Origin of the sequence: Vagococcus sp. CY53-2 (genome assembly GCF_022604695.1) — a bacterium.
Classification (GTDB): Bacteria; Bacillota; Bacilli; order Lactobacillales; family Vagococcaceae; genus Vagococcus.
Window position 1 is genome coordinate 1 of sequence record NZ_JALAHP010000003.1, and the last position, 57,671, is coordinate 57,671.

The following is a 57,671-nucleotide window of genomic DNA, read 5'->3' on the forward strand; positions in this document are numbered from 1 at the left end:
CCAGCGTTCGTCCTGAGCCAGGATCAAACTCTCAATAAAAAGTTGATAACATCTTGCGATGTTTAGCTCATTTGTTTTAAAACTTGCTAGCGAATTGTATTCACTAAATATGGTTTGTTTCTACATAGTAGAAACGCCCTACACATTTGGTTCGTCTTACTTTGTTCAGTTTTCAAAGGTCTAAACTTTGTTGTCGTAACAACTTTTATATCATAACAAGTTTATAATAACTTGTCAACAGTTTTTTGAATTTTTTAAATTTTCTGAAAATTCGTTCGCTAGAATAAAAATCCTATTAGCTAAATGTTAAAAGTTGTACTTTTTAAAAGCTGTGTCTCAAGGACATTTACTAATATAACAATTATGTCACAATTCGTCAACAGTTTTTTTTATTTTTTTCAATATTACTTATTTATTTATCCTTTTTTAATGAATAAAGGTAATTCTATTACTTCATAAACAGACTTTTCTAAAGATGTGATTGTTACTCCTACTAGTCTAATACCACTATTTATCCAATTTAATTCTTCCCACAATTGATTAACATAAAAATAAATTTCTTCCGTTTGACAAATATATTTATTTAATGTCATCCTTCTTGTAACTGTTTCATAAGAATTAGTTCTTACCTTTAGAACGATTGTTTTTCCTTTTAATTCATTTTTCAATAGTTTTTGACTAACTTCTTCTGACAATTCTCTTAAATGATTTAGTACATCCAATTCTTGGATAAGTATTTTTCCAAAAGTTCTTTCTCTACCTATTGATTTTCTCTCTCGATTATTTTCTACTGGATCATCATGGATTCCTCTAACTTTACGATATAAGCTATATCCTTTTTTACCAAACCAATCGATTAACGTTAATTCGGGTATGTCATATAAATCTTTTCCTGTGTATATGCCCATTTCATGCATGAATGGAATTGTCTTCTTTCCAATACCATAAAATTTTTCAATTGGTAACTCAAACAAAAACTTTTGTGCCTCTTCCGGTAGTATAACGGTTAATCCTTTAGGTTTATCGTAATCTGACGCAATTTTAGCTAAAAATTTATTATAGCTGACTCCTGCAGAACTAGTTAGTTCGACTTTCTCATAAATTTTAGATTGAATAAGTCGGGCTATTTTTATTGCACTTTTAATATCTTGTTTATTAAGCGTTACGTCAAGGTAAGCCTCATCAAGAGAAAGAGGTTCAACTACATCAGTGTACTCTCTAAAAACTTCATGAATTTGTTTAGAAACTTCAGCATAATATTCCCGATTTCCTGAAACAAACACGGCATGTGGACATAGTTCATATGCTTTTTTTGCGCTCATAGCTGAATGAATACCGTATTTTCTTGCTTCATAATTCGCTGTAGTGACAACTCCGCGTCCATTTGTATCATTAGGGTGTTTGGCAATGACTAACGGCTTACCTTTTAGACTAGGATTATCTCTTTCTTCTATAGAAGCATAAAAAGCATCCATATCAATATGAATAATTTTCCGAGATAAATCATTGATTAACGGAAACCTTAACCCATTTGACATAAACTAACCTCCAAAAAAAGAATATACGTTCGTATCAATTATACCACGAAGACACAAAAAACCACCAAAGCCGTCGCTCTAGTGGAAATGAAGGTTGTAAATGATTCTATTTTACTTATAAATAGAATTCAAAAACCAATTCGGGATAATTGGTATGCCATTCATCATACGACTTATGCATTAAATTCATCTGACTTTAAGGTATCAATATAATAAAAAAAGAATGAGAATCATCTCATTCTTTAAAAACTTGTCCAAATTTCATCTTCTTCCATTACTTCTTCTTCTAAAAATTTTCCTTTAGATAAATCATCATAGAACGCTGCTTTCGTCGCATTAATATATGGATTAATCCATAATAATCCTATTCCCATTGTTAGCATTCCCACAAAATACCACCCAATAAAACTAATATCTAACCAAAATAATCGACCTTTATGCCCATCCATTAATTCACGACTTTCAGTTATAAAACTTGTAGCGCCCATACTCCTTGTATCACGAGATGAAGATAAATCTTTATAAATAAAGTTTGCTTGTGAATAAGAATATCCTTTTACAATACCTGGAATAATAAATAATAAAGTCCACAAGTATTGGAAAACATATGTCAAAATATTAATCAATAATACTGGAACAAAATCATTTCCATTAAATAATCTAAACGATTCTTTAAACGACATATCTTGTGATTTTCCACGCCTTATGACATCTAAAAAAGTAAATGAAATACCAATTGTTAAAAATGTTATAACAAAACTAAATATAGGTCCTGCTAATGGAGCAGATCCTACTGAAGCAATTGCCGCTACTACGTCTGAAGCAGGTGATTCATCATCGAAGTCTTCCTCCCATGTATATTCATGTTGAATACTATCATAGTCGTCTCCCGCTATTTTTGAATAATTTGATTGGTCACTTGCCGTCGTGACAATAAATAATCCAAACACCACTATTATTATAGTAAGAAAAAACATTGAAATCATTTGAATGATTGATGGTACCAAATTCAACATTACTGCTTCTTTCCATCGTCCTCTGAGTGATTCTTTTGCTTGCATTTTAAGTTCTTTAGAGGATTTATACATACATATCACATCCCTCTCCTTTTATTGACACTTATTTTATCATTTTTTTTTTCAAATGAATAACATTTATATCATATCAATAATGTCTCCACTATTTAATAGAATCAATTTAGAAGATGTCACGTTTCTTTGATAAATTTCTTCTAACGCTAATTGATAAAGTGTTAATTGACCAACATAACGTTGTTTTAATTTTTCTAATTCTTCAATACTAGCATCTTTAGGCACATAATCTGTTTTAAAATCATATAAAATAAGCTCTGAGTCTGTTAAGACAAATCCATCAATAATCCCATGAACCAATACAGTATCCTCTTCTTTAGTCACATAATCTTGATACAGCTCTTTAGCTGGTAATAGTAAGGAAAAGGGTTGTTCTCTTCTAGTAAATTCATGGTGTGCTAATAGATATTCGCCAAATGTTGTATCAAAAAACGACTTTATTCTATTGATAGGTAATATAGCTGCTAATTTTTCTGTAAAAACACCATTTTGTATCATTGTCTCTATTTGTGCCTCTATATCTTGTTCTGTTGGCTTTTTATCAAGAGGTAGCAATTGCATCAATAAATGTACTGCTGAACCAATATCTGTCGATTTAATTTGGATATCACCTTCCATAAATTTAGGCTTAGCACTATCACTCAATACTTCCCTATGTGCTTTTATTTGTTTCTCTTTTGAGAAATTAAGTGTTGGTACATCCTTCATATCAGGTTCTTCAAATAATCGTTTAACCTCAGAAACAGACTGATAACTTGCCGTCATAGTGGCATCTTTTTCAGGATAAGAAAAATTTAAGCGATCTACTACTTCTTTTAGTAATTTAACATTTGGTTTCACATCAGATACTTTTAATCCTTCTTCTTGCCCTCCTTGAACCATATGTCTAGCTAGAATATCCTTTTCTTGATAAAAATGAATTGAAAACTGACCTGGATGTTTCTTTAGTCCTGGTAAAACAGCCACATCACTCGTTGGAAAATAAGTTTCAAAGTCTGGATGTCTTACTAAAGACATGCCTATCCAGTCCATCAAACTTGATGTTGACTGTCTACTTGCGGTCGGTAACACTATATGCTCAGTACTGGTTGAAGTTGCCCATTTCTTATAAGCATCATCTTTGCTTTTATAGGAACCGACTAAGTAGAGCTTTTCTTCTGCACGAGTTAGCGCCACATATAATTTACGCATCTCTTCAGCCAAAAGTTTTTGTTTTTTATATTCTCTAATCACATTGAAAGGAAAAGTATCATATTCTAATCGTTTTTCAATGTCTTTGTATTTGATTCCCATACCAAGTTCTTCATCGAAAACAAATTTTCGTTGTCTAACATCCATAAAATTGAATTGTTTTGACATATCTAATAAAAATACAACAGGAAATTCTAAGCCTTTACTAGCATGAATGGTCATCACTCTAACCGCATCTGCTTCTTCATTAATGTTAGAGGCTTCCGCTAAATCTTTATTTTTTTGCTGCATTTTTTCGATAAACCGAATAAATTGAAATAGCCCCTTAAAACTCATCTCTTCATAACTCGATGCACGATGATACAACGCATGAAGATTTGCTTTTCGTTGCAGACCAGATGGAAGTCCTGCTACATAATCAAGTAAGTCGGTATCTTTATATATTTGCCAAATCAATTCAACTAATCGTTTTCTTCTAGCCAACTCACGCCAATAATTAAACTGTTGATTAAACGTCTCGATAATTTGATATAACTGACTGGATTTATCTCCGTCTATTAAAAATTTCTGCAAGGCGTCATAATAATAGCCTGTCATGTCATAGCTTTTTAATAGAACCATATCATTTTCACCAATCCCAACAATCGGCGAGCGTAAAATAGCCGCTAACGGAATATCTTGATAAGGGTTGTCGATTAGTTGTAGTAAAGAAATCATGATTCTAATCTCAGTTGCTTGAAAATAATTTTGTGTATCATTCACCATTAAAGGGATATCATACTCTTTAAAAATATCTAAGATATCTAAGTTATTTTTTTTCGTTGGTGTTAACAATACAATATCTTTATAGGTGATTGAACGCATTTTTTCTTCTTTTTTATCAAACAACTCAAATTTCTTATCAATTAATTCTCGAATTTTTAACGCAACAAGTCGTAACTCACCTTCTGTTTTTCCATCTAGTCTAAATTCTAATGACTCCTGATTTTTTTCTTCTGATGTGGTTTGATAAATTAATAACTCTGTATCATAATCCTTACTTTCAGGAAATGACTTATTTCCAACAATTAATTCAGCAGTCGTATCATAATCTAATTGCCCTAATTCTTTATCCATTAATTGTGTAAAGACAAGGTTCGTAAAATCTAAGACATTACTTCTTGAACGAAAATTTTCTGCTAGGATAATGCGACGACCATCTTCTTCTGTCGCAAATTGTTCATATTTTTCAATAAACAAAGTAGGATCAGCTAAACGGAACCCATAAATTGATTGTTTAACGTCCCCTACCATAAATAGATTACCATTATGTTTTTCAGGACGACGTAGCCAATACAAAATCGTTTCTTGTAGTCTATTAATATCTTGATACTCGTCTACCAAAATTTCATTGAATTTATGACGATAATAGGTAGAGGCTTCAGATTCTACCCATTGACCTTCAACTTGTTTTCTTAAAATTGCCAACGTCAAATGTTCTAAATCGTTAAAATCAAGTACATGACGAGATTCTTTTTCTTTAGAAAATCGGTTAATAAATCGCTTGGTCACACTAATTAGCTCTTCAACCACTGACTGTGATTTTTCTAATATCTCTAACATCTCTTCAGGACTTTGTTTGAAATACTGACTTCTTAACTTTCCAATACTTTCTTTTACACCATCTCGTACCAATTTTATTTCCTGGTATTCTTCTTGAACTTCTTCTGATGCTGTTTTTTTAGACGGCGCTTTAATACGCTTAAATGGTGTGCTTATCAAATAATCATAAAAGTCATCAAGTCTATCTTCGGTAATTAAAAATAATAATGTATCAATTAATTGTTTATCGTCACTGACTGTTTCTAGTGTTTTCTTTAGTTCTTCATCACTTTGACAACGATTCACTAACTCATCTATCGTTACTTGAGCTAACAGTAATTGATTTAATACATCTGGTTTCATGTATTGTTGATAGAGTGGCGAGTTGACTAAGCTGTCTGTTATTTGATAATTTTCAAGCAAACTATCTAACCAATTTTCCGGTTCAGAATTCGCTTGAGCAAATAAGTGTATCGAAAAAATGAGTTCCATCAACCCATTATCATTACGGTCGTTAGAAAAATTTTCAGTTAATTGATAAAACGCTTCTCTTTCTTCACCATATAGTTCTTCTCTTAGCTCATCCCAGACATCTTCCTTTAATAGTAAATTTTCTGTTTCATCAGTCAATAAACGAAAAACAGGATCGATATGAATAAGATAATAGTATCTTTGAATGACACGTAAACAAAAAGCATGAAGTGTGCTGATGGTAGCTGTTGGAAGTAGTCCCAGTTGTTTTACCAAATGCTCTTTTTGTGCGGTATCAACTTCTTCTGTAATAGCTGTTTGAATGGCTACTTTAATTCGTTGTTTCATCTCTTTTGCAGCGGCTTCTGTATAAGTCACAATCAATAATTCATCGACATTAACGCCCGACTTAATTTTTTGAATCACTCGCTCAACTAATACCGTTGTTTTACCAGAACCAGCAGAGGCAGAAATCAATAAATTATCCCCAGAGTCATACACTGCTTGCCATTGTTTGTCTGTAAAATGGCTATTTTCTGGTTTTACTGGAATATCTATGTTACTCATTTGTCTCCTCCTTTGATTCAGGTTGCAGTTTTTCCATAATCGTTTCTTTTTTCAAGGACTCAATTCGGTGATAATTATTTTCTGGTAACATCACGTCAAATTGACACACACTTTTATATGGACAAAAACCACAAGCTAATCGTTTTTGTTCTTTATAGACTGGATTTAACTCCGTGCTACCTTCATAAATTTTTTCTCCAGCTTGTTTGAAATTATCACGATTATGAGCAACTAAATGAGATAATTCATCTGATGTGATAAATCGTGATGATTTCATTTTTCCACTTTTTAACTGCTCGTATGGGTAAACTAGCGATTTTACCTGAGGGTCAATGGTTTTATCTAATTTTTCTAAAATCACATCATCTTCTACTAACAACCCATCATATTGATACTCTTTTAGTAGTTGTTCATCTAGCGTATCTAATGAGAATTTTTCGTTAACATTGATAACTGGATTTTTAATATGCATGTATAGTGCTCCAGCTGGTTTAGCTGTTTTTCCAACTAACTCTACTGCATTACTTAAGGCAACATCTAAGTACGTAATCATTTGCATGGCTAATCCATAATAAGCATCAACAAAATCAAAATTATGCTTACTCGATTTGTAGTCAATCACGCTTAAATACACATCATCTTCAATAACTAATTTATCCAAGCGATCAATTTTACCTCGTACTTTTACTTTTTTATTATTGTTTAAAACAATTTCTAAACTATTTAATCCAGCTTGTTTTAACGACTCACCAAACAAGACTTCTGTTTGGATAGGGGTCATATTACTTCGTTTAGCTTGATTTTTTAGCGATAAGCACACTCTTTGAATGGTTTTTTCTAACTGATACGACACATATTTCATTCGATTGGTTGTGGACAAAATAGTAAATCGTTTATCTCCTAGTATTTCCTGTAACACCGTTTGAGCAAGTTTCTTCACTTCATCATCTGAAATCTCTGTTAGTTGGATTTTCTGTTTAATTAGTTCCTTAAAGAATAAATCCAAGGCGTCATGATAAAATTCTCCTGCTGCTGCGGGGGATAACTCAAACTGCTCTCTTTCTTGAATACCAAGTCCATAACGTAAAAAGTACTTATACTGACATTGATAGAAATTTTCAATTTTTGAAACAGACGCATAAATTGTTTCGCCATATAATGTATCAACGGATTGATTGTTTAAGGTTTCGGGAATATTTTTATGCGATAAACTCATAAACAAACGATTTGTTTCAACAGGTAATTGTTTACGAACACGTTTTTCTAGTTGTAAAAATAGCCAAGGAACACTTTCTTTCTTTTCGTCATACTCTCTATAAGTACTCACCAAATCACTGAGTAATAGTTTGTCTGTCGAAATTGAATTTAATACCTGTTCATCTGCTGTTAAAATGGCGTCATGATGAATAATAGGAATAGCAAAATATCGACTTAACTGTTCAATGTATGGTGATAGTTTAACATCTTTGACTTGGTCACGATTTTTAGGTGCACTAAGAATAATTTTGTCTGTGGCTGACAGTAACGCCAAATAAAAGATAAATGGTTCATTAGCCATTGATTCAGTTAAACTATTATTTAAAAAACTGTCTGATCTTAATAATTGAGAAAACACATCTCGTTCTTCATTACTTAATAGTGTTTTATTATCAATTTTTTTAGGTAACACTTGATCTGTTGCCCCAAAAATAAACGTCACACGATATTTTTTTGCTCGAACCCTGTCTAATGATGTTACCACTACTTCATCAATTGAAGCCGGGACTTTACTATAGCTAACGCCTTCTAAACCACTAAGTAAAATGTCCTTAAAAATCTCAAATTCAAAAGTATCATCACCTAATACATCATAATATTCATCTAATAAATCCATCAATGCTCGCCATGTTTGCTCATGATTTTTTGCTTCAGTTAAATGTCCCCTTTCAATTTCTTGTTGTTGCATTGCTTGAAGCTGTTTATCGACACCAATTTCTAGTAAAAATTGATAGAACGTTACAATAGCTTCTTTATTAGTAGTAGATTGTTTTAATTTCTCAAAGAACTTAGGTAAATGGGTCGCAATCAATCGTCTGATATCATTAGATTGTTCTTGAATAACTTGTTGATTATCCAAAGTATCATCATCTGTATTATATTGATAGGCCACATACACCCAATCTTCTTTTTTAATCCAGTCACTTCCACTATATCCATAAGCAAGCACCACATTTTCTGTATAGTCTGTTGCTTGTCTAAATACACTCATTTTTTCAGACCACGTTTCCAAATCGTCTGTCAAATTAGTATCTGGAAAGCATAATTCTGTCCTTAAAAAGCGCATCACATCTCGGTATTGATAAAATGATTCATCTATTTTAAATAATGAGCGCAACCATTCGACTAAAGGGTGATTTGCCATATCTTCTTCTTCATTAATATAATAAGGTATCGCCATATCATCAAACACTGCCATAATTTCTGAAGCATATGTTTCAATATCTCGACTAATTAAGGCAATCTCTTCATAACGATAACCTTCTGTTGCTACTAATTCTCTAATTTTTGTCCCAATAGCTTTTACTTCTTGATACGTATCTGTACAAGTCCAAAGTGATAACACATTCAAAACGGTCGATTTTTCTACCTTATTTGGCACTAACTCTTGTAAATTTTGCCACCCATGTGCTAATTCACTCATTGATGTCTGACTTTTTGAGTGACATTTAATATCAAATAATACTTTCACTTGATTGTCTCTAGCGACATCATATAATTCTTGATACATTTTTGACGTATTAAAAAACAATTGATAACTATCTAAAGAAGTTTCTTTTGGTGCCTCATCAAGAACTAAATTTATTTTTATTTCACCAGACACTTTCATTAGTACTTCTATTAGTTGTTTTTCTACTGCTGTAAAATTAGTAAATCCTGACACAATAAATTGAACATGAGATAAATCTTTCTCACTCAAATACTCAGCTAATTCTGTTAATAATTCTTTATCAGCAATATGATGAGTGATTAACATCTCTTGATACGTTTGATAAATTAACTGTATATCGATTAATTTTGTGACATAATCTTCTTGACTGGTCTTTTCAGTTGTTGCAATATCTTCCACAACTTCTTGTAAATCAGATGGCGAAACATTTCCTTGTTGTAACTCATCAAATAAATCAAGCAATTGTTGGATAAAACCTGGTCTATCGACTTCACGCTTAAATAACACCAAGTTATCTTTACAACTTATTAAACTTTTTCTTATCAGCATAAACTTTCCAGAATCACTTAGTCTCGTTGCTTGATAACTTTTAGTTTGTTGCATGTAATACCAAGCCAATCTAGAAAAACTAAAGACTTGTAATCTCATACTTGCCATATACTTCTGTTTGCTAAATTTAGGTAACGTATGCATTTTTTTCAATACATTTATTTCCGTTTCAAATTTAACGTGATTAGGCACAAGATAAAACACCTCATGATGCATCGACTTTTCTAACCAGTCTATCGACATACCTAATAAATCTTCTAACACTTCTTTGTCTGCTGTATTTAATATAAATTGAAGACTCAAACATACCACCTCAATCCCTTTATTTATCTTCCTTATTTTAACATATCTCACACATCAAAACTCTCTCATGACTTTTTTAAATTTCATAAAATTTTCATTCACTTTTTTGCTATTTATGATATATTGCTAATATTGAAATGGAGGTTTTATTATCGACGAGAAAAAACAATATGGTCTTGGCACAGCAATTGCCATGATTATCGGTATTTGTGTAGGATCTGGAATATTTTTCAAAGTTGGAAATATTTTAGCTTTTACTGGTGGAAACATATTTTTAGGTGTATTGGTATTTATTATTGGAGCTCTTTGTATTATTTTTGGAAGTTTATCACTCACAAATCTAGCACAGCGTACTACTAAAAATGGTGGAATGGTTGCCTATTTTGAAGAATTTTTTTCAGAGTCTACAGCAAGTGCCTTTGGTTGGTATCAGACATTTTTATATTTTCCTACCATTGGTGTCGTGGTATCATGGGCAGCTGGAACTTACACTACTATGCTACTAAATTTACCTCAAACGATGACTTATCAAATGGGAATTGGTTTTGGATATATGTTATTTTTTTATTGCTTGAATATCTTATCAAGTCAATTTGCTGGGTGGTTTCAAATTATTTCCACAATTACTAAACTAATTCCTTTACTTGGTATTGGGCTTATCGCATTGTTTTGGTCAAAAGAAACACCTGTCGTTCCACCAACTGTTCCATTAGTTGAACCAACAAATGTTGGTCTTGGATGGTTAGCAGCACTTGCTCCTATGGCTTTTTCCTATGATGGATGGCCTATTGCTTTATCCATCTCACATGAAGTCAAAGGTGGTAGTCAAACGATGAAAAAAGCCTTATGTTTTGGTCCGATTATCGTTCTAGTTGTCTATCTATCCTATTTTCTAGGTCTCACACATATTCTAGGTCCCGAATATATCTTATCTATGGGTGAAGGGGCTGTTATGAAAATTGGTGACATGCTATTTGGCAATATTGGTCAAAAAATTATTTTATTATTCATCCTTGTAGCATTATTTGGGGTAATAAATGGGGTTACTTTGGGACATATCCGCATGCCATATGCTTTAGCAACAAAAAATATGTTACCAAATAGTCAAAAAATAGTAGATAATTATCATCAAAAAAAATTAGGTAGTCAGTCTGCTATTATTGCCTTATTGACTTCTTGCGGTTGGTTTATTATTCACTACATCACACAATACTTCCAGTTAATGGGATTGGGTGACATTGGTGAAATTGCGATTGTGTTTGGTTATTTGTGGTACATCGCACTTTATTTTAAAGTCATTAAACTTTATTTAGACAAAGACATTAAAGAAACCTTTACGGGACTTATTTCACCTATTTTAGCAATCCTTGGGGGATTAATTATTTTATTTGGTGGATTTTATAATAATCCAGTCTTTGAATTTATCTCTTTTGGAATTTGCTTTTTATTTTGTTTATTTGGTTATATCATCTTTAGAAAAAATCAATCCAACAATATGATATAACAGTAAAAAAGAAACGATTTTTTTCGTTTCTTTTTTTATACCCTCTTTTTATTTCTCAATCAAAATGTTATGATATATCATATAAAAATAAAATAAAAATGATATATCAAAGGAGAGTTTAAATGTTACTTTCAAACATCGATACACGTCACGGGACAGCTAATCAACATAGCTACTCTAGTGGGAATACCTTACCTTATACCGGTGTGCCATTTGCAATGAATTATTTCTGCCCGCAAACCACACATCAAAATGGGAGTTGGTGGTTTCATCCAAGAGATCATACTTTCCAAGGCATTCGTTTAACCCATCAACCAAGTCCGTGGATGGGGGACTTTTCTCATTTATTACTTTCACCTGTATCAGGAGCTATAAATTCCACTGATTTATTTTTTAACCAAGGATCTTATCGACCTGAAGAAGCAACTTTTCAACCACATTATCTATCGATTTATTCTGAAAGGCATCGTATCTTAACAGAATTGACAGCGCATACTTATGGTGCACATATAAGATTTACCTTTAACCGAAAAGATATGACGGCCGGAATGCTTTTTACCGCTCCTGGTATTAAATCACTCACCATTAAAAACAATCATTTAACTGGCTATATTTCTAATATAGCTGGTTGTGAAGATAAAAAGTTAAAAATGTATATCGACCTTTCTTTTTCTACAAACATTGAGTCTTTAAAATACCAAGAACATAATCACATGATTGATTTAGGAACTCACTACAAAGGAGAAGAAGAAACACTTTATCTGTCATTTGACAAATTAGCTTCTGATGGAGTGCTTGATGTACAACTTGCGACATCATTTATTAGTCAAGAACAAGCGACACTCAATCTAGAACGCGAATTACCTCATACTTTTGAGGAACATAAAAATCTAGCTGCAGATAAATGGCTAAATTATCTCAATCGAATTGAAGTGAGCGACAAAAGTAAGGAGAAAATTTCACTATTTTATCAAATGATGTACCGTTGTTTTTTATTCCCACAAACGTGGTACGAATTAGACAAAGACAACCAACCAATTCACTATGACACGTTAAGTAAAACCATTAAATCAGGTTATTATTATACTAATAATGGTTTTTGGGATACTTGTCGTTCGCTTTTCCCTCTGTATTCACTTATCGCAACAGAAGAATATGAAAAAATGCTGGCAGGTTTCTATAATGCGTACAAAAATAGTGGCTATTTACCCAAATGGCTCTCTCCTGATGAAAGAGGTTTAATGCCTGGCACATTGATTGATGCTGTCATCGCTGACGCTGCAGTAAAACATATTGCCACAGACAAGATGCCTGATTTCCTTGAAGCCATGTTAAAAAGTGCCACAACCGTTAGTGGAAAGGATAATTATGGTCGATCTGGTACACTTGACTATCTAACTTATGGCTATGTACCAAATCACTATCACGAAAGCGTCAACCACACTCAAGATTATGCTTATAGTGATTTTTGTATTTCACAAGTGGCTGAGTTGTTAGATGATAAAGACTTGGCAAAAAAATATGCTAAACAATCACTTAATTATCGAAACTTAATTGACTTTGACTATGGTATCTTACGTTCAAAAGATAAAGATGGACAACCAAGAACACCTTTTAATCCTTACGCTTGGGGACGTGATTATGCTGAAGGAAGTGCTTATCAAAATAGTTTTGCTGCATATCATGACTTTGGTGGATTGATTCAATCACTTGGTGGAAAAGATCGATTTAAAGAAATCATCACGGATTTGTGCAATACTTACCCTATTTTTGATGTTGATGGCTACGGGTTTGAAATTCATGAAATGAGTGAGATGGCAGCCATTGATTTTGGACAAATTGCCATTTCTAACCAACCTAGTTTCCATCTGCCATTTTTATTTAACTATATTGCAGAACTACCAACTACCCAACACATTGTAAAAGAATTACTATCAAAAGCCTTTAAATTAGGATTTGATGGCTATCCAGGAGATGAAGATAACGGTAGCATGAGTGCTTGGTTTGTCTTGAACAGTTTAGGGTTTTATCCTGTGACTCCAGGTAGTGGTGAATATGTCATAGGTATTCCTATTGTTGATAAAGCGGTGATTCATTTATCAAATGGCAATGACTTAACCATTCAGACAAACAATAATGTCCCACAATATCACTATTCAAAAAATATCTTGAGAAATAATCAACCTTACAACCACCTCTTCTTTACACATAATGATTTAATGACAGGTGGAAACATAGAGTTTGACTTATGCTTAGTTCCACCAATTAAACACTACACAGAAACTGATTTACCTTTCTCATTAACATAAAAAATCTAGCGGAACTATTCTCCGCTAGATTTTTTTAGATAGGTTTCATAATAAATAATAGGTATCTGACTTCCCACACGATGTTTTTTAGTCATTAACTCCTGATACAGAGTATGTGCTTTTTTATTATTTTTTGATATCATTGCTTGCCATAACTGGTCTTCTAACATCACTCTTTCAAACCAAGGCTTAATCTCTATCAAAAAGTTAGGATTGTTCATTTTTTTCAGTGTTTCAACCGCTTGACTTAATTCTTTCAAAATATCTGTCAAGGCATCAATATCTTGTTGCTTTACTAACTGCTGCCACTCTACTGGTATGCTTGGTTCAAGATGTCTGTTGGTAAAATGTTTTGATAAAATATCTAATGCTCGACCATTCTCTTTTGTTTGACCATACTCCTGTAATACTTGATGCCACATCGCTAAATCATTTGCTCGATCTGTTTGCCACATATATTTTGCACTATGTCCAACTGTTATTTTAGAGAGTTCCCACTGGGCCATTGGATTGAGTACAATTCCTAATACATTATACTGATTATCTGATAACTGTTTACTTCGATTGCTATACTGACTTAAAAAAATTAATTCATTATCTTGTTCAAAATCATTAACTGGTACATTATCCCAAATAATCATCTGACGTTGATAAATATCAGACATTTTTTTTATATCTTCAGTCGTAATATGTCGAGATAGTGTTGTCGGTCCTGTCCAAAATAGTGGAATATCTTGATGTAACAATCTTGTCAATTCTTCTAAATAAGGGGAATCATAGTGATTATCATATTCTGTTGGACACGCAGCAAATTTAACATAAGGGATCTCTTCTACTAAATAATCATAAACAACGTTCATCAAATACGCATGCGCTTGAGCACTTGTTTTAAATTTTTTCTTCACATCATCACTTAATTCATAAGCAATATCATCCATTAATAACCCAAAATGTGTCACACCTAATTGCACCATTTGTTTCAATTTATGTTTTAACACGGATAAATCTGTGTTATCTAAATAATTCAAGTCATTTCCTGGGCTTATCATATACCAAAAGTCAATGCGATTAGCTGTTGATAGATTTAATAACTCTCTAAACTCATCTAGTTTCTCTTTGGAATATAACTCTCGCCAAAGTTTTCGTTGATACTCATCATCTTTTGGGGCATACATATAAGTGTTCATTCTCTTTGAAGATAAAAAAGTAAGACAATCTTTTCTCATCTCATGTGACCACGGAATACCATAAAACCCTTCGATTACTCCCCTCACTTCAAATGACGGAGTATGTGTCACTTTTACTATCGGTAGAAATAATTGACTTTTATTTTTAACAATCAATCTTTGTAATAATTCGATAGCAAAACGGCAACCGTTCATCGTGCGACTGTCAATCAAAATTGTCTTATCTTCCGTGATAGATAACATAAAGCCATCATTTGATAAGTTTCTGTTAAATCGATGCTTTACTTGAAATTCTCCGTGTTCTTTCTCCCATAAAATAAATGGATGAGCTAAATTGAACTGGTCAAAACAATTGTCTAAACTTTCAAATCGAAAAAACGTTCCTGAAAAAGTCATTGATATATTTTTATCTTCTACTACATGATATTGTTTTGTAAACACCACATCATCATATTCAGCTAATACTTTCAACGTTTGGTCTATCATCATATGGTCATCTCTTTTCTACTATTCTTTTATGTACTTTGTCTTGGAATAATGGAAACAGGAATCACATTAACTAATGAGTCAACTGGCTCTCCGTTTAACTGTTTTAATAACAGCTCTCCAGCGACTTCCCCCATACGATAGAAATCTTGTGCAATAGTTGTCAAAGGTGGATCAACTAATTGTGTGGCTTGAATATTATCAAACCCAATAATACCAATTTCATCTCCAATATCCATGCCTTGTTGTTTTAAATACGTCATTAATCTAATAGCAACAATATCATTTTCACAGACTAAACCAACAGATTCTTTTTTGTTATAACAAATAACGTCATAGACTGACTTAAAGAACTGGTCCATAGTTTGTAAAGGGGTTTTCACAATATGTTGAGGTATTAAAGAGGCCTCATAAACTGCTGATAAATAGCCCATGTAACGATCACGAACAGATGAACTTTCTGTTAGACCCGTCCCACTAACAAAAATAACCTCATCATAGCCTTTACTGATTAACTCTTTTGTTGCAAGAGAGCCACCAGATTCATTATCTGCCACAACGCAAGGGTAATGAATTTTTTCGATTTGTTTATCTAATAAAACAACTGGTAGCTGTTGCATCTGACATTGGTATAAAAAATCAATGCTTTCTTGCATATTAATTGGGTAATAAACCACTCCCGCATAGTCACTTGATAAATACAGAGCATCCTCAGTCTGTAACCAATCATGAGATTGCATGTGTAAACGATAATCTGATGCGTTAAGTGAGGCAAGTATTCCTTCTGCATAATTTCCTAACCCCTCGTTTTGAGCAAACGGCATAACAAACAGTAAGGTATTATTTTTTTCTTGCTGTGCTACTTCTTGACGTTTTTTGACAAAACTTCCTTTTCCTCGTACTCGATAAATTAGTCCTTCTGTTTCAAGTTCCATTAGTGCTCGCTTAGACGTAATCCGACTAACATCATATTTTTCAGATAATTCTAATTCTGTTGGTACTTGCGTTTCTTCTTGGTACACGCCAGTTAGTATATCTTTTTTTAATTCTTGATATATTTTTTTATATAATGGCTGCTTTGGCATCTCTTCCCCACTCCTGACTCCTTATTTTCATTGTACATCATACCATATATATCAAAATAAAAAATATGATGAAGCACTAGACACTTATAATGATATATCATATAATAAGAATTGTAAATAAAAGATATATCATTAGGAGGGCTATTATGGCTTATACTGAAATACCACAATCTATTCAACACTTTATGGAACAAATGACACAAAAATGCCACGAAGCAAATCAACCTAGATGGGCAGAAAACTTCAATGCTGGATTTGCTAACACATTGTTAACGACTGTTCGTCGCTATGATGATGGAACTACGTTTCTTTTAACAGGTGATATTCCTGCTATGTGGTTAAGAGACTCAACAGCTCAATTTCGTCCCTACCTAGTCATTGCTAAAGAAGATGACGACATTCGTTCGCTTATTACTGGTCTAGTTAAACGACAATTTAAATACATTAACATGGATCCTTATGCCAATGCTTTTAATGAAACCCCTAACAATAAAGGACATCAAACCGATCATACTGAGATGACTCCTTGGATTTGGGAGAGAAAATATGAAATTGATTCATTATGTTATCCTGTCCAATTAGCTTATCTTTTATATAAACAAACAGGCGAAACCTCTCAGTTTAATGAAGAATTCCATGAAGGCGTAAAAAAAATACTATCCGTATGGGAAACAGAACAACATCATGACCAATCTCCTTATTGTTTTGAAAGAGACACAACACGATTGGAGGATACGTTAACTCATGACGGAAAAGGCACACCTGTTGACTATACTGGGATGACATGGTCTGGTTTTAGACCAAGCGATGATGCGTGTCAATATGGTTATCTTGTCCCATCAAATATGTTTGCTGTGGTGGTTTTAGGCTATATTGTTGAACTCTATTCAACCTTATTTACAGATATGACTGTGCTAGAACAAGCAAATAAACTAAAAAAAGAAATCGATGATGGGATTAAAGAGCATGCTATTGTAGAAAATAATGATGGCGAGAATATCTTTGCTTATGAAGTAGACGGAAAAGGACATTATTCTATTATGGATGATTCAAATGTGCCGAGTTTAATGGCCGCTCCTTACCTTGGCTATCTAGATAAAAACGATCCACTCTATCTTTCAACTAGAAAAACGTTACTAAGTAAAGAAAATCCTTATTTTTATGAGGGTGAATTTGCTAAAGGGATTGGCAGTTCGCACACACCAGAAAACTATGTTTGGCCGATTGCTTTAGCTATAGAAGGTCTAACAACAGATGATAAACAAGAAAAAGAACGGATTTTAAATTTACTCGTTGATTGCGATGGTGGCACACACTTGATGCACGAAGGATTTGACGTTAATAATCCAAATCACTTTACCCGAGAATGGTTTTCTTGGGCGAATATGATGTTTTGCGAACTCGTTATGGATTACTTTGATATCACCATTGAGGCACATTACAACTAAACAAGGGAGATTCTGACATGAAAAATAAAAAAGTGTATATCATATCTCATAGTCATTGGGATAGAGAATGGTACTTACCTTACGAGCAACATCATATGAGACTGATTCGTTTGATGGATGATTTACTAGAAATTTTTGAAACCAATCCAGATTTCAATAGTTTTCACTTGGATGGCCAAACGATTATTTTAGATGACTACCTACAAGTACGTCCTGAAAAAAAAGAAGCGGTAGAACGTGCCATTAAAAACGGAAAATTACGGATTGGTCCATTTTATATTTTACAAGACGATTTTCTTATTAGCAGTGAAGCCAATACACGTAATACGCTGATTGGTCTAGAAGAAAGTAAAAAATGGGGCAAGCCTGTCATGTTGGGTTACTTCCCTGATACCTTTGGAAACATGGGACAAACACCTCAAATGATGAAAGAAGCAGGGATTAAAGCGGCTGCCTTTGGACGTGGTGTCAAGCCAACTGGATTCAACAACGCTGTGATCAATGACGAAAAATACGCATCTCAATTTTCTGAAATGTGGTGGGAAGGACCTGATAGCACTAAAATATTTGGCTTATTATTTGCCAACTGGTACAGTAACGGCAATGAAATTCCAACAACGAAAAAAGAAGCAATTGAATTTTGGGAGAAAAAATTGGCAGACGCTAACCAATATGCTTCAACGGATCATCTTTTAATGATGAATGGTGTGGATCATCAACCTGTTCAAAAAGATGTGACACAAGCCATCGCTTTAGCTAACGAGCTCTATCCAGACATTGACTTTATTCATAGTAATTTTGATGATTATTTAGCTGCTGTCATGTCTGATTTACCTGACAACTTGAGTACCGTGACTGGGGAATTAACGTCACAAGAAACGGATGGTTGGTACACATTAGCTAACACGGCTTCTGCTAGAATTTATATCAAACAAAAAAATACTGAAGTCCAACGACAATTAGAAAATATCACAGAACCATTGGCAACTATGGCCTATGACATGACAAAATCTTATCCACATGATGAGCTTCGTTATGCTTGGAAAACCTTAATGCAAAACCACCCACACGATAGTATTTGTGGATGCAGTGTGGATGAGGTTCATCGTGAAATGATGTCACGTTTTGATAAGGCTCTAGAAGTTGGTAAATACTTAGCAGATGAGGCTACTTTGGCTTTAACAAGCAATATTGACACAAGTAACTTACCAACAAATAGTAAACCGTTTGTTGTTTTTAATACAGCTGGTGTCGAAAAAAATGAAGTCATTGAAACAACGATTGAATGGATGCGTCGCCCGTTTTCTCAAGGGAAGTCGAATGAGTTATATGATGAATTAAAACAAATCGCCAAAACATTAAATGAATTTCATGTAGTAGATAGTGATGGAACTATTATTCCAAGTGAATTAGTGACTGTGGATGTCTCTTTTGATTACGATTTACCAACTGATCGTTTTAGAATTCCTTATATGGCAATTTTTGTAACAATCAGATTATCTCTTGCGTCATTCAATGAAATGAGTTGGCAGTCATTTGCCTTAGTCGAAGGGGCATCCCAAGCTAAGGATAAGACTTTGTTTGATAAAAACACTCAAACGATTGAAAATGATTATATTAAAGTGGCTATACAAAATAATGGACTGATTGATATAACCAATAAAGAAACCAACATCACTTACCCAAGTGGATTAATATTTGAAAATGTAGGAGATGTTGGAAATGAATATATTTTTAAACAGCCAGAAAATGATACTCCTTTATATGCACATGATTTTCCTACAACAATTAACGTCGTAACAGATACACCATTAGTATGTGAAGTGTTGATTGAACAGCAAATGATGATTCCACTTTCAGCGGAAGACTTATTACAAGAGGAAATGAAAGCTGTCATTGAAATGCGGGATAGACAAGCACAACGCAGCAAAGATTTAGGCACACTTACTCTTGAAACAACTTTAAGGGTAGAAAAGAATAATCGTCAAATTAAATGTCACACTGAATTTGATAATCAAATGCGAGACCATCGCTTACGCGTTCTTTTCCCGACTGATTTAACCACAGAAACTCATGTTGCCGAAAGTATTTTTGAAGTAGTTGAAAGACCAAATACTGTACAAAATAAACATTGGGAGAACCCAACAAATCCACAACATCAACACTCGTTTGTAGCGTTAAGAGATGAAAAAAATGGTATCACCATATCAAATTACGGTTTAAATGAGTATGAAATTCTAACTAACAATACTATTGCTGTGACATTGCTACGTGCTGTTGGTGAATTAGGGGATTGGGGGTATTTCCCAACGCCAGAAGCTCAGTGTCTTGGCAAACAATCGGTTGATTTTGCCATAGAAGTCACAACTGAAAACACATTATTTGATTCTTACAAACGTGCTCAAAGTTTCCAAATCCCAACAACAGTCAAACAAACAACACGTCACACAGGCGTGTTAGCTCCTAATTATCAATTCTTATCCATTGATGGTAAACAATTTGCATTGACTGCTCTTAAAAGACAAGAGTTTGGAGAAGATATTATTACAAGAGGATTTAACTTATCCAATCAAACCTCTTCTACTCTTAACCTAGAAATAAATGAGTACACACCGTTTGAAGCCAATATGATTGAAGAATTTAAAGAAAACACATCGGTATCTACTACCATTGAGCCAGCTAAAATCCAAACATTACGTTGGAAAAAGAAATAAAAATAACACTCTATTTAGTCAGATGATTAAATAGAGTGTTTTTCGTTATTTCATTAATCCTTCATGAATGGTATCTAAATTCCATTTCAACATATCATAATAAGTATCTCCTGTTTCACCTTTTTTCGCTAATGAATCAGTAAATATTGTATCGTAAATTGGAATACCTGTTTCTCGTGAGACAGTCTCCATACTGCGAGCATCCACGCTTTGTTCAACAAATAGGTTGGGCACTTTTGTTTGTTTAATCTTATCAATGATTTGACTCATCTGATCAGGTGTCCCTTGGTTTTCTGTGTTGATTTCCCAAATATACGCTGCATTTACCCCGTAAGCTTTTGAGAAATATTTAAATGCGCCCTCACTGGTTACAAGTAGATTTTTATCTTTTGGAATATCGGCAAATCGGCTGGTATTTTCATTATGTAAGGCTTCTAGTTTTTCTGTATAAGCTTTGGCATTTTTCTCATAATCTTCTTTATGTTTTACATCTTTCTCAGCTAAAACATCCTTGATGTTATTCACATAAGTGATACCATTTTTTAATGATAGCCAAGCATGAGGGTCTTGCTCACTTTCTTGCCCCTCACTCGTTAGATACATTGGCTCAACATTTTTACTGACAACAAAATAATCTTCATTTTCTTTTTTCTTACTTGTTTGCATTAATTTTAAGAACCAGCTATTGCCACCTGTTTCAAGATTCAACCCATTATAGAAAATCACATCCGCATCGGTTGATTTTGAGATATCCTCAGGAAGTGGCTCATATTCATGTGGGTCTGTACCCCTAGAAACAATACTGTGAACATCAACATGTTCCCCACCCACATTTTCAACCATATCTGCAATAATCGAATTCGTTGCTACTACTTTAAACTTATCATTCGCTGAATTTTTCTCTGTAGATGATTCTCCCGTTGAGCATCCAGCTAAAAAGAATACCATTAACCCTGCTATAAGACTTGATAAAATAAGACTAGACTTCTTCAATGACAACTTCCTCTTTTCTTTTAAAAATAAATCCTTGTTTTGGGGAAAATATAAACGCCATGATAAAAAATACAACAGTGGTCAGAACAATAGTGGCTCCTGAAGCTAAGTTATAGGAATAGCTAAAGAATAAGCCAATCACGGCACTAATGGCACCTAAACTACTAGCAAGCACAATCATCGTTGATAGCTTATCCGTTAACAGATAAGCTGTAGCAGCAGGTGTCACAAGCATAGCAACCACCAAAATAGTGCCGACTGTTTGTAGGGATGATACTGCAACGAGCGTTAAGAAAAACATTAACGCATAATGAATGACTTGAACTTTTAATCCGTATGCTTGTGCCATGACTGGATCAAATGAGCTGACTAATAATTCTTTATAAAATAAAACCACAAATAAAATGACAGCAACCGCAACGGCTAATGTTGTGTACATATCACTTGGTTTAACAGCTAATACATTTCCAAATAGAATATGATATAAATCGGTCGAGCTTTCGGCAAATGAGATTAAAATAATCCCTAAAGCGAAAAATGAACTAAAGACAATCCCGATAGCTGTATCGTTTTTTAATTTACTTTTTTGTGTCACAAAACCAATCAATCCTGCTGCCATTATTCCAAAAATTGATGCTCCTATCATGTAGCTACCACCAAGCATATAAGACACCGCAACTCCAGGTAATACTGCATGAGAAATCGCATCTCCCATCAGAGACATTCCTCTTAAAATAATAAAGCTCCCAATCACACCTGATACAACACCTACGATGACAGACGTGATTAAGGCGTTTTGTAGAAAATCATATTTTACTAAACCTTCAATAAAATGTTGTATCATTAGTCATTCACTCCTTTAATTACAATTTCACCCATTGTTTCCCCGTAAGCTTGTTGGATTGTTGAAGTCGTAAATGTTTTTGATACTGGACCACTGGCGATTAACTTTTTATTTAAAATAATTAAGTTGTCAAAGTACTCTTTGGTTTTATGTAAATCATGATGAACAATCACAATTGTTTTCCCTTCATCTCTCAACTCTTGTAATAGTTCAACAATTAATTTTTCACTCACCATGTCAATCCCTACAAATGGTTCGTCTAAAAAGATAATATCTGCATCTTGTGCTAAAGCTCTTGCAATAAATACGCGTTGTAATTGTCCACCTGATAGATTTCCTATTTGTCGTTTAGCAAAGTTCTCCATTTTTACTTTTTCAAGCGACTCTTTTACTTTTTGTCGATCCTCTTTTTTAGGTCGACGGAATAATCCTAAATTAGGATATGTGCCTAACAGGACCGTTTCATCAACTTTTATTGGAAAAGTTAAATCTATGACACTTCGTTGTTCAACGTAAGCCACTTTCTTTCTGATTAAATCAATGGACTGACCACCTATCGTGACACGACCACTGTCTGTTTTAATCAGTCCAATAATACTTTTTAAAAAAGTCGACTTACCTGCACCATTAGGTCCGATAATCCCTGTGATTTTTCCAGGCTCAATGGATAAACTGATATCTTCTAAAGCTACTTTAGCTTGATATGATACTGATATATGTTGTACATCTATTGGTTCATGAGTTAAATACTCATAAGACATTGTTAATGCTTCTTCTTGCATTTCTTTCACCTTTTCTATTTTTTGGATTAGTTTAAATATTTTTTAGGCTAACCTAAACTAAAAACCATTATAACAAATGAGAATCATTTTCACAACTCTATTGTTTATAAAAATACATAAAAAAATAGGCGACTATAACATACAGTCGCCTCAATAGATGTTTATTTAATTAAAAGAACCGCTTATATAAAAGAAATATATGCCTATCATAATAAAAATAATACCGATTGTAATCGCAATAAAACCTATTAGACGGTACGTCTCTTCCATTATGCTTACACCTTTCTTAACTAATTAACTTAACAATCACTAAAAATAAACTAGATAAAATAGCTGTACTATTAAACAATAAATGGGCAATAACTGGTACCCAAATATTTTTTGATAGCAAATACATTAAACCAAATACCAAACCAGCGAAAGCGTACGGCATACTAGCTATAAAACTGCCACCAAAATTATAGTAATGAGAAAAACCAAATAATATACTAGATAAAATTAACATGATAGATACTAACATCTTATTAGATTTGTATACATACATACCTTCATAGCGATAAGTTATTTCTTCAACAAAGGCTACAATTAAATCAACTATACCAGCTAATACAGAAAACAAAAGTCCTAATGCTGTATTAATATCATAAGCATAACTATACACCGGATTTTTTGGAATAAATTGATTAAAAAACGGTCTAGTGATTTGAATAATAAATGAAACTAAAATTAATGTGATCACAACGTATAATATATGGCGCCATTTCATCTTTTTAAAGTCTTTCCATTGATGTGATAACATTTCTTTTTTTGTGTTGATATCTCTTAAAAATAAACCAATAAACCAAAATACTGAAATAAAAAAATAGATATAACCATTTGTCCCTGCTATCGTTCTTGACAAGGTTAATATTAACAATGTTCCTATAAAAATAATGATGACTGATATAAAAGATTTTCTCATACTACTGTCTTTCATTGTTCATTTCTCCCTTCAAAAAACAACAAGTAAACCTAACTTACATAGTGTATCTAGGTTTGCTTATTATTTCAAGTATTTACTTTTAGATATAGAAAAGATTTTCTGATGAAAAGACTGGGTCACTGGTCACATTTATGCCCAATTTTTTAAGAACCTGTTCATCATCTTTGTTCAGCATAACGGTTGAGTGTGCTTCAACTCCGTCAAGATTAGCCAATTGTTCATAAGCTAGTTGAGCTGTTGGGTTCGTTACAGCGCTTATTGATAACGCAATTAGGACTTCATTGGCGTTTAAAGCAGTCATTTTATTGCCTAATTCGTCCACTTTCATTTTTTGAATGGTTTCTAAAATAACAGGAGACAATAATAAAATGTCATCTGAAATATTAGCTAAACGTTTAATTGAGTTTAAAATAGCAGCAGCTGAGGCATCCATCAAATCTGATGTACGACCTGTTACAATTTCTCCAGTTGATAATTCAAACGCCATAACTGACATTGGGTTAACAGCCTCTTCACCTTCAGTCATTTCTTTCAACTTGTCAGCATACTCTCTTGCAGGAAGTACTGGACGACGATCTTCTTTTTTAAGTTCCATCTCTTCCATAATAAGTTGAATACGATTAACCACGTCCTCGTCAACCATTCCACGTTTATAAAAACACTCTGTATCAAAGCAACGACGAATAATTTCTTCTTTTGAAGCTTCTTTAACCACATCATCATCGATTATACCAAAGCCAACTCGGTTTACACCCATATCTGTCGGTGATTTAAAGACTGACTCTTGGTTAGTGATTCGTTCAATAATTCGCTTAATAACTGGGAATGTTTCGATATCACGATTATAGTTAACTGCAACCTCACCATAGGCTTCAAAATGGAATGAATCAATCATGTTCACGTCTTTCAAATCCACAGTTGCCGCTTCATAGGCGATATTTAACGGGTGTTTTAATGGGATATTCCAAACTGGAAATGTTTCAAATTTTGAGTACCCTGCCACTCGTCCTAAACGATTTTCATGATAGATTTGGCTTAAACTTGTTGCCAATTTTCCACTACCAGCTCCTGGAGCCGTGATAACGACAATTGGTTTTGTTGTTGGTATATATGGGTTTTTTCCAAAGCCTTCATCACTGACTATTTGGTCAATGTTATATGGGTAACCGTCAATTGCTTCATGCGTATAAACTTTAATATTTCGTTTTTCTAATTTGTTAATAAAGATTTTCGTTGAAGGTTGGCCACTGTAACGTGTGATTAACACACTGTTAACAGATAAGCCATACTCATTAAACTCATCAATTGATTTTAAGATATCCATGTCATACGTGATGTTGTAATCACCGCGAATTTTATTGCGCTCAATATCTCCAGCATACACACAAATAATGACTTCTGCTTTATCTTTTAATTTTTGTAGTATTTTGATTTTTGAGTCTTCATCAAAACCTGGCAACACACGTTTTGCATGTTTATCTCCGATTAATTTACCACCAAACTCTAAATATAATTTATCATAATTATTTACACGTTCTAAAATAAATTTTGATTGCTCTTCAATGTATTTCTGAGAATCGAATCCTAGCTTTTTCATGGTTTTCCTCCTTAAAAGTTAGGATAAGTGGTAACATTGCAACCAACAATGATTAACACTTAACTTAACTTTTTCTCTCATTTTTGTAACATATCTTGTGTCGTTTGTCTGGATCATAAAAAATAATAAATTTTTACTCTTCTTTAGTACAATGTTAATCCTACTGCCCATTTAATAATTTATCCCTAAACTAATCATTACTATAATACATACATTATCATACTCATTTTTTATAATCTAAATATATCATGATAATATGTATTTTTTATTAACGTTCTAGTTATTTAAGCTAGCTCTAATAAATCCATTAAATAACGGATGACTTCTATTTGGACGTGATTTGAATTCGGGATGAAATTGACTTGCAACAAAGAAATCATTTGCTGGAATTTCAACTATTTCAACTAAACGATTGTCTGGTGAAACACCTGAAAAGACCATTCCCGCTTGTTCAAATGACTCACGAAATGCGTTATTAAATTCATAACGGTGGCGATGACGTTCACTGATTAACTCTTCACCATTATATAAGTTACGTGTTTTAGTGTCTGGTTTCAACTCACATGGATAAGCTCCTAGACGTAACGTTCCTCCCATATCTTCTACACCTTCTTGATCTAACATTAAATCAATGATGTTATAAGGCGTTTCTGGTGCAGTTTCTTTTGAATCTGCTCCTTCAAGCATCAAGACGTTTCTTGCAAATTCAACACAGGCCATTTGCATACCCAAACAAATACCTAAGAAGGGAATATTATGTTCTCTGGCGTAGCGGATCGCTTCGATTTTCCCTTCAATTCCTCGGTCGCCAAATCCACCTGGCACAAGAACACCGTCTACTGTTGATAAATAATCAGAGACATTTTCTTTTGTGACATTTTCTGATTGAATCCACTCAATTTCGATGTTTGTATCATGTTCATATCCAGCATGTTTTAATGCTTCCACAACTGATAAATAAGCATCAGGTAACTCAACATATTTCCCAACTAATGCAATACGTGTTTTGTATTTTAAGTTTAGCACGTGTTTTGCCATTTCTTGCCACTCTGCCATATCTGCTTTAGGCGCTTCAATCCCTAAATGATCACACACAATATCATCCAATCCTTGTGCTTCTAAATTTAATGGAATATCGTACAATGTTTTCACATCTCTTGATTCAATAACTGCTTCTTCAGGCACATCGCAAAATTGTGCTAACTTTTGTTTCATTTCTTGTGGCACTTCTTCTTCTGTTCTAACAACTAAAATATCTGGTTGAATCCCAAGACTACGTAATTCTTTCACACTATGTTGTGTCGGTTTGGTTTTCATTTCCCCTGCTGCTCTTAAATAAGGAATCAATGTTGTGTGGATATATAATACATTATCTTTACCAACATCTGCTTTCATCTGTCTTAGTGCTTCTAAAAATGGTAAAGACTCAATATCGCCAACTGTTCCACCGACTTCAGTGATAATCACATCTGCTTCATTTGTATCAGCTGCTGCCATCATTTTTTCTTTGATTTCATTGGTAATATGTGGGATTACTTGGACTGTCGCACCAAGATATTCTCCTTTTCTTTCTTTTCTGATTACCTCAGAATAAACTTTTCCTGTGGTCACATTTGAGTGTTGATTTAAATTAATATCTATAAATCGCTCATAATGACCTAAATCTAAATCTGTTTCTGCCCCATCTTCAGTGACGAATACCTCACCATGTTGGTAAGGACTCATTGTTCCAGGATCAATGTTAATATAGGGATCAAATTTTTGAATAGTTACATTCAATCCACGATTTTTTAATAATCGACCTAACGATGCTGCTACAATCCCTTTTCCAATTGAAGATACCACTCCACCTGTTACAAAAATGTACTTTGTCATAACATTCGCCTCTTTTCATATATTTCTTGGGGAAGATACTTTTATAAAAAACAAAGAAAAGCCCCCTATTCGTATGAATAAGGGAGCTTTCATTTAAGTCTATCTGCCTCTATTTTTCAAGAGTGCCCAAAAAGTATGATACAAGGGTTTTGATGTTTCGTCAAGAATTTAATTATGACATTCATATAATTTTCATATCTTCCCTAACTTTTTCATAACCATCACTATCTAAATTAATCTCTTCTTTCTATCAACTGGTGTTGTTCTATTTCTAATATATTAATTATAGTATGATAATCACAAACACAACGGGTTTCACATAATCCTCTTGCAAAATCAATGGATAATAACCAAACAAACGCTTTAGTTTTTTTACTTTTTCTCTCTGTGATATAAAAATTATGATGAGTTCTCATTGCCTTTTTACTATTTTTTATTTAATTTTGTCAATAATATAAGTAATCCATTTAATACGACACCACACAAAATCCCAATTGCTAAGTTTCCTGTGTAAACAATAACAACGACAGTGACTAACATCGCAGTACTTTCAATCATTTCCCATGATTTTACTAACTGTAAACTTTTCCAATCAAATGTATCCCCTGCAACTGTTATCATAATTCCAATCAAAGCTGCCGTTGGAATCACCATCATGAGTGAGTTTAAAACAAAAATGAACAGTAATAACGTCGTACCTGATACAAATGTTGACAAACGTGTCCGTCCACCTGATTTAACATTTATCACAGCTTGCCCTATCATCGCACATCCAGCTTGGCCACCAAATAATCCCGTAATAAAATTAGCCAGTCCTTGTGCTTTCACTTCACGTTTACTATCACTAGTTGAGTTTGTCATCTCATCTACTATAGGAACTGTTAATAGTGTTTCCATTAGTCCGATAAACGTTAATGAAATGGCTGTTGGTAAGATTATCCACAGTGTTTCTAAACTCATTGGTACAAGTGGTAAGCCAAATGATACATCAAGTGAGGACATATTTCCTAAATCACCAACAGTAAAGAAACTACCTTTAAAAACAAATGATAAGATAGTCATGACCGTAATAATAATAAGTGCTGGTGGCACAACTTTAATCACTTTGGGTAGTAAATATATGGCTAATATACTAACAATAACCATGACATAGCCAATCACATTTTGTTCAGGTAATTGTTGAACTTGTGCTAAAAAAATTGAAATCGCTAATCCATTAACAAAACCTATCATGACACTTTTAGGTATGTGTTTCATGATTTTATGAATATTCAAATAACCTAAAATAAATTGAAATATACCTGTTAATATGGTAGCAGCAATCATATAGTTTAGCCCATGCGACTGTACTAATCCTGCAATTACTAAAGCCATCGATCCGGCTGCAGCAGATACCATAGCAGGTCTACCACCAGTTAACGTAATGACTAATAAGGTAATAGCTGAAGCAAATAATGCCGACATTGGATGAACTCCTGCGATAATGGCAAACCCTATTACTTCAGGTAAAATTGCGACCGATGACACTAATCCAGCAAAAATATTTTCACGTGGGTTTCCTACCCACTCATTCTTTTTTATACTAAGTAACACCTTTTTCCCTCCCTTAATTCTTTTCCAAGAAAATTATCATAACATATACTTTTGAATAATACACGTTTAAAAAATAAAAAAGCACCTCTGAAAAGAGATGCTTTATACGTCCGAACAAACAATGCTTATTTAAAATTACATGTGAATTGGCATACCTAATGCTAACTCAGCTGTATCCATAACAGCTTCAGATAATGATGGATGTGAGTGGATAGTTAAAGCGATATCTTCAGCATTCATTCCAGCTTCAACAGCTAAACCAATTTCTGCAATAATATCACTAGCACTAATACCAGCAACTTGTCCACCAACAATCACGTTGTCTTCTTTAGTTGTAACTAAACGTACAAATCCTTCAGTTTGGTTTAATGATAAAGCACGACCATTTCCACCTAATGAGAATTTAGATGCTTTCACGTTTAATCCAGCTTCTTTTGCTTCTTTTTCTGTCATACCAACAGTTGCCAATTCAGGATCTGTAAAGGCTACAGCTGGCATTGCACGATAATCAACTGCTACTGGTTCACCAGCAATGGCTTCTGCAGCAATTTTAGCTTCATAACTTGCTTTGTGAGCAAGTGCAGCTCCAGGAACGATGTCACCAATTGCAAAAATACTTTTCACGTTAGTGCGTCCTTGGTTATCAACTTTTACTAATCCACGATCAGTCATCTCAACGCCTAAGATTTCTAAACCTAAATCATCAGTGTTTGGACGACGACCTACAGTTACCATAACGTAATCTGCTTCAACTTTTTCTTCTTTACCGTCAACTTCATAAGTTACAGTCACGCTATCGCCATTGTCAACAGCTTCTTTAGCCATTGCTTTTGTGACAACTTTGATACCTTTGTTGTCAAATTCTTTTTCAACAAGTTTAACCATATCTTTTTCAAATGTTGGTAAAATTTGTGGAGAACCTTCTAAAATTGTTACTTCAGCACCTAGGTTAGCATATGCTCCACCTAATTCAGCACCGATAACGCCACCACCGACGATCACTAATTTTTTAGGAACTTCAGTTAAGCTTAATCCACCAGTTGAATCAATAATACGTCCACCAAATTTAAATCCTTTAATTTCGATTGGACGACTACCAGTTGCAACAATAGCATGATTAAATGAATAAGTTTGCGCATGGTCACCATCGATAACACGTAACGTATTTTCATCAACGAAGAATGCTTCCCCACGGATAATTTCAACTTTATTTTTCTTAAGTAAGAATTCAACCCCACCAGTTAATTTTGAAACTACTTGGTTGTTTTTCCATTCTTGAGTTTTAGAAAAATCAAGTGACACATTATCAGCAGTTACACCAAAAATAGCTGAATGCATTGCTTCTTGATATTTATGTCCTGCACTAATTAGTGCTTTTGATGGAATACATCCGACGTTTAAACAAACGCCGCCAATGTATTCTTTTTCAATAATGGCTACTTTTTGACCCATTTGTGCTGCACGAATTGCGGCAACATATCCACCAGGTCCTGCACCAATTACTACTGTATCTAATTCTAATGCGAAATCTCCTACAACCATTAACTATTCACCTTATCCTTCCATTAATAATAATTCTGGATCAGCTAATAAACGTTTAATATTGTTCATTGCTTTTTGTGCTGTTGCTCCATCAACGATACGGTGGTCAAAGCTTAATGATAATTTCATCATTCTTCCAACAACAATTTCTCCATCTGCATTCACAACAGGCTGTTGTGTAATAGTCCCAACACCTAAGATAGCAACTTCTGGGTAGTTAATAACCGGTGTAAACCAGCCACCACCAACAGAACCAATATTACTAATTGTTACAGTACCATCACGCATATCAGCTGCAGTTAATTTACCTTCGATAGCTAAAGCTGCTTTTTCGTTAATTTCATCTGCAATATCAAACATGCTCTTAGTGTTTGCTTGTTTAACGTTAGGTACATATAAACCATGATCAGTATCAGTTGCGATACCAATGTTATAGTAATGTTTGTAAACAATTTCGTTTGTTGCATCATCAATTGATGCATTTAATGTTGGGAATTTTTGCATAGTTGCAGTTAATGCTTTAACAACATATGGCAAGAAAGTTAATTTAGTATTTCTTGCTGCTGCAACATCTTTAAATTTCTTACGGTGATCCCATAATTTAGATACTTCAACATCATCATGTAATGTTACATGAGGAGCTGTATGTTTGCTGTTTACCATTGCTTTAGCAATTGCTTTACGTGTTGGAGTCATTTTTTCACGAACTTCAACTTCAGGCATACCAACAAATGGTGCTGCTGGTTTAGCAGTTTCTTTAGCTGGTGCAACAGCAACTTTTTCTTCAGATACAGCAACTTTTTCAGTTGATTGAGCTGCTGGTGCTGAACCAAAGTTATCAATATCAGATTTAACCACACGTCCACCTTTACCTGTTGGTGTTACTAACGTAATATCAACACCTTTAGCACGAGCATATTGACGTACTGATGGCATTGCTAATACACGAGCACTTGGTTTACCAGTTGGCTCACTTGGTGCTGCTGGTGTACTTGCAGTTGGAGCTGCAGCTGCTGGCGTTTCAGTAGCTGATGCACTTGTTGCAGGAGCATCGTTATGTCCTGGTGCATCAATTTCTACTAATACATCACCAACGTTTGCTACTGTTCCTTCTGGTACTAATACGTTAACGACTTTACCTGTTACAGGAGAAGGAATTTCTTCTACTGATTTATCATTTTGTACTTCTAACAATGTATCGTCTTCGTTGATTGTATCTCCAGCAGAAACAAACCATTTTACGATTTCACCTTCAGCAATACCTTCACCGATATCTGGTAATTTAAATTGGAACACGCCACCTGTGTTAGCTGCAGGAGCACTTGCTGCTGGTGCAGCTACTTCTTCAGCAGGTGCTACTGTTTCTTCTTCGTCTTCATGTCCTGGTGCGTCGATTTCAACTAACACGTCACCAACGTTTGCTACTGTTCCTTCTGATACAAGAACTTTTAATACTTTACCTGTTACAGGAGAAGGAATTTCTTCTACTGATTTATCATTTTGTACTTCTAATAACGTATCATCTTCGTTGATTGTGTCGCCTTCTTTAACAAACAATTTAACGATTTCGCCTTCTGCGATACCTTCACCAATGTCTGGTAATTTAAATTTAAAAGCCATCTGTTATTTTCTCTCCTTCTGTTGTGCATTCAGTTAATTTCAATTAAATTAGAATGAATGAATTTCTCTTACTTTTGCTTCGATATCTGATGCATTTGGTAACCATGCACCTTCTGCTTGACCAAATGGATATACTGTATCAGGTGCTGAAACACGTCCGATTGGTGCTTCTAAAGAAAGAACCGCTCTTTCTGAAATTTCTGAAACAACTTGAGCGCCAACTCCGGCTTGTCTTTGTGCTTCTTGAACGACTACAACACGTCCTGTTTTTTCAACAGAGGCAATAATTGTATCCACATCCAATGGAGCAACTGTTCTTAAGTCAATGATTTCAACAGAGATGCCATCTTTTTCTAAAGCTTCTGCTGCTTTGATTGCTTCACGAACCATTGCTCCGTAAGTAATAACTGAAACATCTGTTCCTTCTCGTGTTATAGCTGCTTTATCTAAAGGAACGGTATAAGCTTCTTCTGGAACTTCTTCACGGAATGAACGGTATAATTTCATGTGTTCTAAGAAAACAACTGGATCGTTGTCACGAATAGCTGAAATTAATAATCCTTTTGCATCATATGGATTACTTGGAATAACCACACGTACACCTGGTGATTGAGCGATTAACCCTTCTAAGTTATCCGCATGCATTTCAGGTGTATGAACACCACCACCAAATGGGGCGCGGATTGTAACTGGAATATTACGAGTACCACTCATACGGTAACGAGTACGAGCCATTTGCCCGATAATTTCATCCATTACTTCAAATACGAAACCAAAGAATTGGATTTCTGCAACTGGACGGAAGTTTTCTAAAGCTAAACCGAATGCTAAACCACCGATACCTGACTCAGCTAATGGTGTATCGAATACACGATCCACACCAAATTTTTCTTGTAATCCTTCAGTGGCACGGAACACCCCACCGTTATTACCAACATCTTCACCAAATACTAATACATCTGGATTTGCTTCAAGTTCTATTGCTAAAGCATCTGTAATTGCTTGAATCATTGTTTTTTGTGCCATGATTTAGTTCGACTCCTTTGCTTCAAATGTGTCAATTTGTTCTTGGATTAATTTAGGTGTTACTTCAAACATGTTTTTCAAGAAATCTGAAACTTTTTGTTTTGGTGCTGCATCAGCTGCTTTGATAGCTGTTTTGATTTCTTCTTTAGTTTGTTCAATAACTTGTTCTTCTTTTTCTTCAGACCATAAACCTTTTTCTGTTAAGTAAATTCTGAAACGAGTTAATGGATCTTTTGCATGCCACTCATCTTCAACTTCTTGAGTACGGTATCTTGTTGGATCGTCCCCTGATAATGTGTGTGGTCCATAACGGAATGTTAATGTTTCAATTAAAACTGGTCCGTTTCCTGCTGCTGCCCATTCACGAGCTGCTTTAGTTACTTTATATACTGCTAATGCGTCCATACCATCTACTTGAATACTTGGAATACCAGCTGCGATACCTTTTTGAGCTAATGTATTAGCGGCTGTTTGTAATTCACGTGGAGTTGAGATGGCATAACCATTGTTTTGAATAAAGAATACAGCGTTTGCTTTGTAAGCTCCTGCAAAGTTGATTCCTTCATAGAAATCACCTTGTGAAGAACCGCCATCACCTGTATAAGTAAATGCAACGTTTGGTTTGTTGCGTTTTTTAAGACCTAAAGCTACGCCAGCTGCTTGCACATATTGTGCTCCGATAATGATTTGTGGTGGTAAAGCTTGTAAACTCTCAGCATATTCACTACCTGCTGCATGCCCTCTTGACCATAAAAATGCATCTCTAAGTGGTAAACCATGTTGAATTAATTGTGGAACATCACGATATCCTGGTAATAACACATCTTCTTTATCCATAGCAAATTGACTTGCTAATTGACTTGCTTCTTGGCCAGCTGTTGGTGCGTAGAATCCTAAACGTCCTTGACGGTTTAATGCAGTTGAACGTTGGTCTAAAACTCTTGCCCATACCATTCTTGTCATTAATTCTACTAATTCTTCATCTGATAAATCAGGTAATAAATCTTTATTAACAACCTTACCATCTTTATCTAACACTTGAATCGTTGGAAAATCTGCGTTAATGTCTTCCATCAATGCTGCAAAATCAAGTGGGTTTACTTTTTTCTTAGCCATATTGTTACACATTCCTCTCTTTTTTACGTAATCATATTGGTTTCTCAAACAGGAAAAAAAACTGTATTACTTTTTTTCAATTTGACAAATTCAATTTAACATGACTTTATTCACATTGCAAGCAATCCGCTCGATTTTTTTATCTTAAAAACCTTATTGAATAACGTTGTGAAAACATAGTGAAAAATATCACTTTACAAGTTTTTTTATCTATCAAATTTAATTTCTATGTAAAAAAAACAAAAACTGTATCAGTTGAAACAAAAATCTGTTATATATAAAATTCTTTAAAAACGCTATCTTACATGGTTCCAGACTAACTCACTCTCTTATCTCAACAAATTTACCCTATTTACTAAAAAAAGAACCCTTTATCTCAAAGAGTTCTTTTAATTCAAAACATTATTGTTTTTTTATGAAGAAAGTGATTAAATTCACGTTATATCCATTTATGATATTTTTTTATATAAAGTTTTTTAATTAACTGTTGCAATACTAAATAAGAAAAGCTGATAACAATCAACCAAATCCAATACTCCCTTGGTAATTCGCCAAAATCAAATGCTTGTCTTAATGGTTCAAATAAAATAATACACAGCCCTGACCCGGTAGCTAACGCACTCATCATTAACATTTGTGGGCTAGCAACACTTTGGATGAAAGGTATTTTTTCCGTACGAATGACATGAACAACCAGTGTTTGCGTAAATAATCCAACTAAAAACCAACCAGATTGAAACACACTTTGCTGTGCAACTGTATTCGCACTTATCACAAACCACATCACAGCAAAGGTGATAATATCAAAAACACTACTGATTGGCCCAATGAAGAGAGTAAAATGCAACAGATTTTTTATATCAAATCTTACTGGTTTCATGATTTGCTCTTCATCGACATTATCCCATGGCATAGCAAGTTGCGAAATATCATACACTAAATTTTGAATCAACAATTGAATCGATAGCATAGGTAAGAATGGTAGAAACGCACTAGCAACTAAAACGGAAAAAACATTCCCAAAGTTAGAACTAATCGTAATCATGATATACTTCATCATATTTTTAAATACTTTACGTCCTTCTAACACACCATCTTCCAATACAACTAAACTTTTTTCAAGAAGAATGATGGAACTTGCTTCTTTTGTAATATCAGCCGCAGTATCAACTGAAATCCCAACATCTGCCGCTCTTAACGCTGGAGCATCATTGATTCCATCTCCCATAAACCCAACTGTTTCACCTTGATCTTTTAACGTATTAATAATTCTTGCTTTTTGCATTGGGTTTAACTTCGCAAATAGTTGCACGTCATTCACTGCTTGTTTTAATTCGTCATCCTCCATAGCGTCTATATCTGTCCCTATATAGGATTTACCGACTTCAATGCCGACATCACGACACACTTTTCGGGACACAATTTCATTATCTCCTGTTAATACTTTTACGTTAACTCCATGTTGATGCAAGGAAGAAATCGCTGTAACGGCTGATTGTTTTGCTGGATCTAAAAACCCAACAAACCCAACTAGTATCATATCAGATTCATCACTAACAGCATAAGTCGGTGTGTCATGGACGTCTCGTTTATAAGCGACCGTAATCACACGCATCCCTTGTTCATTCATTCGTCTGTTTACATCTGACATTTGTTCAATCAACTCATCAGTGAGTGGAACAATTTCGTCATCAATTTCAACATATGAACAAATGGCCGACATCTCTTCAACGGCTCCTTTAGTTATCATCAATTGATGGCCATCCCTTTTTAGTGCCACTGTCAAACGACGCCTAGAAAAATCAAATGGAATCTCATCTATTTTTTCAATTTTATCTGTTATCATTTTATCTGGATTGGTTTCATAATAATTAATAATGGCATGATCCATTAAATTTTTCCAACCTGTTTGATAGTTTGAATTGAGATAGGCCATGTCTAATACTTTTTGATTTGAATCCCCTAAAGGACTAACATGTTCTACTAATACCACTCGATCTTCTGTAATAGTTCCTGTCTTATCAGTACAAAGAACGGTCATTGACCCTAAGTTTTGAATAGCATTTAATTCTTTTACAATTACTTTTTTCTTAGCTAGTGTTTGTGACCCTTTGGCTAAGTTACTAGTCACAATCATCGGTAACATTTCTGGTGTTAACCCAACTGCAACTGCTATCGCAAAGAAGAACGCCTGTGTCCAATCCCCTTTTGATAAACCATTTATCAAAAATACGACTGGGAACAATACTGTTACCATTTTTAATAATAATTTACTGATACGATTTAGATCACGGTCAAAACTTGTTAACGCGCGGGCCGTACTAGCAGATTCCGCAATATCGCCAAAGAATGTATCTTGACCTGTTCTTAAAATAATGACTTCACCTTGACCACTCAAGATATCTGTCCCCATAAATACTAAATTATTTAGATCAATCGCTGAGGTATCTTCATCCACTTTTACATCGACCTTATCTGACTCAAATTTTTCAACAGGCATTGACTCCCCTGTTAAAGAAGACTGATTAACGAACAAGTCTTTCGTCCAAATAAGAACCCCATCAGCTGGTATCATATCTCCAGCTGATAAGTATACAATGTCTCCAGGTACCACATCTTCCATTGGTCTTTCTTTTATTTCGCCATCTCTTTTAACCGCACTAGTATGTTTCACCAAATTTTGTAATGACAGTGACTCTTTTTGTGCTTTGAAATCTTGAGCAAATCGAATAAATGCACTGATTAAAATCATCGTACTCATCACAAGAACCGCTTCAAAATCTTTTGTCAAAGCAGACACAACCAATAAAGCTGCTAAAACATAAATAAATGGATCCATAAAAGACTCCAGTAATACACGATACCAAGGTTTAGGCTTTTGTACATTTACCTTATTCTCGCCAAATTCATCTAGCCGTTTTTCAGCATCTTCAGAGCTAAGTCCATCAGGTGAAGTGCGAAACTCCATCATTAATTCCCTAGCACTTAAGTTAGATAACTTTTTTAACTCGTCATTCTTTTTATTTACTGATTCTTCTTTTGCCATGTGCATTCCTCCTACAACTAAAGTCTCTCCTTTATCATAACATGCATGAGAATTCTTTTCATTTAATCTGAGTTTTTATAAATAAAGTGTACATTATTTATAAAATAACAATAAAAAAACTTCATAATAAACAATTTATTGTACAAACACTCCTTATAGTATAACGTTTCAATCTATTTCCCCCTTCATATTGTAGCGTTATTAGTATTTTTATTATGTCATACACCTCGTTATTAAATCGTTGTTTATTTGTTGTATAAAAAAACAACCACAATCAATTGACTGTGGGTGTTGGTATTATCTATTCTTCTGTTTGTAATAATGTTTTTGCAATCACTGCAGAGATTAAACCACCTACTAATGGTGCTAAAATGTATAACCATAGTTGACTCATCGCGTCACCTCCAACAAATATTGCTGGCGATAAACTTCTCACAGGGTTTACTGACATGCCTGTTAAAGGAACCCCAATAAAATGTAACATTGTTAAAGTTAAACCAATTGCTAAACCATTATAAGAGGTTTCACCTTTTTTACTTGTCACAGACATAATAACAAATACTAAAATGGCTGTTAGCGTCATTTCAATGATAAATGCGCCTGTTGTTGAAATACCTTGATAAGTTGTTTGAGCTAGGTTATCTACACCTAAATCAGTCATTCCTAAAATCAATCTTAGTAACCCAGTACCAAGTATCGCTCCAATAATTTGTCCAACAACATAAACAATAAAATCTTGGACACCAAGACGTTTATTTACTAAAAAAGCTAGTGTTACAGCTGGATTCAAATGTGCCCCAGAAATTTGTCCGATTGTATTAGCAGCAACCATAATCGCTAAACCAAACCCTAGACCAATCCCCAACGTTCCAACAACATTACCACTTAATACTGCAGTACCTGTACCAATAAAGACTAAAAAGAATGTCCCTATTACTTCTGCTAACCCTTTTTTTATCAAAATACTTCCCCCTATATTTTACACTTACCTTATAATTCTCTCTCTGGACCTCTCCAAAGTGTCAATCATTTCTTTTCCTTCATTGTCCCACTGAATCATTCGATAAAAGGCATCATGATAGAAAATAAATTTATAGTTGTTTTCATAAGCTTCTTTTAATAATTTTTCTTTATTTGCTATCGATGTCATTGGGTAATCATCATAAGCTAGAACCCATAAAGGATTTTGATGAGCATGTGTTGGCATAATATCTGCCATATGAATCATCGTCTCACCTTGTTGTTCAAATTTTATCACAGCATGTCCATTACTATGCCCACCTGTATGAATTATTGTCAAACCTTCTGCTACTTCAATTGATTTGTCATAAGTAACCACTTGATCAACGATTGGTTCCCAATTATAGGCCCAATAAGTACTCTTCGAGCGTATATTAGGATGTTGCATTTCTTCCCACTCAATGGCTTGAACATATATTTTTGCATTTGGAAAGACAGATACATAACCACCATCGTCAGTTGGTTTAGTTAATCCAGTTGCATGGTCAAAGTGCATGTGAGTCATTAACAGAAAGTCAATGTCTTCAAAAGTCAATCCTAATTCTTTTAAAGATGACTCAACTTCAGACTCCCAAGCAACACCGAAAATCTTCTTTTGTTTATCCGTAAATTTTCCATTTCCTACACCAGCGTCAATCAAGTAATTTTTACCTTGATATTGAATTAATATAGGGTCTGTCGGTAACTCAATCTGATTTTTTTCGTTCACTGGATATTTTCTTGTCCAGACTGGTTTTGGTACAACACCAAACATCGCTCCACCATCCAAACAAGTCATTCCACCTTCTAACCAGGTTAATGTCATATCATGAAACGTTAATGTATCCATCTGATTTCCTCCTAGTAGTTGATTACATATAGTTCATTTCTTTAGCTTTTGCTTTTAATTCATCTCTAAATTTAGGATGAGCAATATTGATTAATCTTTCAGTTCGTTCAAAAATTGTACTACCCTTTAATTCTGCACTACCATATTCAGTTACAACTGTATCAATATCATTTTTTGATGTTGCAACAGGAGCACCTTCGAATAAAGTTGGTACGATTGTCGAAATCTCATCATTTTTAGCTGTCGAGTATAAACAAATAATTCCAGTACCACTCTCTGTTAAACGTACCCCTTTCATAAAATCAGATTGGCCGCCTGTCGACGAATAGTAAAGCCCTTTCACTCTTTCTGAATTACATTGACCAAGGAAATCAACTTCAATAGCAGAATTAATCGCAAATAAGTGTTTCATCTGACTAATTGTGTCAAAACTATTTGTGTAGTCACACGGTAACATTAAAATGTCTGGGTTATTATCCATGAATTCATAAAGTCGCTTGCTTCCGATGGCAAAAGTCGCAACTGACTTACCATTATGAATTTCTTTTGCACTATTGTCAATAACACCTTTTTCAGTTAAGTCAACTAATTTTTCAGGAAGCATTTCTGTATGCAATCCTAAATGTTTTTTCTCTGTCAAATATTCCATTACAGCATTAGGCATTGCACCAAAACCAATTTGCAATGTGTCACCATCTTTTACTTTTTTCGCAATTTCACGACCAACAGCTAAATCTTTTTCATTTGGTGTTGGACTAACAAGTTCTGGTAACTCAACATTATTTTCAATTAAAGCATCGACTTGGCTGATGTGAATTGTATTTTTTTCACCAAATGTTCTTGGCATATTTTCGTTCACTTCTAAAACAATTCGTTTAGCACCTTCGACTAATGAGGCAACGTAAGATGGACTAGTACCTAATGAAAAGTTTCCATCTTTATCCATTGGCGATACTGTTGCCATGATGACTAATTTGTCACCTTCACGTTTTTTCAAAATAGAAGGGATGTCAGAAAAATGATTTGGTAGCAAATCAATGTTTCCCGCATTCATTCCTTTTCTATCCATGCCTGATAAAAAGATTGAAATTTGGCGTAATTTTGATTTTTCTACATCAACTATTGGAAAACTAGGTAGCATACGATATAAAGAGTTACCCTCTAATGTATCCATTTCACGAATAGCATCTAATAATGCGGGTGGTTCACCTGGCATAATTGGAAAAATAATAGCATCTCCTGGTTCAATCACGCTGACTGCATCTTTTGCTGACTTAATTTTTTCATTATATAAGTTATCGTAATTCATAGTTAAACTCTCCTTATTATTGTCAGTATTTTCTGAATTTTCAGTTTTTTTCAAACTTGGGTTTACGTTTATTGACGAATGCATCCATACCTTCTGTTTGATCATTCGTTGAAAATAATGAGCCAAATACTTCTGCTTCAAGTCTTACTCCATTAGCTAAACTCATTTCAATACCCGAATCAATTGCTTCTTTACTTAGTTCTACCGCAAGTAGAGCATTTTTTCTAATTTGATTAGCTAAATCCATTGCTTCTGTTTGTAAATCATCAAAACTAACCACTTTATTTACTAATCCTATTCTTAAAGCATCATCAGCTGACACAATTTTACCTGTGAAAATTAATTCTTTTGCTATACCTATTCCCACAAGTCTTGTTAATCGTTGCGTGCCACCAAATCCTGGTATAATCCCTAATCCAACTTCTGGTTGACCGAATTTTGCATTGTCTGAAGCAATTCTCATATCACACGCTAAAGCTAATTCACAACCGCCACCTAAAGCAAATCCATTCACACAAGCAATCGTTGGTTGTCTTAATGTGCTTAGTTTTAAAAAGACATTATTCCCAATTTCTGAAAATGCACGTCCTTCAAACACTGTTTTATCTTTCATCTCTGAAATATCTGCTCCAGCAACAAAAGCTCTTTCACCTGTTCCTGTTACTAATAACACATCGATGTCTTGTCTAGAGCTCACTTCATCAATGGCTTTATCTATTTCTTCTAAAACTCCTGTGCTTAGAGCATTCAACATTTTAGGTCGTTCGATTTTTAATGTCCCAACACCATTTTCAGCAGATAAACTTAAGTATTTATATGTTTTCATTCATGATTCCTCCATTATTTTTTGTAGTTATAAAAACCTTTTCCTGTTTTATTTCCTAACCATCCTGCTTCTACATATTTTTTAAGTAGTGGTGCTGGACGATATTTAGAATCATTAAATCCGTCATATAACACGTTCATAATAGCTAAACACGTATCTAGTCCAATATAGTCTGCTAATGCTAAGGGTCCCATCGGATGGTTTGCGCCGAGTGTCATTGACTCATCAATTTCTTCAGCTGTAGCAACGCCTTCACCTAAAACAAATATTGCTTCATTAATCATTGGAATTAAAATACGGTTTACTGCAAATCCTGGTGAGTCTTTAATATCAATTGATACTTTTCTCATTTTACTTGCTACATCTAAAATAGATTTTGCTGTTTCATCACTTGTTGCCATACCATGGTTAATCTCAACTAATTTCATCAGTGGTACTGGATTAAAGAAATGCATTCCGACTACTTTTTCTGGTCTACTTGTTACTGAAGCGATTTCAGTAATTGATAAAGAAGATGTGTTTGTGGCTAAAATTGTATGTTCTGGTGCAATCGCGTCTAACTGTTTAAAAATATCTAATTTAATTCTTTTATTTTCTGTTGCAGCTTCAATAATCAAATCAACGTGTTTTGCATCATCATAAGATGTTGATAGTGTGATTCTATCTAAAATTTTTGTTACTTCATCTTCTGTTTTAGAGCCACGTTTAACTGATTTTGCTAAAAACCCTTTAATTTTTTCCAAACCGTTTTGTGTTGCTTCTTCCGTTATGTCATTCATATAAACATCGTAGCCAACTGTTGCTAAGACTTGAACAATACCATTTCCCATTTGTCCTGCGCCGACAACCATTACCTTTTTAATCTCCATTTTTATACGTCCTTTACTTTACATTTTATTATCTATCCACGGTTTTGCTATGATACGTCTTAATCGATTAGATGATGATCCATATATCGCTGTAATTTTTGCATCTCGTACAAATCTCTCGATATCATTGTTTCGCATATAACCATAACCACCACTCATATTTATAATACTTTCTGTTGCATCAATTGCTAAGTTAGATGCAGTTAATTTGGTCATCGCGACCATGCGTTCATCTTGTTCTTGCTCAGAATTAATTACCTGTATCAGTAAAGACCTAGCAGAATAAATTCCTGTTTCAATATCTGCTAGCTTAAATTGTGTAGAGGTCATATCGATTAAGCGTTTTCCTAAATTTCTATCATAAGACACATATTTCAATCCTCTATCAAGTGCTCCTCCTGCGATTCCTAAGGATTGTGCTGCAACTGCTAGACGGTTTCGATTTAAAATAGATTGAATCTGAACTAATCCATCTGTTACGCCACCTAATAACTGCTTATCTGATACTTCAACATTTTGTAAGGTCACACTGGCAACAGGGAGTGCTTTAATCCCCATCTTTTCTTCAAGTTCACCGACTTTTATGCCATTGGTCTTTTTATCAATGACAAACACAGCATAGCCTTCATCGCCATCAAGACTCATAGTTTTAGCCGCAATCAGTAACACACTGGCAATAGGAGAATTTGAAATATAATCTTTGTTTCCTGATAATACCCAACCTGTTTCTGTTTGTCTGGCAATCGTATTCATTTCTTCAATTTCGCTACCTGTAATAGGTTCATTTAAAGCAAAACAGCCATAAAACTCACCAGTTAATGCTTTATCTAAGTACTGTTTCTTTTGTTCTTCTGTTCCAAATTGTGAAATAGGCCAAGCACAATGACTTTCTTGTGTGAGCAGAATACTACCAAGTGCTGGAAAATTTTTAGAGACTAGCCGAATAACGCTTAAGTAATCATGATAGGTAAGATTATTTAACTGTTTATATAAACTTGGCAAAATATTCATTTGAAATAAATGTTTCATCTGTTCTTCTGGAAATTTATCTACCGTATCGTAATATCTTGCTACTTTTGCTAATTCTTTATGAGAGTAATTCATCACTTGTTGCACTAGCTCATGTCTTTTTTCCATTGTGCTTACCCCTTTACTTCACTTAATTAACCACGCTTAACAACTAAAGCGATACCTTGTCCGCCACCGATACATAGAGTTGCTAATCCATTTTTCGCATCACGTTTTTTCATTTCATGTAGTAATGTTACTAAGATACGTGCACCACTTGCTCCGATTGGATGTCCTAGAGCAATTGCGCCACCATTAACGTTTGTAATGTCTTCATTTAATCCTAATTCTTGCATCACACTCATTGCTTGAGATGCAAACGCTTCATTTGATTCCACTAAATCTAAATCTTCCACTGTTAAACCAGCTTTTTCTAATGCTTTTTTAGTTGCAGGGATAGGACCTGTTCCCATAATTGTTGGATCAACACCTGCTGAGGCATATGATTCGATTGAAGCTAAAACTTCTAGGCCTAACTCATCTGCTTTTTCACGTGACATTAATACTAGGATTGCTGCACCATCATTCACGCCAGATGCGTTACCCGCTGTAACAGTGCCATCTTTTTTGAAGGCTGGACGTAAGTTTGATAATTTTTCTACAGTAGAACCAAAACGTGGGAATTCATCATCTTTAAAGATAACTGGTTCACCTTTACGTTGTGGAATTTCAATTTCAACGATTTCTTCTTTAAAGCGTCCTGATGTAACAGCTGCTTCTGCTTTATTTTGACTTTTTGCAGCAAATTCATCTTGTTGTTCTCTTGTAAAGCCAAATTTTTCTGCAATGTTTTCTGCAGTGATTCCCATGTGGATTCCGTGGAAAGCATCTACTAAACCATCTGATAACATTGTATCGATTACTTTAGCATCTCCCATACGTTTACCCCAACGTTCACTTTCTAAAACATAAGGTGCTTGACTCATACTTTCAGTCCCACCAGCAACAACAATCTCATTGTCACCTAACATGATAGATTGAGCAGCAAGAACAACTGTTTTTAATCCTGAACCACAAACTTTATTAATAGTGAAGGCTGATTTTTCTTTAGGAATGCCAGCGTTTATTGCGACTTGACGTGAAACGTTTTGTCCTAACCCACCTGATAAAACATTTCCTAAAATCACTTCGTCAACTAATGATGGATCTAAATTAATATCTTTTAAAGATGCTTCTAATACTTTTTTTCCTAATTCAACGGCTGACATATTTTTAAGACTTCCACCAAAACTTCCAATTGGACTTCTTCTAGCTGATACGATTACTACTTCTTTCACTTATATTTCCTCCTATAGCGCCAATTAATAAAGCGCTTCATTTACACTTATTATTTTATATCGAAACATAACAAAAATCTAACAAGTAAATATAATTTATACTATTAGTTAAACTAATAGACTTTAAAAATCTTATTAAACAAGGTTTTTATAGACTCTTTCATTAAATATTAGCATAATAAGTATAATTTTCTTTTAACATTTGATAATTTTATATTTTAATAAAAAAAACATGAATCAAAAAGAGTCATGTTTCTACAAAATTAAATCATTGGTTGATAAAAGTAACTAAGAATGGATTCATATACTTTACTTTCAACTTCAGAATAAGTCGCTTTTATCGGTCTACAAAGTAATACATTAAACGGAATTGGATCCTTAAATGGAATCTCCTTAAACAACGTTTTATCCATTGTTCTCTCAATTGGAGAAGGTAGAATTGTAACAATTTTAGATTCTTGAGTTGCTTCTACTAAATAGTCCCATGAAGAGGATTGAAACATAATTTTTGCTTTACTTTTTATTTTTGCTAATTTATTTCTAACCAATTCATTTGTGGTAAAACTCTCATTGAAAGTTCCAATCGGATAAGGTTCTAAATCTTCCCAGTTCAACATTTTTTTATAAGCAAGCGGATGATCATGATACACAAATGCCGTCATTTCATCAATCTGAATGACATGTTCTTCAAATGCTTTAGGATCTAAACTTGTTGGCTCAATTAAAATAGCATAGTCTAAATCATTTTGAAATAGCATTTTTCTTAATTGGTTACTCCCACCTTCAATGATTTCAATTTGAATATCTGGATTGGCTAGAGTGAATTTCGGGAAAAACGAAGAAAAGAAAATACGTAAAATCAGCGAAGGAAGCCCTATACGAATCGTTCCTTTTTGTTTTGCTGCTTCTTTTCTTACCATATCATTCATTTGCTCATGTAACTTAGTAATTTGTTGAGCGTAAGCATATAATTTCTCTCCACTTGGCGTAAGAGAATCTAAACGACCGTTTTTTCGATAAAACAAAACCAATTCCTCATTGGCTTCAAAATTTATAATCAACTGACTCAATGCAGATTGTGTAATATGAATTTTTTTTGCTGCTAAAGACAAATTACAACCACACTCGACAATATTCATAAAATAATATAACTGTTGAATATCCATGCTGTTAACCCCTTCTAGCTTCTTTCTTTTAAGAATACTCATACGCTAAATAAAAATCAACATAAAAGCGTTTGTCCGACAAAAAAAGCTACTAAATCCATGACTAATTTAGCAGCTTATACTCTATTTAATTCAAAAGTTTGTGATAATTGGAAAATTAATAATTAAAAATTAAACGAAAGCTCCTTGTCCAGTTAAGTAACGCCCAACAATTAGTGCGTTAATTTCGTGAGTTCCTTCATAAGAGTAAATTGCTTCACCATCAGCGAAGAAACGAGCTACGTCAGTTTCTAATGTAATCCCGTTACCACCACATACTTCACGACCTAAAGCAACTGTTTCTCTCATTCTTAAAGCATTATGCATTTTAGCCAATGCAGAGTTTTCTTCTAAGAATTCACCTTGTTCTTGTAAGTTAGCTAATTGTGCAGAGTAAGCTAATGTTGCGACAACGTTTGCTTCCATACGAGCTAATTTTTCTTGAACTAATTGGAATGAAGAAACTTTTTTACCAAATTGGTCACGCTCTTTAACATATTTAAGTGCAGCTTCTAATGAACCATAAGTCATACCCATTGCTAAATGAGCGATGTCCGCACGTGTTGCGCGTAAAATACGAGCAACATCTTTAAATCCATTAACATTTTCTAAGCGAGTGCTGTCGTCAACTTCAACGTTATCTAAATAGATATGACCATTTTGTACTTCTCTTAAAGCAACTTTATTTTGGATAACATCAACTCTAAGTCCTTTTGAACCACCAGGTACGATGAAACACTTAATTTTGTTATCAGCTGTATCACGAGCAAAAATTGGTAAGATATCAGCAGTGTTTGCTCCACCAATCCAACGTTTTTCTCCGTTGATAACCCATTTGTCGCCTTTTTTCTCAGCAGTTGTTGCAAGTCCACCAGCAATATCTGACCCATGATCTGGTTCAGTTAAACCAAAACATCCTTGCCATTCAAATGACGCCACTTTTGGTGCGTAATGAGCGATTTGTTCTTCACTACCACCCATTAAGATTGTGTTGTAGCATAATCCACCATGAACTGTATAGAATGTTGCGATTGAAGCGTCTAATTTAGCAAGTTCTAAATATAAAAAGGCATTATATAATTCACTTGGTTTACGTTTTCCTTCACGTCCTTCAAATAATAATGGACTGTTCATTACACCAACTTTAGCAATTTCACCAAATGCTTCAAATGGGAATTCAGCTTTTTCCCAGTGCTCATTAATAACTGGTTTTACTTTTTCTTCTAGAACTTTTCGTAAATTTTTAAGAACAGTGAATTCACCTTCAGTCAACCCTCTTGAAAAGGCATACAAATCTAACGGATAAAACTCTTTCAATTCTTCTAAATATGACATGTTGTGTTCCTCCAAAAATTTATTTTTTGTTATTTCCTACTTACAATCAAATAATAATCCGTTTTCACGAACATTGCTACTTAACAAAAATTATGTAAACTATTAGTTTTATTAATACTTTTATAAAGCCTTTACATTATTTAGTTTTTGCTCTTTATTCTATGATAAGAGTTGCCTTTTTTTTAGATTATAATAATTATCAAATAATAACAATTACTTGTAAACGGATTATTTTATGTTATGATAGACATATAAAATAGCATTGGAGGAATAGATAATGAGTTTTGATTTTACAGACAGAGGACAAAAACCAGTAGTAGAAAACGTTGAAGAATGGACCTTGGCAAATGACAATTACCGTACAACTGTATGGACAGGCAAAAAAATGCAAATGACTTTAATGTCCATTCTACCTGGGGATGATATTGGTTTAGAAGTCCACCATGGTATTGACCAATTTTTACGTATTGAAGAAGGAAAAGGGTTATGCAAAATGGGAGATACTGAAGATAATTTAACATTTGTTAAAGAAGTTTCTGATGATGATGCCATTTTTGTTCCAGCAGATATGTGGCATAATGTTGAAAACATTGGTGATAAACCATTAAAACTTTATACTTTATACGCTGGTCCAGATCATTTACCTGGAACCGTTCATCCAACTCATCAAGATGCTATTGATGACCCTAATGAAGACTAAATAATATAAAACAAATGCCACAGCGAGCAACTCACTGTGGCGTGTTTTTTATTAATTTTAAGCAAAAAAAAATAGGCTTAACACCTATATAAAATCAGACACATGGTGGCACCAACTTAGTGCTGCTTCCTTCCAGATCTGACACGCTTCATCGGTCCACCATTGTCCTAGCCATAACGGCATGTATTATTGTACAACATTTTTTAATAGATTACTAGTCTTTTTTGCTTCTTTCTTTCTTTTTCTTATTTCTTTAAAAAAATGGGTTAATATTGTACTACATTCCTCTTCTAAAATTCCTTGTTCGACGTAACACTCATGATTAAAGCGACTATCTTGCAATAAATTCATCAAAGAACCTACTGTGCCACCTTTTGGATCCATCGCTCCAAAATAAACGTTTTCTATCCTCGATAAAAGAATTGCTCCGCTACACATTGGGCAAGGTTCAAGAGTGACAAACAAGTGAGCTTTTTCTAATCGCCAGCTCTCCACTTGTCTGTTTGCTTCTCTTATAGCAATCATTTCGGCATGTGTTGTAGCATCTTGTGAAAATTCACGTACATTATGTCCACGCCCTATGATTTTCCCATCCAAAATAACTACCGCTCCAATAGGAACTTCCCCCATCATATTAGCTTTTTTAGCCTCTAATAAGGCTTCATTCATATAATATTTTTTTTCTTGTTCTGATAATTTATTTAACTTCTCTAACATTTTTTAACCCCTCTATAAAAGATGTTTTTAAACTTTAGTTTTATGTTAGAATAACTTTAACATAAAATAAAGGATGATTTAATTTGAATAGACAACTACTTCAAACTCTTTTTCCTAATGGTTATTTCAACTCAGCGTATCACAAAGAATCAACTAAGTTGATAATTCCTATTGATAATGAATTCTTTTACATTTCAAAACAAGACATCTCACCTAGGGAAGAAACCCTACTAACTGAACTATTAATCAAACAACCCTTAACAAAAAAAATTGGCGGTCATCTTTGGTATGATTATTTATTTAATCAAGCTGAAATCCCTACTTCACCTGACTATTATCGTATCATTCAGATTAAAATAAGAAAAGATTCAGTTAATAAAAAATCTTGGCTTACTCATTTGTCAAAGCTATTTGATTCTATCGTTGATTCGTTTTTTATTGATGAAACGTCCGCTATTTTAATTGAAAAACGAACCTCTGTTTCCTATTCTTTTCAAGATATTAAAGCTATGCTTCTAACTTTGGAAAGTGAATTTTTGATACAAACAACAGCTTTTATTGGTCAATTTTATCAGATCTCTCCAGAATTCATTACCTATTTTAAAGAAGAAAAAATAATTTTTAATAAATTTGTTTATAATTATCATCCAAATGATGTTTTCAGTTTTGAAGATGTCGCATTAGAATATCTAACCAAAAAAGCCATTAAGGAAAGCCCCTTAATGACTAAATTATACACATCGACTATTTTTGATAAAGATACTATTCTAATGATTAAAACATTATGGAATGAAAAAGGTAATATTACCTCCAGTGCCAAGAAGCTCTATACTCATCGAAATACTTTACAATATAAACTTGATAAGTTTTCGGAACAAACAGGTATTTCTCTCAAAAATATGACTGAACTAACGCTATGTTACTTATGGATACTGTCGCTCTAGTTTCTATTATTATTTCCAAATAATAAAAATAGACGTAATACTTGTAAGAGTGATGCTACAGCTGCTGCGACATAAGTTAATGCAGCGGCCGTTAGTACTTTTTTTGCCATAACTAATTCATCATCTTCTAAAATATGATTTTCACTCAATATAGCTAATGCTCGCCGTGAAGCATTGAACTCTACCGGTAAGGTCACAACTTGAAAAAGAAAAGTTAAAGCAAAACACCATAACCCTATCGTCACTAATGCTGGTGTGGCACTAAAAAATATGGCACCAATTAAAATTAATGGAATAGATAGTTTAGCGCCAAAGTTAACGACTGGAACCATCGCAATCCTTAATTTTAATGGAGCATAATGTTTTTGATCTTGAACAGCGTGTCCACATTCATGGGCGGCGACACCAATCGCTGCAACTGACCTTGAATCTGCTACAGTTTGTGATAAACTAAGTATTTTCGTACTTGAATTGTAATTATCCGTCAAGTCTCCTGATATCTGTTGTACACCAACATTATAGATACCAGAGTCTTGTAAAATCAAACGAGCAACATCTGTTGCTGTGTACCCTTTTCTATTCATCACTTTGTCAAATTTTCGGTAAGTGCTATTCACATAACTAGATGCTACCATTGATAATAACATACCAATAATCACCAATATATAGGTGCTATCAAAAAATGGATAAAACATATTTCTATACCCCCTTATTATTGTCTCAATAACATTGTAACAGATTTTATAAAAAACATTTATAAAATAAATCAAATTTAGTAGTAGAAATCCTCTACTTAACAGTGTTTTAATAAATTCTTAATATTCTACATGGGTATTTTTGTTAAGTAGATTTTTTATACAAAATAAGGTATCTTTATAAGGTAAGGTTATTTTGAATCCTAATAACCACGTGACTATTATAAATAAAACTCATATGAAAGGAATACATCTATGCGTGAACTTCTAGATACTCCCACTCAGAGACGACTTCACATACTTGAACAACTTAATGAAGTCTCTAATTGGATTAGCTCTAATGAACTGGCAAAAAGTAATAATGCCTCATTAAGAACGATAAATAATGATGTGAGTTATTTAAAAGAAAATTGGTACCCACATCTACTCATTGAAACATCTAAAAAAAATGGGGTGCGTTTACAAACACAACCCAGTAGTCATATTGAGGTAGTTTATCGATACGTCCTAAAAAATTCAGAAGCTTTTCGTTTAATCGAATCTGTTTTTTTTGACACCACACTTAGTATAGAAAAATGGGGTGAAAAGCTATTTATCAGTGAATCTTCCTTGTATAGAATCACAGGGGATGTTTCAAAATCATTAAAAAAATATGGACTTACTCTCGAAAAAAAACCGTGTCGCGTGATTGGGAAAGATGAGTTTTTTGTTCGATTTTTCTATACAAATTATTTTTTCGAAGCATATCAAATTAATGAGTGGCCTTTTCCTTCTGATAAGAAAAAAACCATTCAATTTGTGAAAGATATTGTAGAGTATTTTAATGAAGAGGTCTCCGAAAAAGACCTGCTACTTATTAGTTATCTTCTTTGCATATCACTAACTCGTCAAAGCCAAGAATTTTTTATCGAAGGATATGACAAAAATATCTTTACAAAAGAGATGTATCACTCACTCAATCGCAATGCAAACGACTTAGCTAATATTGCTAAAGACTATGGCTTATTAATTAACGATCAACTCATCTATGATTTGATGTTTTCCTTGTATTACCATTTAATTAATTGGCATTCTGAAGAGGAATATCTACACGTTACAAAAGAAATTAAGCACTTAATGAAAAATATTCGAAATGTGTTTGATTTCACTCTAACCAATCAGTTATCTGATAAAATTGAGAATTCAATGAAACATACTTATTTAAAACATACAATCTATCCCTATCCAAATTATATTATTTTTAATAAAAAATTTTATAACGCTATAGCGATAAAAAAATTATTTCCTACCATGGCACTCGTGATTGAACAAGAATTAATCAAATTAGAAAAATCAACTGACTTCCCATGGTATACTGATTATTTTTATGAAGTACTTTGTACAATTATGATTCAATGGACGGACTTACCAACATTATTAGAAAATAAAAAACAAAAAGCTAAAATTCTTGTTATGAGTAGCCTAGGGTATGACCATTCAGACTTCTTATCTAAAATGATTCAAAAAAACTTTGTTAACAAAGCTATCATTGAAGCATATACACAATCTGTTATTTTTATTGATGATATTCCAAAAGAATATTTTCAATCTTACGATATTATTATTAGTACATTTGACTCTGAAATATTGCCGCAAGATAAATTAGTTGTTATTGATGATATTCCATCAAATTCCGATTGGGGGACAATCCGGCGAGCAATTAACAATACTCATCAACTAGATGAAAAAGTAGTCACTTACTTAAATAATAATTATTACTAGGAGTTTTATACATGTTAGATTTTGTTAATGCTATTTTAATCAACTTGTCTATCATCGTTAGTACTGCATTGACTCTTTATTTCCTATCTGTTAGACAATCTTTGACAGATAATCAAGTTGATTCAGATTTTATGAATCATACCGGTCACCTTTTGCTATCTAAAAACCATCAGATTTTTTTAGGAATCATTGTAGGCATACTCTGTTTTTTTATTTCATTAAACAAAATACCCGTTCCTTTATATGGTGGAATCAGCGTTGATGTTAGATATTTGCCCATCTTTTTTTCTATTTATTATGGTTCAACATTAATAGGAGTATTTAACGGTGGCACACTGATTATTTTAAAACTAATCCAATACAGCCTTAGAAGTGCACATATGTATGAAATTTTTAATAATATTTTTCTGACTATTTCACTCGTTATTTTAGCTACTATCATAAAGAAACAACATTTTTCACAAAAAAAATCAGTATTAATTTTTCTTGTCGTAGCCTTGTCAATTCGATTAGGGACATTTTGTATCCTTTTTTCTCCACCTACGTCGATTAAAGTATTAATTAATGTTTTATCATACATTATGATTTTTTCATTAGTCTTTTTATTTACAGCATGGTTAATTGATTCATCTATCTCAATTTCCAAAACAATTCATGTTTATCGAACGTCATCAATTTATGACCATCTTACAAAGTTATACAATAAAGAATCATTCTATTTTTTCTTAGATCATGTTTACCATGATTTAATTATGAACCAAGCAACTTGTGGAGTTGCCATATTAGATATTGATAATTTTAAACAAATCAACGATCACCATGGTCACTTAGCTGGAGACCAGGTTTTAATTCATATTGCTAATCTATTAACACTAGATAAGCCATCTTTAGAATCTCCTAGAATTTGTCGAATCGGAGGAGATGAATTCGCGATGATCTTTAAATCACCTATAATTCAGCCTGAAGAGTTTATCGAAAAAAAATTAATACAAATAAACCAAACTCCTTGTATTTATGAAAACTTAACGATTCCAATAGAAATATCTTGTGGTTTAGCTATTATTAAAAAAACAAGTATTAAAAATAAAAATTTTAGTACTGAAGATATGTTCAAATTAGCTGATAGCATGCTTTATAAAGCAAAAAAAATTGGAAAAAACCAACTCGTTACAACTTATCGAACTATTTAAAAAGCTTTAAAAATGGGTACTCCAATTTTAAAGCTTTTATATTAACTTAAAAGAGGGAAATTGTATGAATTATTATGACCAACATTTACATACTCATCATTCATTTGACTCGGAAGAATCATTTGAAAATTATTTAAACACTTACTCACCTGACTTTTTCGTTACAACTGAACACCTAGATTTAAAGAACCCCTGTGTCAATGGCAAAGACAGTATTCCTGATTACCACCTATACAATGAAGAAATTAACCGCCTGTCTCTTAACACTCATACCAATCTTCTCAAAGGAATAGAAATAGGTTATGTCAATACTCAAGCTACATTACTTAACGATTTTCTAAAAGGCAAAGAATACGACGTTATTTTACTTAGTATTCACCAAAATGGCGTATTTGATTATATGGATGACGATGTTTTAACATTAGATACAGATGTTTTAATCAGTGATTACTATTCTAGAATGTTAGATGCTGTTAAATCAGCTAAATTTGGTAATATCTTGACACACTTTGATTATGGTGTGAGGCGACTTAATTTATCCGTTAATGAGTTTAGACTAATAGCTGAACCTTATTTAGTTAATATTTTTAAAAACATCATAGAAAAAAATATTGCCTTTGAACTAAATGCTAAAAGTTTTATCAAATATGGTAACAAAGAGCTTTATGAATATGCGATTCCTTTATACATCTCTTTAGGAGGAAAATTATTCACTTTAGGATCTGACGCCCATGTTGCAGAAGATTATGAATTAGGATTTAAAGAAATGAAAAACTTATTAATTAAAAACGGCATCTTTGAATTAGCTGTCTATCAAAAGCAACAACTAATTATGGTAAACATATAAAAAACGGCAAACATTCAAGAACCATATGAATGTTTGCCGTTTCTTCTATTTGTCTTTTCTTGCTCTTAATGCTGATAAAATAGACACAGTATCCACTACTTCTTGCAACATGGCACCGATTAGTGTCGGAATAATTCCTAAACTAGCAATAAGCATCAAGATAACACAAATAAAAATACCAATCAACACTGATTGCTTTGCTATCTTCATTGTATTTTTGGATATGTCTATCGCATCTGTCACTTTGGACAAATCATCTTTTAAAATAACAGCATCTGCACTTTCACTAGCAGCGCTTGAACCATGAGCCCCCATTGCTATTCCAACATCTGCCATTGCAAGAGCTGGTGCATCATTCATCCCATCTCCTACCATAATAGCTGGAGAATTGGTTTGCGTTAATTCTTTAATGATGTCTATTTTTTCTTGTGGTAAACATTTTGCATGAATTTCTATGATACCCACGATATCCCCAACTTTTTTTGCTATTTGTAGATTATCTCCTGTAATCATTAAAATACGATTGATGCCTAATTGTCTTAATCGTTTAATTGTTTTTTGTGATTCAGGCCGAACAATATCTTCAAATTCGATGTTTCCAACGTATTTATCATCAATAGATACATAAACTGCCGTATTCTCAGTTGTAGAGTGTATAGTGTCAGCTACATAGTTAGCTTTTCCCACTTTAACTAATTGATCCTTTATCTTTCCTTGTACACCTTCACCCGTCACTTCTTTCAATTCTGTCACATCCAACAAATCAATTCCCTGTGATAAAGCATATAATACTAAAGAACGTGCTAAGATATGAGTTGATTCTTGTTCAATACTCGCTGCCAATTGGATAAGTACTTTATCTGATAAAGTATCTTTAATACTTGTAATCCTATAAACATCTAAACTTCCTTCGGTTAATGTCCCAGTTTTATCAAAAGCAATACTTTGCGCATCAGATAATTTTTCAATTGTTGTTCCTGTTTTAACTACAACGCCATGTCGACTTGATCGACTCATACCTGCTACAAGTGCTATAGGTGCTGCTAAAATCAATGGACAAGGTGATGCAACAACCAATACTTGAGCAAATCTTACAGGATCTTTTGAAATAAACCATGCTACACCACCAATTAAATAAGAAATAATTGTAAAAGGAACAGCATATCTATCAGCCAAACGGACAAAATTTGCTGGCTTAGATTCAGATTCTTTGACTAATTTTACAATCGTTTGATACTGACTATCAGCAGCAATCTTTGTCACTTTAAATTTAATTGCCACGTCCCCATTAACAGAACCCGACATAACACTATCATTCACTTTTTTTTCAATGAATCTTGACTCACCTGTCAATGAGGATTCATCAAAAGAGGAGATTCCCTCGATAATTGTTCCATCTACTGGAACAATTTCTCCAGGTTTTACTAAAATCACATCCCCTACCTTCACTTCTTCCACGCGATAATCTACCAACTTATTATTTTCTACTTTATGAGCAATTTGAGGCGTATTATCAAGTAGTGTTTTTAGTTCTTTCCCAGCTTGACCTGCTGCATAATCTTCCAAACTATCCCCACCAGTTAACATCACTAAAACCATTAAACTTGCCCAATATTGCCCAACGGCCAGAGTAGCAACAATAGCAGTAATAGCTAAAATATCCACACCATATTTTCCTGATTTTAGGGTTTTAATCATGCCAATAAACATAGAAATAGTTGTCATACCACCAATAACTATAACAATCCAATATGCTACCATAGACTGATGACATACAAATTCAGCAATCAACGCTATGACACCTGAAAAAATAGTTAATAAAAACTTCCTCAAATTTGTCATATTAATTCTCCTATCATTAGTCTTTTATCATATTTTATCACTAATGTCTTTAATCAAATAAAAATAATACTTAAATGAGAAAAGTAATCATTTAAATGTTGAAAAGCCATAGAATCTTCTTATTTTTTTAGTGATTGAGTGATAATTTTCTTATACAATAACGACTGACTATAAAAAGGAAGTGACACAATGTTAACAAGCTATTCAACCATTCTCGTTCTATTCATCATTATCTCATTAGGTTATTTTCTATCAAAAAAGGGAATTTTTACCAAACAAGTTGGAACAGCCTTATCATTTTTTGTTATTAATTTTGCCTTACCTTTAGAAATATTTCTTCGTATCACTCGTGATTTTACCAAACAAAGACTCCTTTTATTATTCAAAGACTCCTTTTTTCCAGTATTAACGATTAGTTTAGTATTTGTTATCGGATATTTGATTGCTCACCTATTAAACATTGCTAAACATCAAATTGGAGCCTTTACTCTGTGCTTTTCATCTCCTAGTGCAGCATTTATTGGTTTACCAATTATTTTAGGCTTATACGGTGATAAAGGTCTACCTTATGCTTTATTAGCCTATATTGTGACTAGCGTATCTACCTGGACAATTGGCGTGATGTTGCTTAACCACGATAGTAATCTTACCTCGAGTAAACATAATGCTTTTGATATCAAACGAACAGTAAAAGAATTATGCAGTCCTCCAATAATAGCCTTTTTAATCGCCAGTATGTTTGTTTACTTTAATATTCCAATTCCTTCAATCGCTACCTCTTTATTTGGCTATATTGGGGAAACAACTTCTACCTTGGCAATGCTATACATTGGGACAACCATCTATGAAACCGGAATAAAAAATTTAACTTTTTCAAAAGAAACTGTTGGAATTTTAATAGGACGTTTTGTCGTTTCCCCATTAGTAGTCATACTACTAGCAACTTTCTTTCATCTTCCCCCAATAGTGGGAGCAGTTTATTTGATTCAATTTAGTATTCCTGTATCAAATACCGTGGCAATACTAGCTGGTGAAAAACAAATAGATGTCAGTTTTACAGATGCCTCATTAACCTATTCTTTATTTGCTTATCTTTTAGCATTTCCTATCTTAATGAAGTTAGTATCTATCTTTTTTTAATCAAAAAACCAGCTACTTTTATTATAAGTAACTGGTTTTTTATTATTTTTGTACGTATATCGCTAAAGATTGATAGGGCTGAATATCTAACTCTTTTTCTATTGTTTCACATGCCACATTACTAATTAAAATATTTCCAGAAAAAAATTCATCTGGGATAGTCACGTTAATTGGGGCATCAGAAAAATTATTTAGCACAAGCAATGAATCCGTTTCGTAACGACGAATGTATCCATAAATACGACTATTTTCAACCTCAAATGGTTCATAATTTCCCATTGAGATAACCTGATATTCTTTCCTTAATTGAATCAGTTGTTGGTAAAAGGAAAAGATACTGCCATTTTTCA

The 57,671-nt window shown here is 33.6% G+C and carries 41 protein-coding genes and 1 other RNA gene (1 of these 42 running past the window's edge); 10 read left to right on the forward strand and 32 right to left on the reverse strand.

Annotated features, from left to right (window positions below):
• Positions 1–416: 416 nt before the first annotated feature.
• The 4 genes from dinB to MN581_RS06005 form a co-directional block, all read right to left on the reverse strand.
• The gene (gene dinB / locus MN581_RS05990) at positions 417–1,538 is read right to left on the reverse strand and encodes a DNA polymerase IV (protein WP_117973199.1); all 1,122 of its coding nucleotides are present in this window, start codon (positions 1,536–1,538) and stop codon (positions 417–419) included.
• Positions 1,539–1,780: 242 nt separating this feature from the next.
• Positions 1,781–2,626, reverse strand: coding sequence for a DUF975 family protein (locus MN581_RS05995; protein WP_117973200.1), 846 nt, complete (start codon positions 2,624–2,626; stop codon positions 1,781–1,783).
• A gap of 66 nt (positions 2,627–2,692) precedes the next feature.
• Positions 2,693–6,439 carry a helicase-exonuclease AddAB subunit AddA gene (addA, locus tag MN581_RS06000; protein WP_241699397.1) on the reverse strand — a complete coding sequence of 1,249 codons (3,747 nt, stop codon included), beginning with the start codon at positions 6,437–6,439 and terminating at the stop codon, positions 2,693–2,695.
• A complete protein-coding gene (locus tag MN581_RS06005; RefSeq protein ID WP_241699398.1) occupies positions 6,432–9,998 on the reverse strand; it encodes a PD-(D/E)XK nuclease family protein in 3,567 nt (1,188 codons plus the stop codon). The genes addA and MN581_RS06005 overlap by 8 nt, the downstream gene beginning before the upstream one ends.
• Positions 9,999–10,185: 187 nt before the next feature.
• Here MN581_RS06005 and MN581_RS06010 point away from each other — a divergent pair, with 187 nt between their 5' ends.
• Together MN581_RS06010 and MN581_RS06015 are read left to right on the forward strand one after the other, a co-directional pair.
• Positions 10,186–11,502, forward strand: a complete 1,317-nt coding sequence (locus tag MN581_RS06010) for an APC family permease (RefSeq protein WP_347247404.1) — start codon at positions 10,186–10,188, stop codon at positions 11,500–11,502.
• A 122-nt stretch (positions 11,503–11,624) separates the two neighbouring features.
• Positions 11,625–13,811, forward strand: a complete 2,187-nt coding sequence (locus tag MN581_RS06015) for a GH92 family glycosyl hydrolase (RefSeq protein ID WP_241699400.1) — start codon at positions 11,625–11,627, stop codon at positions 13,809–13,811.
• Between the two features lie 14 nt (positions 13,812–13,825).
• On the opposite strand, the gene MN581_RS06020 is transcribed toward MN581_RS06015, so the two are convergent.
• Positions 13,826–15,487 (reverse strand): protein O-GlcNAcase, encoded by a 1,662-nt coding sequence (locus MN581_RS06020; RefSeq protein WP_241699401.1) that lies wholly within the window; start codon positions 15,485–15,487, stop codon positions 13,826–13,828.
• A gap of 26 nt (positions 15,488–15,513) precedes the next feature.
• Entirely contained in the window at positions 15,514–16,569 is a 1,056-nt protein-coding gene (locus MN581_RS06025) for a LacI family DNA-binding transcriptional regulator (RefSeq protein WP_241699402.1), read from the reverse strand.
• Positions 16,570–16,715: 146 nt separating this feature from the next.
• Here MN581_RS06025 and MN581_RS06030 point away from each other — a divergent pair, with 146 nt between their 5' ends.
• Positions 16,716–18,017 carry a glycoside hydrolase family 125 protein gene (locus tag MN581_RS06030; RefSeq protein WP_241699403.1) on the forward strand — a complete coding sequence of 434 codons (1,302 nt, stop codon included), beginning with the start codon at positions 16,716–16,718 and terminating at the stop codon, positions 18,015–18,017.
• 17 nt (positions 18,018–18,034) lie between these two features.
• Complete coding sequence (locus tag MN581_RS06035; RefSeq protein ID WP_241699404.1) at positions 18,035–20,731, forward strand: alpha-mannosidase; 2,697 nt, start codon at positions 18,035–18,037, stop codon at positions 20,729–20,731.
• A 45-nt stretch (positions 20,732–20,776) separates the two neighbouring features.
• Here MN581_RS06035 and MN581_RS06040 read toward each other — a convergent pair whose 3' ends face one another.
• The 21 genes from MN581_RS06040 to MN581_RS06140 all read right to left on the reverse strand — a co-directional run bounded on the left by MN581_RS06040 (position 20,777) and on the right by MN581_RS06140 (position 47,485).
• Positions 20,777–21,724, reverse strand: a complete 948-nt coding sequence (locus tag MN581_RS06040) for a metal ABC transporter substrate-binding protein (RefSeq protein ID WP_277756551.1) — start codon at positions 21,722–21,724, stop codon at positions 20,777–20,779.
• Positions 21,711–22,568, reverse strand: a complete 858-nt coding sequence (locus MN581_RS06045; protein WP_241699405.1) for a metal ABC transporter permease — start codon at positions 22,566–22,568, stop codon at positions 21,711–21,713. Before MN581_RS06045 ends, MN581_RS06040 begins: the two co-directional genes overlap by 14 nt.
• Positions 22,568–23,350 (reverse strand): metal ABC transporter ATP-binding protein, encoded by a 783-nt coding sequence (locus MN581_RS06050; RefSeq protein WP_241699406.1) that lies wholly within the window; start codon positions 23,348–23,350, stop codon positions 22,568–22,570. Before MN581_RS06050 ends, MN581_RS06045 begins: the two co-directional genes overlap by 1 nt.
• A 286-nt stretch (positions 23,351–23,636) precedes the next feature.
• Positions 23,637–24,326 (reverse strand): type II CAAX endopeptidase family protein, encoded by a 690-nt coding sequence (locus MN581_RS06055; protein WP_071457402.1) that lies wholly within the window; start codon positions 24,324–24,326, stop codon positions 23,637–23,639.
• Between the two features lie 85 nt (positions 24,327–24,411).
• Entirely contained in the window at positions 24,412–25,929 is a 1,518-nt protein-coding gene (locus MN581_RS06060; protein WP_117973211.1) for a DUF1846 domain-containing protein, read from the reverse strand.
• 276 nt (positions 25,930–26,205) lie between these two features.
• Positions 26,206–27,804: a CTP synthase gene (locus MN581_RS06065; protein WP_241699407.1), complete on the reverse strand. Its 1,599-nt coding sequence runs from the start codon at positions 27,802–27,804 to the stop codon at positions 26,206–26,208.
• 426 nt (positions 27,805–28,230) lie between these two features.
• Positions 28,231–29,397 carry a SulP family inorganic anion transporter gene (locus MN581_RS06070; protein ID WP_241699408.1) on the reverse strand — a complete coding sequence of 389 codons (1,167 nt, stop codon included), beginning with the start codon at positions 29,395–29,397 and terminating at the stop codon, positions 28,231–28,233.
• A 135-nt stretch (positions 29,398–29,532) separates the two neighbouring features.
• Positions 29,533–30,939, reverse strand: coding sequence for a dihydrolipoyl dehydrogenase (gene lpdA, locus MN581_RS06075; protein WP_241699409.1), 1,407 nt, complete (start codon positions 30,937–30,939; stop codon positions 29,533–29,535).
• Positions 30,940–30,951: 12 nt separating this feature from the next.
• Complete coding sequence (locus MN581_RS06080) at positions 30,952–32,559, reverse strand: dihydrolipoyllysine-residue acetyltransferase (RefSeq protein ID WP_241699410.1); 1,608 nt, start codon at positions 32,557–32,559, stop codon at positions 30,952–30,954.
• Between the two features lie 48 nt (positions 32,560–32,607).
• Entirely contained in the window at positions 32,608–33,585 is a 978-nt protein-coding gene (locus tag MN581_RS06085) for an alpha-ketoacid dehydrogenase subunit beta (protein WP_241699411.1), read from the reverse strand.
• A gap of 3 nt (positions 33,586–33,588) precedes the next feature.
• Positions 33,589–34,701 (reverse strand): pyruvate dehydrogenase (acetyl-transferring) E1 component subunit alpha, encoded by a 1,113-nt coding sequence (gene pdhA / locus MN581_RS06090; protein WP_117973217.1) that lies wholly within the window; start codon positions 34,699–34,701, stop codon positions 33,589–33,591.
• 439 nt (positions 34,702–35,140) lie between these two features.
• Complete coding sequence (gene mgtA, locus MN581_RS06095) at positions 35,141–37,747, reverse strand: magnesium-translocating P-type ATPase (RefSeq protein ID WP_233519183.1); 2,607 nt, start codon at positions 37,745–37,747, stop codon at positions 35,141–35,143.
• Positions 37,748–38,048: 301 nt separating this feature from the next.
• Positions 38,049–38,705, reverse strand: coding sequence for an aquaporin (locus MN581_RS06100; RefSeq protein ID WP_117973429.1), 657 nt, complete (start codon positions 38,703–38,705; stop codon positions 38,049–38,051).
• Positions 38,706–38,732: 27 nt separating this feature from the next.
• The gene (locus MN581_RS06105; protein WP_117973219.1) at positions 38,733–39,596 is read right to left on the reverse strand and encodes an MBL fold metallo-hydrolase; all 864 of its coding nucleotides are present in this window, start codon (positions 39,594–39,596) and stop codon (positions 38,733–38,735) included.
• Positions 39,597–39,618: 22 nt separating this feature from the next.
• Entirely contained in the window at positions 39,619–40,905 is a 1,287-nt protein-coding gene (locus MN581_RS06110) for an acetyl-CoA hydrolase/transferase C-terminal domain-containing protein (protein WP_117973220.1), read from the reverse strand.
• 40 nt (positions 40,906–40,945) lie between these two features.
• Positions 40,946–41,731 (reverse strand): enoyl-CoA hydratase-related protein, encoded by a 786-nt coding sequence (locus tag MN581_RS06115; protein WP_117973221.1) that lies wholly within the window; start codon positions 41,729–41,731, stop codon positions 40,946–40,948.
• Between the two features lie 14 nt (positions 41,732–41,745).
• Positions 41,746–42,600: a 3-hydroxybutyryl-CoA dehydrogenase gene (locus tag MN581_RS06120; RefSeq protein ID WP_117973222.1), complete on the reverse strand. Its 855-nt coding sequence runs from the start codon at positions 42,598–42,600 to the stop codon at positions 41,746–41,748.
• A gap of 18 nt (positions 42,601–42,618) precedes the next feature.
• Complete coding sequence (locus MN581_RS06125) at positions 42,619–43,737, reverse strand: acyl-CoA dehydrogenase family protein (RefSeq protein ID WP_241699412.1); 1,119 nt, start codon at positions 43,735–43,737, stop codon at positions 42,619–42,621.
• A 26-nt stretch (positions 43,738–43,763) separates the two neighbouring features.
• Positions 43,764–44,945 carry an acetyl-CoA C-acetyltransferase gene (locus tag MN581_RS06130; protein ID WP_117973224.1) on the reverse strand — a complete coding sequence of 394 codons (1,182 nt, stop codon included), beginning with the start codon at positions 44,943–44,945 and terminating at the stop codon, positions 43,764–43,766.
• Between the two features lie 263 nt (positions 44,946–45,208).
• The gene (locus MN581_RS06135) at positions 45,209–46,111 is read right to left on the reverse strand and encodes a LysR family transcriptional regulator (RefSeq protein WP_117973225.1); all 903 of its coding nucleotides are present in this window, start codon (positions 46,109–46,111) and stop codon (positions 45,209–45,211) included.
• Positions 46,112–46,282: 171 nt separating this feature from the next.
• Positions 46,283–47,485 carry an acyl-CoA dehydrogenase family protein gene (locus tag MN581_RS06140; protein WP_117973226.1) on the reverse strand — a complete coding sequence of 401 codons (1,203 nt, stop codon included), beginning with the start codon at positions 47,483–47,485 and terminating at the stop codon, positions 46,283–46,285.
• A 277-nt stretch (positions 47,486–47,762) separates the two neighbouring features.
• Here MN581_RS06140 and MN581_RS06145 point away from each other — a divergent pair, with 277 nt between their 5' ends.
• Positions 47,763–48,185: a cupin domain-containing protein gene (locus MN581_RS06145; RefSeq protein ID WP_117973227.1), complete on the forward strand. Its 423-nt coding sequence runs from the start codon at positions 47,763–47,765 to the stop codon at positions 48,183–48,185.
• A 79-nt stretch (positions 48,186–48,264) separates the two neighbouring features.
• Here the strand turns inward: MN581_RS06145 and ffs are convergent.
• Both ffs and tadA read right to left on the reverse strand, forming a co-directional pair.
• Positions 48,265–48,364, reverse strand: an RNA gene (gene ffs, locus MN581_RS06150) — signal recognition particle sRNA small type.
• Between the two features lie 7 nt (positions 48,365–48,371).
• Positions 48,372–48,902 (reverse strand): tRNA adenosine(34) deaminase TadA, encoded by a 531-nt coding sequence (gene tadA, locus MN581_RS06155; RefSeq protein ID WP_117973228.1) that lies wholly within the window; start codon positions 48,900–48,902, stop codon positions 48,372–48,374.
• 83 nt (positions 48,903–48,985) lie between these two features.
• On the opposite strand from tadA, the gene MN581_RS06160 reads away from it, so the two are divergent.
• Positions 48,986–49,846 (forward strand): helix-turn-helix domain-containing protein, encoded by an 861-nt coding sequence (locus MN581_RS06160; RefSeq protein WP_117973229.1) that lies wholly within the window; start codon positions 48,986–48,988, stop codon positions 49,844–49,846.
• Here MN581_RS06160 and MN581_RS06165 read toward each other — a convergent pair.
• Positions 49,843–50,541 (reverse strand): zinc metallopeptidase, encoded by a 699-nt coding sequence (locus tag MN581_RS06165; RefSeq protein WP_117973230.1) that lies wholly within the window; start codon positions 50,539–50,541, stop codon positions 49,843–49,845. The genes MN581_RS06160 and MN581_RS06165 overlap by 4 nt on opposite strands.
• 255 nt (positions 50,542–50,796) lie before the next feature.
• On the opposite strand from MN581_RS06165, the gene MN581_RS06170 reads away from it, so the two are divergent.
• From MN581_RS06170 to MN581_RS06180, 3 genes are all read left to right on the forward strand, one after another.
• Positions 50,797–52,302, forward strand: a complete 1,506-nt coding sequence (locus MN581_RS06170) for a helix-turn-helix domain-containing protein (protein ID WP_117973231.1) — start codon at positions 50,797–50,799, stop codon at positions 52,300–52,302.
• 11 nt (positions 52,303–52,313) lie between these two features.
• On the forward strand, positions 52,314–53,492 hold the full coding sequence (locus tag MN581_RS06175) for a GGDEF domain-containing protein (protein ID WP_241699413.1): 1,179 nt from the start codon (positions 52,314–52,316) through the stop codon (positions 53,490–53,492).
• 64 nt (positions 53,493–53,556) lie between these two features.
• A complete protein-coding gene (locus MN581_RS06180) occupies positions 53,557–54,339 on the forward strand; it encodes a PHP domain-containing protein (RefSeq protein WP_241699414.1) in 783 nt (260 codons plus the stop codon).
• 45 nt (positions 54,340–54,384) lie between these two features.
• Here the strand turns inward: MN581_RS06180 and MN581_RS06185 are convergent, their stop codons facing one another.
• Complete coding sequence (locus tag MN581_RS06185) at positions 54,385–56,181, reverse strand: heavy metal translocating P-type ATPase (protein ID WP_241699415.1); 1,797 nt, start codon at positions 56,179–56,181, stop codon at positions 54,385–54,387.
• A gap of 189 nt (positions 56,182–56,370) precedes the next feature.
• Between MN581_RS06185 and MN581_RS06190 the strand changes: the two genes are divergently transcribed.
• Positions 56,371–57,321 carry an AEC family transporter gene (locus tag MN581_RS06190; RefSeq protein WP_241699416.1) on the forward strand — a complete coding sequence of 317 codons (951 nt, stop codon included), beginning with the start codon at positions 56,371–56,373 and terminating at the stop codon, positions 57,319–57,321.
• 42 nt (positions 57,322–57,363) lie between these two features.
• Here MN581_RS06190 and treC read toward each other — a convergent pair whose 3' ends face one another.
• Positions 57,364–57,671 carry the 3' portion of an alpha,alpha-phosphotrehalase gene (gene treC, locus MN581_RS06195; RefSeq protein ID WP_241699417.1) on the reverse strand. Its footprint extends 1,318 nt past the window's final position, so only the last 308 of its 1,626 coding nucleotides appear in the window; its start codon lies off the right edge, out of view; its stop codon occupies positions 57,364–57,366.

What these genes read in the sequence shown, in the direction of transcription:
- MN581_RS06060 (WP_117973211.1), bottom strand. Translation starts at nt 25,929, where the DNA reads ATGAAAAAGCTAGGATTCGATTCTCAGAAATACATTGAAGAGCAATCA.
- MN581_RS06045 (WP_241699405.1), bottom strand. Translation starts at nt 22,568, where the DNA reads ATGATACAACATTTTATTGAAGGTTTAGTAAAATATGATTTTCTACAA.
- MN581_RS06190 (WP_241699416.1), top strand. Translation starts at nt 56,371, where the DNA reads ATGTTAACAAGCTATTCAACCATTCTCGTTCTATTCATCATTATCTCA.
- MN581_RS06185 (WP_241699415.1), bottom strand. Translation starts at nt 56,181, where the DNA reads ATGACAAATTTGAGGAAGTTTTTATTAACTATTTTTTCAGGTGTCATA.
- MN581_RS06135 (WP_117973225.1), bottom strand. Translation starts at nt 46,111, where the DNA reads ATGGATATTCAACAGTTATATTATTTTATGAATATTGTCGAGTGTGGT.
- MN581_RS06015 (WP_241699400.1), top strand. Translation starts at nt 11,625, where the DNA reads ATGTTACTTTCAAACATCGATACACGTCACGGGACAGCTAATCAACAT.
- MN581_RS06030 (WP_241699403.1), top strand. Translation starts at nt 16,716, where the DNA reads ATGGCTTATACTGAAATACCACAATCTATTCAACACTTTATGGAACAA.
- MN581_RS06120 (WP_117973222.1), bottom strand. Translation starts at nt 42,600, where the DNA reads ATGGAGATTAAAAAGGTAATGGTTGTCGGCGCAGGACAAATGGGAAAT.
- MN581_RS06140 (WP_117973226.1), bottom strand. Translation starts at nt 47,485, where the DNA reads ATGTCATATTTAGAAGAATTGAAAGAGTTTTATCCGTTAGATTTGTAT.
- MN581_RS06110 (WP_117973220.1), bottom strand. Translation starts at nt 40,905, where the DNA reads ATGAATTACGATAACTTATATAATGAAAAAATTAAGTCAGCAAAAGAT.
- MN581_RS06020 (WP_241699401.1), bottom strand. Translation starts at nt 15,487, where the DNA reads ATGATGATAGACCAAACGTTGAAAGTATTAGCTGAATATGATGATGTG.
- MN581_RS06125 (WP_241699412.1), bottom strand. Translation starts at nt 43,737, where the DNA reads ATGGAAAAAAGACATGAGCTAGTGCAACAAGTGATGAATTACTCTCAT.
- MN581_RS06165 (WP_117973230.1), bottom strand. Translation starts at nt 50,541, where the DNA reads ATGTTTTATCCATTTTTTGATAGCACCTATATATTGGTGATTATTGGT.
- MN581_RS06025 (WP_241699402.1), bottom strand. Translation starts at nt 16,569, where the DNA reads ATGCCAAAGCAGCCATTATATAAAAAAATATATCAAGAATTAAAAAAA.
- tadA (WP_117973228.1), bottom strand. Translation starts at nt 48,902, where the DNA reads ATGTTAGAGAAGTTAAATAAATTATCAGAACAAGAAAAAAAATATTAT.
- MN581_RS06050 (WP_241699406.1), bottom strand. Translation starts at nt 23,350, where the DNA reads ATGCAAGAAGAAGCATTAACAATGTCTTATGAGTATTTAACTCATGAA.
- MN581_RS06065 (WP_241699407.1), bottom strand. Translation starts at nt 27,804, where the DNA reads ATGACAAAGTACATTTTTGTAACAGGTGGAGTGGTATCTTCAATTGGA.
- MN581_RS06145 (WP_117973227.1), top strand. Translation starts at nt 47,763, where the DNA reads ATGAGTTTTGATTTTACAGACAGAGGACAAAAACCAGTAGTAGAAAAC.
- pdhA (WP_117973217.1), bottom strand. Translation starts at nt 34,701, where the DNA reads ATGGCTAAGAAAAAAGTAAACCCACTTGATTTTGCAGCATTGATGGAA.
- MN581_RS06085 (WP_241699411.1), bottom strand. Translation starts at nt 33,585, where the DNA reads ATGGCACAAAAAACAATGATTCAAGCAATTACAGATGCTTTAGCAATA.
- MN581_RS06180 (WP_241699414.1), top strand. Translation starts at nt 53,557, where the DNA reads ATGAATTATTATGACCAACATTTACATACTCATCATTCATTTGACTCG.
- MN581_RS06115 (WP_117973221.1), bottom strand. Translation starts at nt 41,731, where the DNA reads ATGAAAACATATAAATACTTAAGTTTATCTGCTGAAAATGGTGTTGGG.
- dinB (WP_117973199.1), bottom strand. Translation starts at nt 1,538, where the DNA reads ATGTCAAATGGGTTAAGGTTTCCGTTAATCAATGATTTATCTCGGAAA.
- addA (WP_241699397.1), bottom strand. Translation starts at nt 6,439, where the DNA reads ATGAGTAACATAGATATTCCAGTAAAACCAGAAAATAGCCATTTTACA.
- mgtA (WP_233519183.1), bottom strand. Translation starts at nt 37,747, where the DNA reads ATGGCAAAAGAAGAATCAGTAAATAAAAAGAATGACGAGTTAAAAAAG.
- MN581_RS06035 (WP_241699404.1), top strand. Translation starts at nt 18,035, where the DNA reads ATGAAAAATAAAAAAGTGTATATCATATCTCATAGTCATTGGGATAGA.
- MN581_RS06105 (WP_117973219.1), bottom strand. Translation starts at nt 39,596, where the DNA reads ATGGATACATTAACGTTTCATGATATGACATTAACCTGGTTAGAAGGT.
- MN581_RS05995 (WP_117973200.1), bottom strand. Translation starts at nt 2,626, where the DNA reads ATGTATAAATCCTCTAAAGAACTTAAAATGCAAGCAAAAGAATCACTC.
- MN581_RS06080 (WP_241699410.1), bottom strand. Translation starts at nt 32,559, where the DNA reads ATGGCTTTTAAATTTAAATTACCAGACATTGGTGAAGGTATCGCAGAA.
- MN581_RS06055 (WP_071457402.1), bottom strand. Translation starts at nt 24,326, where the DNA reads ATGAAAGACAGTAGTATGAGAAAATCTTTTATATCAGTCATCATTATT.
- MN581_RS06175 (WP_241699413.1), top strand. Translation starts at nt 52,314, where the DNA reads ATGTTAGATTTTGTTAATGCTATTTTAATCAACTTGTCTATCATCGTT.
- lpdA (WP_241699409.1), bottom strand. Translation starts at nt 30,939, where the DNA reads ATGGTTGTAGGAGATTTCGCATTAGAATTAGATACAGTAGTAATTGGT.
- MN581_RS06170 (WP_117973231.1), top strand. Translation starts at nt 50,797, where the DNA reads ATGCGTGAACTTCTAGATACTCCCACTCAGAGACGACTTCACATACTT.